Source organism: Acinetobacter sp. FDAARGOS_559 (assembly GCF_003940475.1).
In the GTDB taxonomy this organism is placed as follows: Bacteria; Pseudomonadota; Gammaproteobacteria; order Pseudomonadales; family Moraxellaceae; genus Acinetobacter; species Acinetobacter baumannii.
Map to the genome: position 1 here is coordinate 3,401,134 of NZ_RKJG01000005.1, position 57,671 is coordinate 3,458,804.

Annotated in this window: 52 protein-coding genes; 37 read left to right on the forward strand and 15 right to left on the reverse strand. The window is 40.9% G+C overall.

Translation table 11 applies throughout. From position 1 onward, the window contains the following. Positions 1–137 precede the first annotated feature (137 nt). The 6 genes from EGS71_RS17885 to EGS71_RS17910 all read left to right on the forward strand — a co-directional run bounded on the left by EGS71_RS17885 (position 138) and on the right by EGS71_RS17910 (position 7,895). On the forward strand, positions 138–3,311 hold the full coding sequence (locus tag EGS71_RS17885) for a TonB-dependent receptor domain-containing protein (protein WP_004736030.1): 3,174 nt from the start codon (positions 138–140) through the stop codon (positions 3,309–3,311). 190 nt (positions 3,312–3,501) lie between these two features. Then, on the forward strand, positions 3,502–4,293 hold the full coding sequence (locus tag EGS71_RS17890) for a Slam-dependent surface lipoprotein (protein WP_002004304.1): 792 nt from the start codon (positions 3,502–3,504) through the stop codon (positions 4,291–4,293). Positions 4,294–4,396: 103 nt separating this feature from the next. After that, positions 4,397–5,863: a porin family protein gene (locus tag EGS71_RS17895; RefSeq protein WP_085944037.1), complete on the forward strand. Its 1,467-nt coding sequence runs from the start codon at positions 4,397–4,399 to the stop codon at positions 5,861–5,863. Positions 5,864–5,873: 10 nt separating this feature from the next. Then, complete coding sequence (locus EGS71_RS17900; protein WP_000837760.1) at positions 5,874–6,794, forward strand: energy transducer TonB; 921 nt, start codon at positions 5,874–5,876, stop codon at positions 6,792–6,794. Between the two features lie 32 nt (positions 6,795–6,826). Then, on the forward strand, positions 6,827–7,426 hold the full coding sequence (locus tag EGS71_RS17905) for a biliverdin-producing heme oxygenase (protein ID WP_002011225.1): 600 nt from the start codon (positions 6,827–6,829) through the stop codon (positions 7,424–7,426). A gap of 28 nt (positions 7,427–7,454) precedes the next feature. Next, complete coding sequence (locus tag EGS71_RS17910; RefSeq protein ID WP_000359626.1) at positions 7,455–7,895, forward strand: YbaN family protein; 441 nt, start codon at positions 7,455–7,457, stop codon at positions 7,893–7,895. Positions 7,896–7,897: 2 nt separating this feature from the next. Here EGS71_RS17910 and EGS71_RS17915 read toward each other — a convergent pair whose 3' ends face one another. Then, positions 7,898–8,173, reverse strand: a complete 276-nt coding sequence (locus tag EGS71_RS17915) for a hypothetical protein (protein ID WP_000061137.1) — start codon at positions 8,171–8,173, stop codon at positions 7,898–7,900. Between the two features lie 320 nt (positions 8,174–8,493). Between EGS71_RS17915 and EGS71_RS17920 the strand changes: the two genes are divergently transcribed. After that, on the forward strand, positions 8,494–9,201 hold the full coding sequence (locus tag EGS71_RS17920; RefSeq protein WP_001115353.1) for a YoaK family protein: 708 nt from the start codon (positions 8,494–8,496) through the stop codon (positions 9,199–9,201). Between the two features lie 123 nt (positions 9,202–9,324). Further along, a complete protein-coding gene (locus EGS71_RS17925) occupies positions 9,325–11,238 on the forward strand; it encodes a lipase family alpha/beta hydrolase (protein ID WP_000167359.1) in 1,914 nt (637 codons plus the stop codon). A gap of 54 nt (positions 11,239–11,292) precedes the next feature. Here EGS71_RS17925 and EGS71_RS17930 read toward each other — a convergent pair whose 3' ends face one another. The 7 genes from EGS71_RS17930 to betI all read right to left on the reverse strand — a co-directional run bounded on the left by EGS71_RS17930 (position 11,293) and on the right by betI (position 20,284). Then, complete coding sequence (locus tag EGS71_RS17930; RefSeq protein WP_001271331.1) at positions 11,293–12,627, reverse strand: basic amino acid/polyamine antiporter; 1,335 nt, start codon at positions 12,625–12,627, stop codon at positions 11,293–11,295. A 5-nt stretch (positions 12,628–12,632) separates the two neighbouring features. Continuing rightward, the gene (locus EGS71_RS17935; protein WP_000696107.1) at positions 12,633–13,511 is read right to left on the reverse strand and encodes a homocysteine S-methyltransferase family protein; all 879 of its coding nucleotides are present in this window, start codon (positions 13,509–13,511) and stop codon (positions 12,633–12,635) included. Positions 13,512–13,727: 216 nt separating this feature from the next. Further along, positions 13,728–14,198, reverse strand: coding sequence for a hypothetical protein (locus EGS71_RS17940; protein WP_000188091.1), 471 nt, complete (start codon positions 14,196–14,198; stop codon positions 13,728–13,730). A 91-nt stretch (positions 14,199–14,289) separates the two neighbouring features. Then, positions 14,290–15,930: a malate dehydrogenase (quinone) gene (mqo, locus tag EGS71_RS17945; protein ID WP_000714073.1), complete on the reverse strand. Its 1,641-nt coding sequence runs from the start codon at positions 15,928–15,930 to the stop codon at positions 14,290–14,292. A gap of 511 nt (positions 15,931–16,441) precedes the next feature. Further along, positions 16,442–18,100, reverse strand: coding sequence for a choline dehydrogenase (gene betA / locus EGS71_RS17950; RefSeq protein ID WP_001021934.1), 1,659 nt, complete (start codon positions 18,098–18,100; stop codon positions 16,442–16,444). Between the two features lie 95 nt (positions 18,101–18,195). Beyond that, positions 18,196–19,668, reverse strand: a complete 1,473-nt coding sequence (betB, locus tag EGS71_RS17955) for a betaine-aldehyde dehydrogenase (RefSeq protein WP_001286303.1) — start codon at positions 19,666–19,668, stop codon at positions 18,196–18,198. Then, positions 19,661–20,284, reverse strand: a complete 624-nt coding sequence (gene betI, locus EGS71_RS17960) for a transcriptional regulator BetI (protein ID WP_000166965.1) — start codon at positions 20,282–20,284, stop codon at positions 19,661–19,663. The genes betB and betI overlap by 8 nt, the downstream gene beginning before the upstream one ends. A gap of 264 nt (positions 20,285–20,548) precedes the next feature. On the opposite strand from betI, the gene EGS71_RS17965 reads away from it, so the two are divergent. The 4 genes from EGS71_RS17965 (at position 20,549) to EGS71_RS17980 (ending at position 25,758) form a co-directional block, all read left to right on the forward strand. Then, complete coding sequence (locus tag EGS71_RS17965; protein WP_000243373.1) at positions 20,549–22,171, forward strand: BCCT family transporter; 1,623 nt, start codon at positions 20,549–20,551, stop codon at positions 22,169–22,171. Positions 22,172–22,288: 117 nt separating this feature from the next. Then, positions 22,289–24,355, forward strand: coding sequence for a choline transporter (locus EGS71_RS17970; protein WP_000179783.1), 2,067 nt, complete (start codon positions 22,289–22,291; stop codon positions 24,353–24,355). Between the two features lie 11 nt (positions 24,356–24,366). Next, on the forward strand, positions 24,367–24,981 hold the full coding sequence (locus EGS71_RS17975) for a MarC family protein (RefSeq protein ID WP_000254582.1): 615 nt from the start codon (positions 24,367–24,369) through the stop codon (positions 24,979–24,981). A 261-nt stretch (positions 24,982–25,242) separates the two neighbouring features. Next, positions 25,243–25,758: an acyl-CoA thioesterase gene (locus EGS71_RS17980; protein WP_001142469.1), complete on the forward strand. Its 516-nt coding sequence runs from the start codon at positions 25,243–25,245 to the stop codon at positions 25,756–25,758. Positions 25,759–25,871: 113 nt separating this feature from the next. Here EGS71_RS17980 and EGS71_RS17985 read toward each other — a convergent pair whose 3' ends face one another. Then, positions 25,872–26,072, reverse strand: a complete 201-nt coding sequence (locus EGS71_RS17985; protein ID WP_000761577.1) for a hypothetical protein — start codon at positions 26,070–26,072, stop codon at positions 25,872–25,874. Between the two features lie 498 nt (positions 26,073–26,570). Here EGS71_RS17985 and EGS71_RS17990 point away from each other — a divergent pair, with 498 nt between their 5' ends. Continuing rightward, entirely contained in the window at positions 26,571–27,569 is a 999-nt protein-coding gene (locus EGS71_RS17990; protein WP_002011192.1) for a CobW family GTP-binding protein, read from the forward strand. Positions 27,570–27,606: 37 nt separating this feature from the next. Here EGS71_RS17990 and dctA read toward each other — a convergent pair whose 3' ends face one another. After that, positions 27,607–28,869, reverse strand: a complete 1,263-nt coding sequence (gene dctA, locus EGS71_RS17995) for a C4-dicarboxylate transporter DctA (protein ID WP_000267735.1) — start codon at positions 28,867–28,869, stop codon at positions 27,607–27,609. 188 nt (positions 28,870–29,057) lie between these two features. On the opposite strand from dctA, the gene EGS71_RS18000 reads away from it, so the two are divergent. From EGS71_RS18000 to pgaD, 5 genes are all read left to right on the forward strand, one after another. Continuing rightward, positions 29,058–29,588, forward strand: coding sequence for a YaeQ family protein (locus EGS71_RS18000; protein ID WP_001185269.1), 531 nt, complete (start codon positions 29,058–29,060; stop codon positions 29,586–29,588). An 86-nt stretch (positions 29,589–29,674) separates the two neighbouring features. Next, positions 29,675–30,016 carry an FKBP-type peptidyl-prolyl cis-trans isomerase gene (locus EGS71_RS18005; protein ID WP_000627260.1) on the forward strand — a complete coding sequence of 114 codons (342 nt, stop codon included), beginning with the start codon at positions 29,675–29,677 and terminating at the stop codon, positions 30,014–30,016. A 236-nt stretch (positions 30,017–30,252) separates the two neighbouring features. After that, entirely contained in the window at positions 30,253–32,247 is a 1,995-nt protein-coding gene (pgaB, locus tag EGS71_RS18010; protein ID WP_000632824.1) for a poly-beta-1,6-N-acetyl-D-glucosamine N-deacetylase PgaB, read from the forward strand. Positions 32,248–32,260: 13 nt separating this feature from the next. Beyond that, positions 32,261–33,520 carry a poly-beta-1,6-N-acetyl-D-glucosamine synthase gene (pgaC, locus tag EGS71_RS18015; RefSeq protein WP_000151613.1) on the forward strand — a complete coding sequence of 420 codons (1,260 nt, stop codon included), beginning with the start codon at positions 32,261–32,263 and terminating at the stop codon, positions 33,518–33,520. Between the two features lie 82 nt (positions 33,521–33,602). After that, positions 33,603–34,022: a poly-beta-1,6-N-acetyl-D-glucosamine biosynthesis protein PgaD gene (pgaD, locus tag EGS71_RS18020; protein ID WP_000856365.1), complete on the forward strand. Its 420-nt coding sequence runs from the start codon at positions 33,603–33,605 to the stop codon at positions 34,020–34,022. Between the two features lie 103 nt (positions 34,023–34,125). Here the strand turns inward: pgaD and EGS71_RS18025 are convergent, their stop codons facing one another. Then, positions 34,126–34,914 (reverse strand): crotonase/enoyl-CoA hydratase family protein, encoded by a 789-nt coding sequence (locus tag EGS71_RS18025; protein ID WP_000070457.1) that lies wholly within the window; start codon positions 34,912–34,914, stop codon positions 34,126–34,128. A 246-nt stretch (positions 34,915–35,160) separates the two neighbouring features. Between EGS71_RS18025 and pnuC the strand changes: the two genes are divergently transcribed. Together pnuC and EGS71_RS18035 are read left to right on the forward strand one after the other, a co-directional pair. After that, positions 35,161–35,742, forward strand: a complete 582-nt coding sequence (gene pnuC / locus EGS71_RS18030; RefSeq protein ID WP_000074686.1) for a nicotinamide riboside transporter PnuC — start codon at positions 35,161–35,163, stop codon at positions 35,740–35,742. Between the two features lie 14 nt (positions 35,743–35,756). Then, a complete protein-coding gene (locus EGS71_RS18035) occupies positions 35,757–36,059 on the forward strand; it encodes a hypothetical protein (protein WP_000927119.1) in 303 nt (100 codons plus the stop codon). Positions 36,060–36,100: 41 nt separating this feature from the next. Here EGS71_RS18035 and EGS71_RS18040 read toward each other — a convergent pair whose 3' ends face one another. Then, entirely contained in the window at positions 36,101–36,913 is an 813-nt protein-coding gene (locus EGS71_RS18040) for an IclR family transcriptional regulator (RefSeq protein WP_000051057.1), read from the reverse strand. Positions 36,914–37,186: 273 nt separating this feature from the next. Here EGS71_RS18040 and EGS71_RS18045 point away from each other — a divergent pair, with 273 nt between their 5' ends. The 14 genes from EGS71_RS18045 to EGS71_RS18110 all read left to right on the forward strand — a co-directional run bounded on the left by EGS71_RS18045 (position 37,187) and on the right by EGS71_RS18110 (position 50,641). Further along, positions 37,187–37,492: a non-heme iron oxygenase ferredoxin subunit gene (locus EGS71_RS18045; protein ID WP_002011147.1), complete on the forward strand. Its 306-nt coding sequence runs from the start codon at positions 37,187–37,189 to the stop codon at positions 37,490–37,492. Between the two features lie 27 nt (positions 37,493–37,519). Continuing rightward, positions 37,520–37,819, forward strand: a complete 300-nt coding sequence (locus EGS71_RS18050; protein ID WP_000847097.1) for a recombinase-like helix-turn-helix domain-containing protein — start codon at positions 37,520–37,522, stop codon at positions 37,817–37,819. Positions 37,820–37,835: 16 nt separating this feature from the next. Next, positions 37,836–38,903, forward strand: a complete 1,068-nt coding sequence (locus EGS71_RS18055; RefSeq protein ID WP_000991789.1) for an aromatic ring-hydroxylating oxygenase subunit alpha — start codon at positions 37,836–37,838, stop codon at positions 38,901–38,903. Further along, positions 38,896–39,660 carry an SDR family oxidoreductase gene (locus tag EGS71_RS18060; RefSeq protein ID WP_000024362.1) on the forward strand — a complete coding sequence of 255 codons (765 nt, stop codon included), beginning with the start codon at positions 38,896–38,898 and terminating at the stop codon, positions 39,658–39,660. The genes EGS71_RS18055 and EGS71_RS18060 overlap by 8 nt, the downstream gene beginning before the upstream one ends. An 11-nt stretch (positions 39,661–39,671) precedes the next feature. Then, positions 39,672–40,601: a VOC family protein gene (locus EGS71_RS18065; RefSeq protein WP_000627787.1), complete on the forward strand. Its 930-nt coding sequence runs from the start codon at positions 39,672–39,674 to the stop codon at positions 40,599–40,601. 29 nt (positions 40,602–40,630) lie between these two features. Next, positions 40,631–41,842: an NAD(P)/FAD-dependent oxidoreductase gene (locus tag EGS71_RS18070; RefSeq protein WP_000411874.1), complete on the forward strand. Its 1,212-nt coding sequence runs from the start codon at positions 40,631–40,633 to the stop codon at positions 41,840–41,842. Between the two features lie 42 nt (positions 41,843–41,884). Further along, complete coding sequence (locus EGS71_RS18075) at positions 41,885–43,108, forward strand: MFS transporter (RefSeq protein WP_000064049.1); 1,224 nt, start codon at positions 41,885–41,887, stop codon at positions 43,106–43,108. A gap of 23 nt (positions 43,109–43,131) precedes the next feature. Next, entirely contained in the window at positions 43,132–43,653 is a 522-nt protein-coding gene (locus EGS71_RS18080) for a cupin domain-containing protein (RefSeq protein WP_000211626.1), read from the forward strand. A 36-nt stretch (positions 43,654–43,689) separates the two neighbouring features. After that, positions 43,690–44,514, forward strand: a complete 825-nt coding sequence (locus EGS71_RS18085) for an alpha/beta fold hydrolase (protein ID WP_000988607.1) — start codon at positions 43,690–43,692, stop codon at positions 44,512–44,514. Positions 44,515–44,529: 15 nt separating this feature from the next. Beyond that, positions 44,530–45,324, forward strand: coding sequence for an SDR family oxidoreductase (locus EGS71_RS18090; RefSeq protein WP_000009973.1), 795 nt, complete (start codon positions 44,530–44,532; stop codon positions 45,322–45,324). Between the two features lie 15 nt (positions 45,325–45,339). Further along, on the forward strand, positions 45,340–46,131 hold the full coding sequence (locus EGS71_RS18095; protein WP_000735778.1) for an aspartate dehydrogenase: 792 nt from the start codon (positions 45,340–45,342) through the stop codon (positions 46,129–46,131). Positions 46,132–46,144: 13 nt separating this feature from the next. Beyond that, complete coding sequence (locus EGS71_RS18100) at positions 46,145–47,611, forward strand: aldehyde dehydrogenase (protein ID WP_001040544.1); 1,467 nt, start codon at positions 46,145–46,147, stop codon at positions 47,609–47,611. 37 nt (positions 47,612–47,648) lie between these two features. Beyond that, positions 47,649–49,289 carry a thiamine pyrophosphate-binding protein gene (locus EGS71_RS18105; RefSeq protein ID WP_000140239.1) on the forward strand — a complete coding sequence of 547 codons (1,641 nt, stop codon included), beginning with the start codon at positions 47,649–47,651 and terminating at the stop codon, positions 49,287–49,289. Positions 49,290–49,444: 155 nt separating this feature from the next. Then, positions 49,445–50,641, forward strand: a complete 1,197-nt coding sequence (locus EGS71_RS18110) for a hypothetical protein (RefSeq protein WP_000753775.1) — start codon at positions 49,445–49,447, stop codon at positions 50,639–50,641. Between the two features lie 62 nt (positions 50,642–50,703). Here the strand turns inward: EGS71_RS18110 and EGS71_RS18115 are convergent, their stop codons facing one another. Then, on the reverse strand, positions 50,704–52,002 hold the full coding sequence (locus EGS71_RS18115) for an MFS transporter (RefSeq protein ID WP_000371871.1): 1,299 nt from the start codon (positions 52,000–52,002) through the stop codon (positions 50,704–50,706). A gap of 234 nt (positions 52,003–52,236) precedes the next feature. Between EGS71_RS18115 and def the strand changes: the two genes are divergently transcribed. Then, complete coding sequence (gene def, locus EGS71_RS18120) at positions 52,237–52,719, forward strand: peptide deformylase (protein ID WP_000117824.1); 483 nt, start codon at positions 52,237–52,239, stop codon at positions 52,717–52,719. A 178-nt stretch (positions 52,720–52,897) separates the two neighbouring features. Next, entirely contained in the window at positions 52,898–54,220 is a 1,323-nt protein-coding gene (locus EGS71_RS18125) for a glutaminase (RefSeq protein WP_000856712.1), read from the forward strand. Here EGS71_RS18125 and EGS71_RS18130 read toward each other — a convergent pair. After that, positions 54,187–54,975 carry an AraC family transcriptional regulator gene (locus EGS71_RS18130; protein WP_001285132.1) on the reverse strand — a complete coding sequence of 263 codons (789 nt, stop codon included), beginning with the start codon at positions 54,973–54,975 and terminating at the stop codon, positions 54,187–54,189. The two genes, EGS71_RS18125 and EGS71_RS18130, sit on opposite strands and share 34 nt — an antisense overlap. A 106-nt stretch (positions 54,976–55,081) precedes the next feature. Here EGS71_RS18130 and EGS71_RS18135 point away from each other — a divergent pair, with 106 nt between their 5' ends. Further along, the gene (locus EGS71_RS18135) at positions 55,082–56,302 is read left to right on the forward strand and encodes an MFS transporter (RefSeq protein ID WP_000204256.1); all 1,221 of its coding nucleotides are present in this window, start codon (positions 55,082–55,084) and stop codon (positions 56,300–56,302) included. A 67-nt stretch (positions 56,303–56,369) separates the two neighbouring features. Here EGS71_RS18135 and EGS71_RS18140 read toward each other — a convergent pair whose 3' ends face one another. Continuing rightward, positions 56,370–57,515, reverse strand: coding sequence for an aldose epimerase family protein (locus EGS71_RS18140; RefSeq protein ID WP_000731745.1), 1,146 nt, complete (start codon positions 57,513–57,515; stop codon positions 56,370–56,372). Positions 57,516–57,671 lie beyond the last annotated feature (156 nt).

The window sequence follows — 57,671 nt, forward strand, 5'->3', positions numbered from 1 at the left end:
AAAAATTAAATTTATTTTCAATTTTAGGTTCCACTTTTTTGAAAGTCGTTCGTCATAGTAAGTAGAAGCAATAAATATGGATCATTTTAATTTGTTTTCTTGAATGATTCTTATTACGATTTACTGGGGCGGGGCAAATGAAAAAAGTGGGAACGGGGCAAAAGCGGAATCGATCGATTTTTCGATTCTCAACATTGGCGTTTGCTATACATGCTGTCTCGATGGGTGGGCTTGTTGCGCTGCCTATGCAACAGGCTTATGCAGAAACAGCCGGAGTTAAAAGCTATAATATTCCTGCTGGTCGCCTTGCTAACGTACTCAACCAGTTTGCCGAACAATCGGGTACTTCAATTGCAATGGATGCTCAGCAACTTCAAGGGTTACACAGCCTAGGTTTAAAAGGTAACTTTGCAGTCGAACAAGGTTTTGAGCAGCTTTTAAAAGCAACCGAATTTAATGCTGTAAAAGTTGGGCAGGGTTACACACTCAGCAAAAAACCTACGCCGCGAGTAACTACATCTAATGCTCAGGCTGTTAGCCTGCCGCCAAGTAGCACCATAATTGAAGAAGATGCATCGGTACGACTCACGCCAATTGTGGTGTATGGCAAAGAAGACCGTGACACCGAAGGCTATAACAAAGTTTATGATACAAATCGCTCTTCGGTCTATGCGGGCAAAGACTATGTCGAGCGCTTTAAAGGAACCAACCCAGCCGATGTTTTACAAGGCATGGTGGGAGTCTATAGCGGCGATGCTCGCAATAGTGGCGCACTCGACCCAAGTGTACGTGGTGTGCAGGGTGTTGGTCGTGTGCCTTTAACCATTGATGGCACCGAGCAGTCGATTGCCGTGTGGCGTGGCTACAACGGGGTAAATAACAGAAACTATATCGACCCCAATCTGATTGCAGGCATTGAAGTCATTAAAGGCCCATCTTTAGAGCGCAATACCACAACTTCTGTAGGTGGTGGCGTAGTGGTTAAAACGCTAGAGGCCGATGACATTGTTCGTCCGGGTAAGTCTTTTGGTGCCGAGTTAAAAGTAGAAGGCTCAACTAACTCAATCGATCCATCTTTGCCAGATATGAGTAAAGTGGGCCAAAACTACGATGACACAACGCCTTGGATCGATATGAACGGGTCAAAATATGACCCCGATATTTATAAAAAGAACCGGACCAGAAGTGATAACTCTCATTTTTCGGGCGATGACTTAGCGGGCCGACTGGCAATTGCCATCAAGCAAGACAAATTCGATTTACTGGCAGTTTATGCAGTACGTGAGCGCGGCAACTATTTTTCTGGCACACATGGCGCGGGCTACTATAAACGAGCGACGCCAGACAGTAGCCTCGATTTTATTCCTTACTTTGCCTATGCCTATCAACCGGGAGATGAAGTTCCCAACACTTCAAGTCATATGGAGTCGTGGTTGTTAAAAGGGACCTATCGCCCAACAGATGATCATACCCTTAAACTGACTTACCGAGATACCAAAAATATTTTTGGTGAAATTATGCCGTCTCGAATTGTTTGGGGTATTACGCCTGACTTGGGTGTTCCGCAGTGGCCTTTAAGCAATATCCACTCTAAAGCTTATAGCCTCGAATATAAGTTTAAGCCTGAGAATAATCGTTGGATTGATTTCTATGCCAATATTTGGCAAACCGACACCGAAAGCCAGACATACACACGTGGTGGATGGCCAACCACAATCGATTTTAGAGATAACACCATTATTAATACGGCAATAAGCCATTCTGACAATACGCGTAAAGGCATTACCGTCAGCAATAAAACCCGTTTGTTAGACCAGCTTGATTTGACGCTCGGCGGAAGTTTCTTAAAAGAAAAATTAACGTCTGACGATGTATATGGTGAATTTGGCCCAAGTTATTCGCTCTATCAAGCATTGCCACGGGCAGGACGCCGTGAGGAAAAAACGTTCGACTTTAATTTTAATTATCGACCCGTGTCTTGGTTAAGTTTTGATGCGGGCATGCGTTATCGCTCGTATTGGGCTATTGATGACTTTTTAAATAAGTCTTTGCAGAGCGAGATTGACCCGAGTTTAAATCCGCTGTTTACCAAAAAAAGTAGGCTTAAAGAATATACCTTTGAATATCAGACCATGCCTGAGAGTTACACCTCGACTCAGCAGCGTTTAATCAATGTTTTAAAACAGCGCTATGCCACAAAAAATCCTGAGTGGGATGGGCAGCTCGATACTGTGCCTGCATCAGAGAGCACTTTGTATAACATGATCTGGTCACAGAAAAATACGCTAAGCTGGAAAGCAGATGCGAATGGGCAATTGTCGCTTGCCGATAATCCTTTAAATCAGCTCAATGCCTCTGGACAAAAGTACGTCGTAACTGGCGGGAACTTTCTGTCGGTGGTAGACCAAGTTCCGGTTGAGTCGGCCGACAAAGTTAAAGATAGCGGCTGGGCACCGCAGTTAGGTGCCTCAATTCACCTCACGCCAAACAGCAGAATCTATGCACGCTATGCAGAGGAATATCGCTTACCAAGTTTGTTTGAAAGCACTGTCGGTTTTTCTGCCATGTTGCCATATCAAGCAATCAAACCTGAACACGCTTTTAACTACGAAGTGGGTTATGTCTATGACATGCGTGATTGGTTTAGCACAGCACGCAATGCCGACATTAAGCTCGCCTATTACTACAACAAAACCAAAAATGTGATTGAGCGTGATCAAAACCTTATTTTTACCAATATGGATGAGCAAAAGCTATCAGGTTTAGAGTTACAAAGCCGTTTTGATAATGGTGGTTTCTTCACAGACTTGAGCGTGGCCTATAACTTAAAAAATGAAGTGTGTGATACCAATAGCGCCATTAACAAAATGATTTTAGGCGGTACGGTTCAAACCGAGCAGGGCCTTGAGTTCCGCGAACCGTATCAGCGTTGTGTTGATGACGGTTTCCCAAATGGCTACTTGGTGACTATGGCCACTCCTGAACTGAGTTTCCACGGTTTGCTTGGCACACGCTTTTTTGATGAAAAGTTAGAGCTCGGTGCACGCGCCACATTCTATAAAGCTTATGAAAGCCCGCTACGCAAAAATAATGATGCTAGCGTCAATAAAGGCTATTACCTCAATGTACCTTTGGCTTGGGATGACACGTGGATTTTTGATGCCTATGCGCGTTATCAGGTTGATGACTACAACACAGTTGAGTTTGTCGGCAGTAATCTTTCTAACCAGTTTTATATCGATCCTTTAACTCGTAGTGCCATGGCCGCACCCGGCCGAACGATGAAAATTAGTTGGACCACTAAATTTTAAAAAGAATTTGATTCCCTCTATACATACATAAAAGGGGAGTCAGGTAACGGTAAATAATAAGATTGAATGATTATTATTTACAAAAAGCCGAGTAGGTTTTCAGCTGGGCCTACTCAATAAACTAAAAATAGCGAAATCGTTATTTTAAATTAAACAATAACTTAGTTTTAAAAAGATGGAGTAACAACAAATGAAAATCTCTCAATTGTTCTTGGGTCTCGTTGCTTGTTCAACTGCATTTGCTTATGCAGGAATTGATGGTATTTCGAGTAATGAAAGTAATATCAAAATCGGTGCTGCTGCCAATGCAAGCCATCCGGGTGGTGTAGCAGCGGTGTCGGTTCAAGCTGCGGGTGCGCCATATAACGCTTTTACAGGTTTTAGTTCGTTAAAAGGTTTGGCTCAGGCTTTTGCTGCTCAGGGAACAAGTAACACCAATGTAACGGTTGGCAGCAAAACCTTTAATATTTCGCATATTCCAGTGTCTGCAATGCCACCTTCACACAGTGCATTAGGTAATTTTAACTTTGGTCAGGTGGGCACACAGGAAGTCTATTTTGGTGAATGGTGGAAAGCGGGCGACACGCCGGCAAGCGCGAGCCATACCGTTTACTACGCGGGTGATAATACCAATACCACTGTTCCAACCGCGGGTACTGCAACTTATACCGTTGCAGGGATTAACGGCTCTGGAAGCAATCTGTTAAGTGGTACGTTCACGGCAAATTATGGCGCGGGTACACTTGAAGGAACACTTACTGGAACTGGTACGGCTGTTTCATCATTAAGCCTAGATGGTGTGGCATTTAACCCGGGTACTGCTGCGTTTGCAGGTTTGGCAACGGCTAACGGTACGGCTGGTATCGACAACTCTGGTGTGGTGCAAGGTCAATTCTTTGGTGCAAATGCTTCGGCTTTAGCGGGTATTGCCCAGTTTGATAACGTGTCTTACAACACTGCATTTGGCGGTGCTAAAAATTAATGAATGCAAAAGGAATCTACACACGTAGGTTCCTTTTGTTTTTTGGGCTTTTGCTTGGTTGCTTCAGGTTTATTGTTTTATGAAACGAACGCTTTTGTGCTGTCTGACATTGTTGAGTTGTCCATTTTTATATGCCGACGAAGACACACAGCTTCGTCTTAATCAAAGCTTGGACCAAACGCTTTTACAAGAACAGCGACAGTTTCACGAACAGGGAACAATTCGTAGTACCGAGCAATTACCTAAACTTCAAATTAATGGACAAGAATATAGTGTTGAGCAAAATCCGAATGATCTTGCCAAGGCGTTATATTTGGCAGTCATGCAAAAACAGTGGCTCAAAGCCACGGTTTATTTAGAACATTATAAAAAATATGTTGGCTATGATCGGGCTTTAACCGACTTTGCCGAAGGGGCAGTTGCACGTTCTCAGGGGCAACTGAAATTGGCTGAACAAAAATTTCAAAGCAGCTTAAAACAACAACCTCATAATTTAATTTGTGAACTTGAGTTAGCGCGCGTGCTGTTTGAACAACAGAAAAATAAGGAAGCAGCACGCCTTTTTATTTCCATTCAAGACCAACTGAAACAAAGTGACCCTGCGGTAATCCCATCTGGGGTTTTAACAACAGTAAATACCTTTGTTCAAGCATTAAAAAAACGAGACTCTTGGCAAGGCTCGGTTTCAGCGGGTTATACCTATGTCAGTAATTTAAATAGTTCTTCTGAACAAAGCAAAACATGGACACTTTATGGCAGAGATAGTGAAGGTAATATTATCCCAGTTAGGGAAGTTACTCGTGGAACTCCTAAAGCTGAGTCGGCAACGGGTTTAGATTACGAAGCCAGTCTGATTAAACGCTATGCGATTGAAGGCCATCATGGCGTGGCTTTACGTGCGCTGGCGTTTGGACAATCCTATAACGACCACGCGACATTTAATGAATCTACCATCAACATTAATGCAGGCTACAGCTACTTTGACTTAAAAAATCAAATTGGGGTGAGTCCGCTATTTGAACATAAACGTTATGGCAATGATGGTCTTTACAATGCATGGGGGGCGCGTGCCGAATGGATGCATTTTATTTCGGCAGATAAAGCTTTCAAGCTTGAGGCTGAGAGTAAAGATTTAAATTATCAGAAATACAAAACCCTAGATGGGGTAGAAAGCTCAGCTTTTGCTACTTTCTGGAAGATTTTTCCAGACCAGTGGACTTTTTTTGGTGGTCTAGATGTGCTCGACCATTCGACCCAAGAAAAATACATGGCTGCCTACCAACAGCAAGGTGTGCGATTGGGCTTAAGCAAATCTTGGAGTACAGGATTTAACACCACTTTGCTGAGTTCTTATCGTTGGCGCCTGTTTGATAAATACGCAGAAACTTTCTTAGCTCGTCGTCATGATTTCGAACAGAACTATACCTTTGTTGTGCAAATGCCGCGCTTTGATTTTTATGGCATGACACCCAATTTAACCTATCGCTATAACCATAATAAAAGCAATGTCGATTGGCTGTATTCCTACGATAAACACAACATTAGCTTCAAGCTTGAGCATCGTTTTTAGGGAATAAGCCATGAAATCAAAATCATTATTCCCTACCCATAAGCCGATTGTTATGTTGCCTTTACCACAAGGGCCGAAGCATTTTTATAAGTTTTTAATCGTAGTGGTGGTGATTGGACTGCATGTGTTTGCTGTCTGGATGCTGAGTCATTTAATTGAACCTTATACTTTTAAGGCAACACCCAAAGTAGATGCATTAAAAGTAAGTTTTGTATCATTGGCACCTGCTAAAAAGCCATCGGTTGAAAAGACTGAAAGCCAACCTAAAAATAGTGTAACACCTCAATCTACTTTAAACAGTTCGGTATCTCATGCGCCCGATCAGCCAAAATACTCGCCTACAAATGTTCAAACATTAGCGTCAAAAACTGCTTCTAAAGAAGTTGTGCAAAATAATTTAAATGACAAACAGCAAGCACAACCAAAAACGACTTTAAATAATTCAACTTCACTCCAACCAGCGCAGCGTACAGAAATGCTGGTGACTCATACCGATAAAAAACTGAGTTCGACAGACTTTGAACAAACGCAAACTGAGCAGTTGACACAAAACGCCAATAGTGAAATTAAAAGTGGTGGGGTCAAAACACCCGCAATGCAGCAAGAATATTCCAAAGCCCCTAGCACTCAAGTTGAACACGATGACGTTGTTCAGGTGAGTAGCGTGGATGTGCTGAGTTTTGGCGGGCTTGACTATGATGACCGTGAGTTAAAACAACAAAATCGTTTGGTTGAGCTTCGGATTCGCATTAATGAAAAAGGGCAGCCCATCAACATTCAATTACGTCAAAGTTCGGGTATTCAAAGCCTTGATGAACGGGTCATACAAGCTGCACGTAAATCCAGATTTAAACCCCACAAAATTAACGGTCGAGCCGTGACCATTGTTGTGGATTTTCCAGTCCAACTCAAACTCAATCGGGGCCGTTAACCGATGAGTAATATCCATTTTGTAGGAGAAAGATGATGAATTCATCTACAGAACAAATCATTAGCAACAGTTTGTCTTTACGTTTGAAACAAGAAACTGCTGCTGAACACGAACGTATGCATCAATTAATGTCAGAGGCAAAGGTGTTTTCAAGTAAAGAAAAATACGCGCAATTAACTTTGTCTCAATATTATTTTCAGCGTGAAATTGAACATCTTTTTGAGAAAGAGGGTGTAGCTGGACTGATTCCGGACTTAGACATTCGTGGCCGCTCAAAACAAGCACTTGCCGATTTAAATGATTTAGGTATTCAACCCAACGGGCAGCAATTACAGAGTGAAAACGTACAACTACCCGAAGCTTTAGGCTGGATTTATGTGTCTGAAGGTTCAACCTTAGGAGCTGCATTTTTATTTAAAGAAGCTCAAAAGCATTTGGGCTTTTCGGAAACGTTTGCTGCACGTAATTTGGCTGCCTATCCCGAAGGGCGCGCGAAAGTCTGGAAACGTTTTGTAAAAGCACTGGATGAAGCAGGCTTTGACCAAACCCAGCAAGACCGAGTCGTTCAAGGGGCGTTAGATGCCTTTGGATATTTTGGTCAGGCGCTTGATCAGCTTGATGAACTGAAATAATAAAAAGTGGATAAAGGGAATACCCGATATGGATAAACTTAATCAAGTCAATGTCATGGTAAAACATGAGCAGTCGCTAGCACCCGTTCAACCAGTCAGCAAACTTGCGCGTTCTATGTGGGCACGCTGGGTGTTTATTAGCTTGGCTTGGTTGTGTATTGCGCTTGGCATATTGGGTATTTTTATTCCGGGTTTACCTACCGTCGACTTTATGATTTTGGCGGTTTTCTTTGCGGCTCGAGGCTCTGAAAAACTTCATCAATGGTTTCGAAATCATCGCTATATCGGTCCACTCATTCGTGAGTGGCAAGAACATCGGCGTATTCCCAAAAAGGCGAAATACATCTCGACCTTAAGTATGAGTCTGGCTGCGGGACTGATGATTTGGACCATTCCGCATCCGTGGTTTGTCTATCCGGCAATTTTATGTATGGCTGGGGTATTGGCGTGGATGTGGCTTAAAAAATAAAATTATGACTGGCATTTTTGCATGGTACGCATCATGGATTTTACAAAATCACGCGGTATTTCAGGACTTTGCAAACTTAAACTTCCAAGTTTATGCATGAGTTTTGGGGAATATTGGCGCTCTAAACGGTGATAAATACACAGACAGGTCGCGCGACTATGTCCAGCAGCTACGCATTTTAAATAAAAGTCTCGGTGTGCATTACTTTTATAGCCAGCAGAGGCAATTGATACAAATAATAATCCACCCAAAAAAACTGAAAAATTATAAAGAGACATATTCCTTCTCGTCGTTGTTGTTTTCTTTATCAATCACTCAGCACAACAGCCGTTTGTGCAAAATATTGGCGAAACTTGCGGCTTCATCATAGATAGAACGGTTTTAGAGGTCAAATTGATTTGCGGATGAGAAGCGTTTAATGTTTTAAAAATAAACAAATTTTATTGTTGCTGTTTTGAAGACAGTGTTGCGACATTAAACACTCTATGTTTTTACATACTTTTTTGTTTTGATAAATGCTTTAGCTTTGATTTGTTTTTAAATACTTAAAACATCTTCGTACTGAATTTAATGACTTTAAAATAATAGGATGCTGCTTATGCCAGAGACTTCAATTCAACAAGAAACACAAAGTACGTGGGCAATATGTCGAGATCCTGTTTTATTGACTATGGTGGGCGGGGCAATTGATACCATTGGCTTTATTGCGTTATTTGGTTTTTTTACTGCTCATGTGACGGGCAACTTGGTATTGGCCGGGGCTGCGTTGGTGAAGGGTGGTGCCGGTTTATGGATTAAACTTGCGGCTATTCCATTGTTTATTGTGACGGTGGTGATTACCAAACTTTTAATTGACCGTAGTCAGACCAAACACAAAACGCTGTCTTATTTATTTTTATTTGAAGCTATTTTTCTCTTTGCTTTTATGGCTGCTGGGCTTTACTTTGAGCCATTTAAAAATGCCGATTCGATTACGGTTGCAATCACAGGTGGCCTCGGTTTAATTGCTTTAGCGATTCGTAATACATCAAGCAAAACCCTTATTAAAAATATTAGCCCCAGTACCATGATGACAGGCAACACTACCCAGCTTGGGATTGATATTGCTAACTTGCTTAAAAATAATAATGCTGCCAATCGGGCAAGTTTGCTTAAAAGTGCCAGTATTGTAATTGGCTTTGTTATAGGTGCTTTGATGGGGGCGGTACTCTATGTCTATTTTGACTTTTGGAGCGTAGCGCCGTTTATTTTACCCATACTCTATTTTTCTTATTTGGCTTCCCAGCAGAAGTTTAAACAAGCTTAATAAAATATACGGTCAATTTTATTTTCCAAATAAATTCCAATCAAAGCTGAGCCGAAATTGTTCAGGCACAGCTTTACAGGCATAATGTTGAGTGGGGAAATACATTCGATAAAGGAATGCACAATGACAAAATCCGGCCATTATTTAGTGCTTACAATAATGGGACTACTGAGCGGTTGTCAGGTCATTCATTTAAAAGAAAGTAACTTAAGCAGTGCTTTAAAAAGTAAAAATGAAAGCATTTTGACCGACAATACTTTAAGTCATCAAACCCAAAACTTGCTGTATTTGGTCAAAGAAAGTGAAACGTCTTGTCTGCAAAATTTTAATGTCTGTTTAAATAAAATTCAGGGATTGTCAGAAAATAGCAGCCGAGAGGAACGCTATGCGGCGCTAAGTGAAATTTATTTGGCAAAAGCTTTAGATGTTGGGCGTAGTAGCCAGTGCCATGCCACTCTTAAAAGTAACAGTTGTGTTGAGCAAGAGCTTGCGTTGTTTGATAAAAGCTTGCGCTATAGCTATGTCTATTTGTTTGATTCTGAAGAGTCACCTTTTGATCGGGTATTTGACCATCGCCAAAATCAGGTACGTATTTTTTATAACGTCGCCTTGTCGAAGCTCATGACCACGTATTTTAATCATTTAAATACGCTTCATTTCCCACCTTTACTAAAAGCAGATGGGCATGAGTACCACGTTAACTTTAATCATGCGGTAGATGTACAACACATTGAAGTCGATACCTTTCGCTCTAGCTATAACATGAACTTTTCAGGGTTTAATACCGTCAACCGTAAGGATGGTTTAGGTGCGGAATTTATTGTGGGACGTAAGGAGCATGATGTAAATCATGGTTTTATTTTAGATCCCGACGCTTTTTATGCTCACCAGAGTAATCCCAATATTCATTTACCACGCTTCTTTCCAGTCACGGCTATTGCCTACCCAAAACAAAAGGCCACAGCCGATCAGGTCATTGATGGGGCAGAGTTAGAAATTGCGATGTTCGATCCCTACAGGCAAGACCGTGTAAAAGTTGAAGGCGTGGACTATCCGCTCACTGCCAACTATTCGGCGCCTTATGGGCTATGGTTATCGAAATATAATTTAGGTGCAGCAGGCTATTGGTCTTTAATTAATAAAGAAGCCAATTTGATTATGCCGCATTTATATATGCTGGAACCTTTTAACCCCGATAAAAAAATTATTGTGTTTATTCATGGCTTGGCAAGCAGCCCAGAGGCATGGGTGAGCCTAACCAACGACATTATGGGTGATGCCGAATTAAGACAAAACTACCAAGTTTGGCAGGTGTTTTATTCAACCAATATGCCGATTTTTGAAAGTCGTTTTCAGATTTATTCTTTGCTGAATCAGGCTTTTCAAAACGTTGCCAAAGACAGCTACGCTGCACATGATGCCGTATTGGTTGGACATAGTATGGGCGGAGTGATTAGCCGCTTGCTAGTAAGCGATGCAGACGTTTCTGATTTAGCCATGCAAAAAATGAATGAAGCACAGTTAAAGCGTTTAAAAGAAAATCCGGTTATTCGAGAGCGTTTTCAGTTCAAAGATTTGCCCTATTTTAAGCGGGTTGTTTTTGTTTCGGCGCCGCATCATGGTACTGACTATGCTGACCGATGGTTTACCCAAATTGCTCGCCGTATTATTCGCTTACCTGCCGACTTTTTTATTGCCGTTGAAATGAGAGATGAGAAAAATACCAAACTCAGAAAAGGCTTAATTGAAAATGGAGCGAGTAATTTAAGTCGTTCTTCTAACTTTATGCAGTTGACCCAAGCCATTCAGCCATCGTCCAACGTGGTCTATCACTCGATTATGGGCAATATAAATGGCACCACAGATAAGACAAAAATGAGTGATGGGATTGTGCCTTATCAAAGTTCACATTTGGGTGGGGAGCAATCGGAGCTGATTATTAAAGGTGGGCATTCGATTCAAACTAGCCCTGAGGCAATTTTAGAATTACGGCGCATTTTACGATTGCATTTAAAACAGTCGCCGCCTTCAAAATAGATTTTTTGTTTTTAGAAAACCACTGCTGAAATAGCTCAACAGTGGTTGAAGTGATTAATTAAGCTGGTTTTGTTTGAGCGATTTTTTATGCTCAAAGTAGCTGATTGAAAAAATAACCAAGCCAACCAAATACAACACACCAGACAACAGCAGTAAGTCTAAACCTGCGGCATAGAGCAACCAAAGTGCATAGATTGAAGCGACACTTGCAATCGCAATATGCGACGTGCGTTTATGGCGAATTGATTCTTTAAGATAAAAAGCCGACACCAGAAAATAAGGCAGCAAAATCATGACCGATGAAATCAGTAAAAGCTGGGTGTAGTTTTTATTGAAAAAATACACGGCAATCAGAGAACCTTGCACCACAATAGTAGTTAGCCATAGTGATGAAATCGGCACATTATTTTGGTTATTCTTTAAAAATAGTTTCGGGAAAGCACCATTTTTTGCAGCTAAATATGGAATTTCAGTGGCAAATAACGTCCAGCTTAAATAAGACGATGAAACTGAAATAATCAAGCCGATAGTAATAATGATGGTACCCGGTAGACCGATCAGTTGCTGCAAAATAGTCGCCATAGATGGGTTATGCATGCCTGCAAGCGCTTCACGACTTGCCACACCATAAGCCAGTACTGTCACCATGACGTAAAAACTTAGTGCCAGTAACACACCTAAAATGGTCGCTTTACCAATGTCATTACGGTTCTTTGCACGTGATGATAAAACCACAGCACCTTCAATACCCGTAAATACCCAAAGGGTAATGAGCATCAGGTCTTTGACTTGCTGCCAAAGTGGAACTTTTAAAGAGAAGTCATTTAAGTTGAGTTTGAATAAATCAAACTTAAAGGCAATAAAAGTAAAGAAAATGAAAACCACCATTGGAATAATTTTGGCAATAGTCGCCAGTAAATTCACAATCGCAGCTTCCTTAATACCTCGGCTTACTAACCAGTGCACCAGCCATACAAAAATGCTTGAACCAATCAGTGAGTAGAGCGTATTACCTTCACCAAAAATAATATGGTCTTTGCTGTCGGTAAACATGCCGACGCCTGAAAAGGCAATCACCACATAACCTACAATACCAATGGTAGTACATAACCAATAGCCCCATGCCGAGCAAAACCCGATCAGGTCTCCAAAGCCTTCGCGTGCATAGTTATAAATACCGCCATCTAGATCTGGTCGTTGACGGGTTAAATGCAACAATGAGAGAGCCAAGAAAATAATGCCGACTCCGGTAATGAGCCATGCAACAAGAAGGGCAGAGCCGTTGGCAACTTGAGCCATATTTTGGGGGAGACTAAATACGCCTGACCCCACCATAGAACTAAATACCAGCGCTGTAAGAGACAATAATCCGATTTTGGCAGCAGACATGGTATTTATTCTTTAAAAAATTGAGAAAGTTCAGCAATGTGTTCTGGTCCAATACCACAGCAACCGCCCACTAAACTTGCACCTGCTTGCTGCCATTGTTTGGCAAAAGCAAGATAAGCTGGAGCGTCTAAGTCTTTACGAATTTCATCGAGACCATCGTTAGCAGTAGCGCTTTCATCTTGCGGTGGGAATGCGTTGGCATAAGCACCAATTTGCACAGACTCAGGAATAAGTCCTTTAATTTCGTTAATCGCTTGCAAGATCACTTCAGGTTGGCAGCAGTTAAACAATACTGCTTTGGCATTTGACTGCTTTATAAAGTCAGCCACTTGTTGCATATTTTCGCCAGAACGAAGTAAAGCTTGTTCTTGTTTAATCTCATCTTGTAGCGTAAATGACACCCAATAGTCCTTACCATCTTGTGGCAATAATGCATGGACTGTTTCAACTTCTTTTAAGCATGATTGAGTTTCAGCGAGCCAGAAATCTACCTCTGGTGCCAATGTGTTAATAATTGGCTCAGCAAGGTTTTTAGCCTGTTCTGGCTGGAACAAGTCGGCACGGTAAGAACCAAATAAAGGCGGTAAGCAGCCTGCGATTTTGACATTTTTGCCGCTTTCTTTAACTGCATTTTTTGCTTGTTCAATCGCAACTTTAATTAAACGCACGCCGTCAGTTTCAAAACGTTCTTGACCAATATGAAATGGCACAACCGCATAGTTATTGGTGGTAATGACTTCTGCACCAGCGTTGATAAAGTCGAGGTGGACTTCTTTTACTGTTTCAGGTGCTTCAATGAGTGCAAGCGCAGACCACTCAGGTTGACGAAACGGAGCGCCACGGCGAGCCAATTCACGGCCTAAACCGCCATCTAAAATTTTCATAAATTACAACGTAAAGGGAGAAAAATAATTCAGCTAATCTAGCGTGTAGATGAATGCTATTCAATCGCTAATATGCTCGATATATTTCTAAATAAATTAGATTGTTATGAATATTTTTTCTTAAAAGGAATTCTGTAAACGATGTTCAGTTTTACTGATGAACTTCATGTGAAAATGAAAATACATTTTCATGAAGTATACAGACTAAAAATAGTCTTATAGCGCGCCGTATTGCTGCCAGCTTTCACCAGTATGCTGCGTTTTATAATAGGCATTAAGTTGCTTGAGCTGCGTAAAATGTACGCCTGACCAAATCAATAAACTAATTAATATGAGTACCTTAGATAAACTACGAACTTTACTTACTTGAGTAAAAGCCAACACAACAAAAAATAGCGCAGGTAAAAATATAAAGAACTGGATAGGGGAGAAAAATAGATGAGCCGTGCTGAAATATAAAGAGACTGCGCTCATGAGTACATTTAAAACAGCACATAGTTTTTGATATTTACCGAGTTTAAATGCATAAGCTGTTATGACAAATAACACGGCTGAGCTGACATAAATAGCTGTACCGCCAATCATCCACATATAAAACCCGCTTAACAAAAGATAAGCCAGTAGCAAAACAAGCACGAGCTTAAAACAAAACGGTAAGAGGCGAGGTGATGATTTTAAAGGCGTCATAGCGAATCTAAATATCTCAACAGAAGTCTTAAAAAACAAAAGGACGAATCGAAATTCATCCTTTTGATATTTTACTTATACATCATCAAACTTAGTTTGCTTTTGCAACAGGGGCAGCAGCAGTTTCATCGTTTGCAGCTTTGAACGGAGATGTATAGTTCAAGCCAAGTGTAGAGCTTGTGTACTGACGAACTTTGTCGAGTAACACAGGGTCTTTGCTTAAGTCTTGTTTATAAGAAACCACAATTTCATGAAGCTTCTGATTCCACTTACCTTCAGTTTGCTGAGGGAAAGCTTTTTCAAGCAAGTTAAGCATGATGTATGGAGAAGTCGAAGCACCTGGAGACGCACCTAACAATGCAGTTACTGCACCATCTTTAGATGCAAAGATTTCTGTACCAAATTGAAGTGTTGCAGGTTTACCCGGTTCTTTTTTGATGATTTGAACACGTTGACCACCTTGGCTTAAACGCCAGTCTTCAGCTTTCGCATCTGGGTAGTATTTACGAAGTTCATTGAGACGGTCTTCATCTGACATCATCACTTGGCTCACCAAGTATTTAACAAGATCAAGGTTTTCCAAGCCAACAGTGGTCATTGGTAAAACATTGCTTTTGTTTGTTGAAGCAAGTAAGTCAAGTTGAGAACCATTTTTTAGGAACTTGTTTGAATACGTTGCAAATGGTCCAAACAATACATATTTTTTACCGTCGATATAACGTGTATCAATATGTGGTACAGACATTGGAGGCGCACCAAGTTCCGCACGACCATATACTTTCGCTGTGTGCTGAGCAGTAATTGCTGGGTTGTCAGTAATTAAGAACTCACCACCTACAGGGAAGCCAGCATATTGTTTCGCTTCTGGTAAACCAGTAAGTTGCAATAATTTAACCGCGGCACCGCCTGCACCGATAAATACAAAACGTGTTTTAACGTGATCTGTTTTACCAGTTTTCAAATTTTTGAAAGACACCGTCCAAGTTTTGTCATCATTTTGGCTGATGCCAGTCACTTCAGTTGAAGTCTGTAATTTGAAGTTAGGGTTTTGGTTTAAGTGATTCACTAATTGTTTAGTGATTGAACCATAGTTCACGTCAGAACCAACTTCCATACGAGTCGCTGCAACTTTTTGAGTTGGATCACGATCGGTCATGACTAAAGGCGCCCATTGTTTAATCACAGCTGGGTCTTCAGTAAATTTCATGCCTTTGAAAAGCGGGCTTTGAATCATGGCAGCATAACGTTTTTCTAAGAATTTAACGTTATCGCCCCAAACGAAAGCAATGTGTGGAACTGGGTTAATGAATGTTTTTGGTTCAGCTAAAACGCCTTGTTTTACCTGATATGACCAGAACTGTTTAGCAACTTCGAACTGAGAAGCAACTTTTTCAGCTTTGGCAATTTCCATCTTACCGTTTTTCTCTTCGGTATAGTTCATTTCCATAAAGCCAGAGTGGCCTGTTCCGGCATTGTTAAAGCCGTTTGAACTTTCTTGAGCAACTTGATCAAGACGCTCAAACATACGAATTTGCCAATTCGGTTCAAGCTCAGTGAAATAAGTACCGAGAGTGGCACTCATGATACCGCCGCCAACAAGAACAGCATCAACAACTGGCTCATCTTTTGCAGTTTGTACTTGTTTTGACGCAATCGGTCTAAACAAGAAAACAATACCCGCAATTAAAATAAGAATGATTAATACCAGAAGGTATTTCAAAAACTTTTTCATGTAAGGGGGACCTTAAAATAAGTTATTTGAGTCACTTAAGGTGTGAGGAAACCTAGACAGCGTATCCAGACAAAACGGATATAAATGCGAAAGTAAAATTCTCCAAAACAGAGAACTTTGAAAAAAGAAAAATTACTTGGGATTATCGCAAACACTCTATATTTTAGACTAATTTTGCATTGACAATACAATTTTTATAATAAATGGGTTCTATTAAAATCATAAATATGATTTATATTTAATCAAATTAAACTTTTATAAGATTATTTTTAGTTTTAATTTTGTTGTAAGTGATTGAAAATAAATTAATAAAATAAATTTGGTTAAACTTAAGCCATTTGAAGGATATGCTTCGATAAAAATAGGTGAATTTTTAATTTATGACCTATTGATGTTAATTAATAACCTTGCATGACCTTATTTTCTGTCATACATAGTTCTTATTAATATGAGTGCTATAAATAATAAATTAAGGGCATATTCCTGCATAAGAAATATGCCCTTTAAGATTTTATGATGCTACATAGAATGGTGCAGTCGAACGTGGTAACGCTTCGCGTCCACGAATTTGGTCTGCAATTTTCTCGGCAATCATAATGGTGGTTGCATTTAAGTTACCGGTAATAATCAGCGGCATAATTGAGGCATCAACTACACGCAAACCATTCATACCGTGTACACGGCCTTGACCATCTACAACAGCCATTTCGTCTTCGCCCATCTTACAGCTACAAGACGGGTGGTAAGCTGTTTCTGCATGGTTACGAACAAAGTCATCAAGCTCTGCATCTGTCTGCAAATGTTTGCCCGGGCTAATTTCATCACCACGATATGGGTCAAGCGCAGGTTGATGCATGATTTCACGCGTGATGCGGATTGCATCACGGAACTCACGCCAGTCTTGTTCAGTCGACATGTAGTTAAACAAGATACTTGGATGCGCAAACGGGTCTTTCGATTTAAGTTTGATACGACCACGTGAAGGCGAACGCATTGAACCCACGTGTGCTTGGAAGCCATGTTCTTTTACTGCATTACTACCGTTGTAGTTAATAGCTACTGGCAAGAAGTGGTATTGAATGTTTGGCCACTTAAATTCATCCGAACTACGGATAAATCCACCCGCTTCAAACTGGTTACTTGCGCCAATACCTGTACCATTGAATAGCCACTCGGCACCAATGGCAGGTTGGTTATACCATTTTAAAGCAGGGTATAAAGAAACGGGTTGCTTACATTTATACTGTAAGTACATTTCCAAGTGATCTTGCAAGTTTTCACCCACGCCCGGCAAATCATGAACCACATCAATATCCATTGATTTTAAGAAGGTACTTTGACCTACACCTGAACGCTGTAAAATTTGCGGTGACGCAATTGCGCCTGCACAAAGTAATACTTCACGTTTAACCAAGGCACGTTGCAAGTTGTTTTGATCAGCACCAATAATATATTCAACACCAATTGCTTGCTTTTGATTAAACAAGATTTTGTTGGTCGTCGCGTGAGTTAAAATAGTGAGGTTTGGACGACCTTTTGCCATATCCAAATAACCACGTGCGGTACTTGAACGACGGCCTTTAGGCGTAACGGTACGGTCCATTGGACCAAAACCTTCTTGCTGATAACCGTTTAAATCGTCAGTACGTGGGTAACCTGCCTGTACACCTGCTTCAACCATGGCATGGAACAGCACGTTGTTGCCATTTTTTGGTGTAGCCACTGATACAGGACCGCTATCACCATGATAGTCGTTGCCACCAATGTCACGAGTCTCGGCTTTTTTGTAGTAAGGCAAACAGTCGGCATAAGTCCAGTTTTCAAGGCCTTTATGGGTTGCCCATTGTTCTAAATCCATTGCGTTACCGCGGATATAGCACATACCATTAATTAAAGATGAGCCACCTAAGCCTTTACCACGACCACATTCCATACGACGGTTGTTCATGTGTGGCTCTGGGTCAGTTAAATAAGCCCAGTTATAGCGACGACCTTGAAGAGGGTAGGCCAAAGCTGCCGGCATTTGTGTACGGAAATCCAAGCGATAATCTGGTCCACCTGCTTCTAGCAGTAAAACGGTGGTATCTTTGTCTTCAGTAAGACGCGCAGCGAGTACATTTCCGGCAGATCCTGCGCCAATAATAATGTAATCATATTCTTTAATATTCATAACTATCCTTTTTTTACTAACAGTTTGCCTGAGCAATCTATAAAGACTGCTCGGCATATGTGATTTAGGTTGAAGTGTTTAGAGCGATAGGGGCATTAAAAAATGCTTTGATAATCGCCAAGTTCAACTTGAATAGATTTGATACGGGTATAGTGCCCAAGCGTGGTTAAGCCATTTTCGCGGCCCACACCAGATTGCTTGTAGCCACCGACTGGCATTTCGGCAGGTGATTCACCCCAAGTGTTAATCCAGCAAATACCAGCTTCAATTTGGTGAATAATGCGATGAGCGCGGCTAATATCTTGAGTGACCACACCGGCAGCTAGACCAAAGGTCGTGTCGTTGGCACGTTGAATCACTTCTTCTTCGGTTTCATAGCTTAAGATGCTCATGACAGGTCCAAAAATTTCTTCTTGAACAATCGCCATTTGGTCAGTGCAGTCGCTAAATACAGTCGGTAGTACATAAGCGCCTTTGGCAAGCTCGCCTTCTGTAGCACGACCACCACCGATTAATACTTTAGCGCCTTGTTGTTTGCCTGACTCAATGAAAGACAACACTTTTTCCATATGAGGGAAGCTAGTGAGCGGACCGAAGTTTGTGTCTTCAGCCATTGGATCACCAATACGAATACGTTTTACACGCTCTACAACTGCTTTTTCAAAGTCGGCTAAACGTGATTTTGGAACAAATACGCGCGTACCGTTGGTACATACTTGACCTGAACTAAAGAAGTTCGCCATAACCGCAATGTCTGCGGCACGGTTAAGGTCAGCATCTTCACAAATAATGAGTGGTGACTTCCCACCAAGCTCCATAGTCACTTCTTTTAGTGTAGAGCCAGCAGCGCTTGCCATCACTTTTTTGCCTGTCTCTACGCCACCCGTGAATGAGATTTTTTCAATCACAGGATGTTCTGTGAGCCATTGACCGATTTCACGACCAGCACCTTGTACCACGTTAAATACGCCGTCTGGTAAGCCAGCTTCTGTATAGATTTCTGCAAGTTTTAATGCAGTAAGTGGCGTTGTTTCGCTTGGCTTGAAAATCATGGCATTGCCGGCAGCAAGGGCAGGGGCAGATTTCCATAAAGCGATTTGGATTGGATAGTTCCAGGCACCAATACCTGCAACTACGCCTAAAGGTTCACGGCGTGTATAAAAGAAACTTGATTCGCGAAGTGGAACTTGTTCGCCCTGAATAGCTGTTGCAAGTCCTGCGTAGTATTCGAGTACATCTGCACCAGTCACAATATCGACGGTAGATGTTTCGCTGTAGGCTTTACCGGTGTCGAGTGTTTCAAGACGGGCAAGCTCATCATTACGTTCACGGAGAATATCGACAGCACGGCGTAAAATACGTGAACGCTCCATAGCGGTCATGGCTGCCCAGATTTTTTGTCCTTGTTGGGCACTTTTTACAGCAGCTTCAATATCTTGTTCAGATGCCTGTTGAAGAGTCGCGATAATTTCGCCGTTGGCAGGGTTAATACTATTAAATGTTTTACCACTGGTTGCTTCAACGTAGCGTCCATGGATATACAATTGATGAACTTGTACATCACTCATTTTGTCTCTCCTGCAAAGGCTTGTTCGCAAATTGCAATTGCGTTTTTACATAATCGTAAGCAATGGAACGGGCCAGTTCGCTGTCAAATTCATTGTGACGGCTTAAACTGCCACGTAGCCATAATCCATCAATCAATGCTGCCAGACCTCTTGCGGCAACACTGGCCTGTTGTTCATCCATTAACTTGAGAAAATAAAACTTCAAGTTGGAGTACAGGCGTTGATCATTAATCTTTTGCAAACGGCTCAGGTCCGGTACATGCATGCTTGCAGACCAAAAGTCTAACCAGACCCGCATTGCTTTTTCATTTACCTGACTAATGTCAAAGTTAGAGTCAATAATTGCCTTAATCTGGCTTTCCGGATGCGAATCTGCTTCTGCTCTGTACTGTTCGGTTTTCCGACGCAAAACATTGAGCATTTCTTGCATACAGGTATTTATTAACCCTTGTTTGTCGCCAAAATAATGGCTGACAATACCGGTCGACAACTCGGCTTTTTTTGCAATTTGTGCAATGGTGGTATTGGATAACCCCACTTCATAAATTACGTCGAGTGCAGCGTTCATAATCTCTTCACGGCGCACATGCTCTGGTTTTACTCTGCGTTTTGTCATGATTGTCCACATCAGCACTTTTACGGGTGCTTTAAATTCAGCATGTTAACTTGTAGAGCATCATAGCACTTTTTTATCATACTTGTTATTGATTGAACGTTCAATCAATAACAAGTATGATGTGTAAAAATCAATGAATTTTTGAATCTTACTTCGGGCTAGAAGAGATAGAATCAGAAGTTCTTACGGATAGGATGATGCGCATAAGTCCGGTACTTATCACGTTATTTTGGAAAAAATACACCGATTGCAAGGAGCAATAAGATGGTGTTGAAAAGTGATGGATATTCTTCAGACCATATTCGGTTAAATCGTTTTGTATTTTGGAGTTCGGCAGTCAGTATCGGCATTTTTGGCCTATTATTTGTGCTGTTTCCAGAAAAAAGTCAGTTTTGGCTGACCTATGTGCAAGAGCAGGTAAACCACTTTTTCGGGTGGTATTACATGTTGGTGATTGTGCTGTGTTTAGGCTTTGTGGCTTGGCTTGCCTTCTCAAAAGTGGGGCAGATTCCTTTAGGAAAAGACCACGACAAACCTGAGTTTGGCTATTTGGCTTGGACCTCAATGCTGTTTTCGGCAGGTATTGGTATCGCGCTACTTTATTATGGTGTTGCTGAACCTGTTGACCATTTTCTAAGACCGCCAGAAGGTGAGGCAGGCACTATTCAGGCTGCCCGCAATGCCATGACCTATAGCTTTTTGCACTGGGGTATTCATGGCTGGGTGCTTTATGCCTTGCTGGGTGTGACATTAGGTTATTTTGCCTTTAGACAAGATTTACCACTCGCACTACGCTCGGCACTCTATCCAATTTTTGGAGAGCGAGTTCATGGTCTGGTAGGCGATTTTGTCGATGGCTTTGGTATTTTAGCAACCGTAATTTCTTTGGTGACCAACTTAGGTATTGGTGCTTTGGTATTGGTTTCAGGCATTTGTTATTTAATTCCTGAAATTCCCGATAACTCTGCAACTTTAATTACTGCAGTTTTAATCATGATGTTTGTGGCGACAGTCACTACAGTGGTCGGGATTGAAAAAGGCTTGGCATGGTTATCACGGATTAATTTACGTTTGCTCTATGCTTTACTTTTATTTGTATTTTTAACAGGACCGACCAACCATTTGTTAAATGGTCTTGTGCAAAATACGGGCGATTACCTTAATAATTTTATGGGTAAAAGTTTTGATATGTATTTATACAATCAAAAAGCCAGTGGCTGGTTGGGTTCATGGACTGTGTTTTATTGGGCATGGTGGATTGCTTGGGCACCTTTTGTAGGAATGTTTATTGCCCGCATTTCCAAAGGCCGAACTATTCGAGAAGTGGTTTTGGGTGTATGCCTTATTCCATTAGGTTTTACCTTGGCTTGGATCTCGATTTTTGGAAATACTGCAATTCATTTAATTCTCAATCAAAAACAGAAAGTTTTAGGTGATATGGTTTTAAGTGACCCTGCATTGTCATTATTCAAATTACTCGAATATCTCCCGTTTAATCCGTATATTGCCGGGATTGTTGTTGTAATTTGTTTCGTTTTATTTTTGACACCGGTTGGGTCTGGTACACTAATGATCGCCAATTTGTCCTCGAAAGGGGGCACCAGTGATAGTGATTCACCGATCTGGTTACGCATCTTTTGGTCTGTGGTCATTACCATTGTAAGTATCGGCTTATTATTAGCAGGTAGTTTTAACTCCATGCAAAGTGCAGTGGTGTTATGTGGTTTACCATTTTCAGTCATTATTTTGCTTTATATGTTTGGTCTAGCCAAAGCCTTAAAGCAAGATGATTTTGACCCGAATGTTGCGAAAAAGCAGTTAGCTATTTCAAAAGACATTTCTATTCCATCGAATTGTGACCAGAACAAAGTGACCGAGGTTTTATAACCTTGGTTCATCACATTTATTTATATTTTTTGCGTTCAAAGCAGTCTTTTCATTATTGTTAAATAGTGAAAAGACTAAATTGAATATTTTATTTTTCTTCTATTCCTTGAGGATTGTATGGCAACAGATAATCCAAGAGCAGTTGATGATTTAACATTATCTAAATCTAAAAAAGACCCGCTTAACCGTGTGGTTTTTTATATTTCAGCTCTAATCATTTTAATCTTTTCTCTCGTTACTTTTTTATTTAACGATTTCGCAAATCGAACCATTAACACCGTCCTTGCGTGGGTAACGTCAACCTTTGGCTGGTACTATTTACTGGCTGCAACGCTGTATATGGTGTTTGTAATTTTCATTGCCTGCTCACGGTATGGTGAGATTAAACTTGGCCCTAAACACTCAAAGCCTGAGTTTAGTTTACTGAGTTGGTCTGCCATGCTGTTTTCGGCAGGTATTGGTATCGATTTAATGTTCTTCTCGGTGGCTGAGCCATTATCTCATTATATGCAGCCGCCTGTCGGCGTAGGCCAGACCTATGAAGCGGCACGCCAAAGTATGGTGTGGACGCTGTTTCACTATGGTTTGACCGGATGGTGTATGTATGCCTTGATTGGTATGGCACTTGGTTATTTCAGTTATCGCTATAACTTGCCGCTGACCATTCGTTCTGCACTTTACCCAATTTTTGGGAATAGGATTAATGGGGCCATCGGCCATAGTGTAGATACTGCTGCCGTCATCGGGACAATTTTTGGTATTGCGACCACCTGCGGGATCGGCGTGGTACAGCTGAACTATGGTTTACATGTTTTATTAGGACTGCCAGAGAATATCTGGATGCAGTTTGCGCTCATTGCCATTGCAGTCGGTATTAGTATTATTTCAGTGACATCTGGGGTGAATAAAGGCCTTCGGATTTTGTCTGAAATCAATATTTATGTATCGATTGGTCTTTTACTGTTTATTTTGTTCTTGGGCAATACCGAGTTTTTACTCAATGCGCTGGTACAAAATATTGGTGATTATTTAACTCGCTTCCCAACCTTAGCCTTACAAAGTTTTGCTTTTGAGCAACCTAAAGATTGGATGAGCAGTTGGACTTTGTTCTTCTGGGCATGGTGGATTGCTTGGTCGCCATTTGTAGGTTTGTTTTTGGCCCGTATTTCTAGAGGCCGTACTATTCGTGAGTTTGTGTGCGGGACTTTAATTATTCCTCTGTTATTTACCTTAACCTGGTTATCCATTTTTGGTAATAGTGCATTGCACAGTGTTATTTTTGAAGGCAACCAGACTTTAGCTGCAACGGTATTATCTAATCCGGCACATGGTTTTTATGACCTGTTAGCGCAGTACCCGGGTTTTACCTTTATTGCTTCAGTCGCAACAGTGACGGGCCTTTTATTCTATGTGACTTCTGCTGATTCGGGTGCATTGGTTTTAGGTAACTTCACGACCAAGCTTACCCATATTGATAATGATGCACCGCGTTGGTTAAGCGTGTTCTGGGCAATTGCCATTGGGTTATTAACGCTCGCTATGCTGATGACCAACGGGATTACCGCTTTGCAGAATGCAACCATTATTATGGGACTGCCGTTTAGTTTCGTGATGTTCCTTGTCATGGCGGGGCTTTATAAGTCGCTCAGACTTGAAGACTACAGGCATGCCAGTCGAAGTATGAACGCGGCACCTGTGGTGGGTAACGTCGATATTCTCAATTGGAAACAGCGTTTGACTCGGGTTATGCATCATCCGGGAACGACTGAAACCAGACGGATGCTCGATACCGTTTGCAAACCTGCCGTTCAAGCTGTTGCCGATGAACTCATTAAGCAAGGTATGAACGTAGATGTGCAGCAAACAGCACTTGAAGATGAAGAAGCGCTATATCACCTGGATATCACTATTCATTTGGAAGAAGAGCAAAACTTCGTTTATCAGATTTGGCCTGTTCGTTATAGCGCACCTAACTTTAGTCAGCGTGTAAAACGAGGCAAACAGTTCTATTACCGTCTCGAAACCTATCTTTATGAAGGTTCTCAAGACAACGACCTTGTGGGTTACAGTAAAGAACAGGTTATTAATGACATTTTAGATAAATATGAAAGACATATGACGTTCTTGCATATTAATCGTATTAGCCCTGGGAACCGTCCATTATTCCCAGATCCACAAGCTTAAGGGGAATATGCATGGTTTCACCATATCTGCATTCTTTTGCTTTATTTTTCTCTTTGCTCAATCCTTTTTTAATGAGCATTTATATGATTGGCCTCATCCGCCATTCAGAAACCAAGGTATTTAACAAAGCCTTAATTCAGGGGAGCTTGATTGCTTATATCGTCTTTATGCTGTTTGCATGGGGCGGTGAAGCAATCTTTAGTAAATACCTGAATGTACGCTTTGAAGCTTTCCAGATTTTTGGTGGTCTTATCTTTTTGGTGATTGGTTACCGCTATGTGTTTCAGGGTGCAGATACCATTGGTGAAATGCGCGGCGCACCTGAACATTTAGCCGGCACTATCGCCATGCCTTTTATGATTGGGCCGGGTACTATTAGTGCAGCTGTGGTGACAGGTATTGAAATGTCGATTGGTGCTGCGGCACTTGTGATCGGGTTTACCATGTTTTTAACATGCAGTATTTTGATCTTGATGAAATTTTCACATGATCATTTGCGGTACAAACATGCAAAATACATCGATCGTTATTTCGATATTGTCGGGCGTTTATCTGCTTTATTAATCGGTACGATTGCTGTTGATATGATTATTAATGGCGTTACCGGACTGATCCATAAAGTATAAGGAACCTCATATAAAACGATGCTGTGTCATTTAAAATGGAACAAAATGGCATAGCATCTTTTGATTATTTTTGACCGCTCACTAACTGTTTATTTAAGAAAAACTAAAAAATTATTAAAAATAATAGCTTAAAAAATATTCGTTCAAAAAAAGAATTAACAATATTAAAAAATACGATGCTATGTTGTGGATTTAAGCATGTTTTTTTTGTGAATTATCAACCATAATGTTTTCTGAGCTTGTTTGAGACAGAGTTGAGTCATGCCTACATTAGATGAAATGACAACCGTAACTGACGATCAGTCAGAATTAACCATGTCAGTTTTAATGACACCGGACATGGCAAATTTTTCAGGTAATGTTCATGGTGGAACAATTCTAAAGTTACTAGACCAAGTGGCCTATGCTTGTGCAAGTCGTTATTCAGGCAGCTATGTCGTAACGTTGTCTGTAGACAAAGTAAATTTTAAAGAACCTATTTATGTAGGCGAACTCGTTACATTTTTAGCGAGTGTGAACCATGTGGGACGTACTTCAATGGAAGTGGGTATCCGTGTGGAAGCTCAAAATATTCAAAAGCGTACCGTTCGTCATACCAATAGCTGTTATTTCACGATGGTTGCGGTTGATGAGCATGGTAAACCACGCGAAGTGCCTAAATTAAATTTAGATACCGAGTGGAAACGTTGCCGATTTGAAGCGGCTGAACATCGTAAGGTGTTGCGCCTACAAGAGAATCATAACCCTTCTTGCAGCATGTATAAGAAAACTTCTTAAAAAAAAGATCGAACCGCAGCATGGTTCGATCTTTTTTCTTCACCGAAATTTAACGTCCTGTTTCGTTTCAGTAAAATTATCTCTGAGCTTGGAGGAGAGTGCAGCAGAGATAATTAACGAGTTGCAGGAGCAGCTTCAGAAGCAGAACCTACAGCGTCAGAAGCAGCATTTGCAGTGTTTGCTTGCTCTTGAGTTGAAACAACAACTTTTTCTTCACCAGCAGTGTTATGTGCTTGGTCGTGCTTAGAAGCAGCGAAAGTTGAAGCAGCAGTTAAAGCTAGTGTAGTAGCGAGTAAAGTTTTAGCTAATTTCATTTTATGGCATCCTTAAATTCATTAAAAAATAAATCAAACCTAATCGTTCTGACCTACATCGAACATATAGGGCTGAATGATTAAGCTAGGACACATGCTAAGCCGAGCTTGGGATTACATCAATTAACTTAACAATCTATTACGCCTATCTTAACAATATGAAATATAACGTCCGTTTATGTGCGTCTACTGTAAAATTAAAGCGCTACTTGAGCGCTAAAAATGTGAAAGAATATTTCGTATTGAGTAAAAAAAAAGCAAGTTAGTTACGTAAACAAAACACTCTGGCATGAATTGTGAATGTCCTTAAATAGGATATTTCGTTTAATTATTATTTTTCTAAAGTTAATTTAGATAATTAATGAGATGTATGTCACATATTTGGTGCTTTAGCCTGATAATTGAAAAGTATATCTTCAAAGTGAAAAATTATTTTCATGCTACTTAAACAGTGATATACCTTTCTTAGTTTTTAAACCTTGTTGATTTGAGCCGCTTGTGAAACTGATTGCCCAAAAAACTGTTCCTACCCATATTATTTCAGGGTTTTTAGGAGCAGGGAAAACGACATTATTGCAACATTTATTAAGTCAGAAACCGAAAGATGAAGTGTGGGCTGTCTTAATGAATGAATTTGGGCAAATCGGAGTCGATCAACAACTCCTACCTCAAGATCAAGGTTATGCAGTCAAAGAACTATTGGGCGGCTGTTTATGTTGTAGTAGCCAACTTCCTATGCATATTGCTTTGGCTCGCTTGTTAAGTGAACAAAAGCCAGACCGACTCTTTATTGAACCTACAGGACTTGGACATCCTTCGCAATTATTTGATCAGTTAACGGAACCACATTGGCAAAACAGCTTAGCTATGCGTGCACTAGTGACTGTGGTTGATGGTAGTCGTTTGCATGACACCAATTGGGTCAAGCAAAACCTATATGAAGACCAATTAAAAGCTGCACAGATTGTGGTGGTCTCTCATGCCGATACCATGACTTTTGAAGATGAACAGGCACTTGTTGAGCTTAAAGAAGAGTACCAACCTTATCAACAACAATGGCTAAAGACTGAACATGGTCAACTTGAACTGGCGCAAATTGATGTGCCTGCGCGTTTAACTGCACGCTCTATACAGCCTTTACTCAAGCTGCAAAAGCAAATGGCTGAAGCCGAAGTTGCAAAAGAAATTCACCAACTGCCTTATCATTATGTCGAGTCGGCGCAGGGTTATATGGTCGCGGGTTGGAAATTTCCTAAGCGTTGGAAATTTGAGTTTTATGCTTTGCTCGATGTGTTGTGTGCACAGCAAGACTGGCTACGTATTAAGGGAATTTTTAATACAGATCAGGGATGGAAGACCTTTAACTTTAATCCTGAGCAGTTTAACTATAAGTCTGGTGAAGAGGGCATTGATGACCGCATTGAAATGATTAGCCAACATGAACATGACTGGCTGGCATTTGAAACTGAACTATTAGCTTGCAGAATTGAACAATAGAGAACATTGAAATACTTCAATATTCTCTATGAGAGATTTAATTTTTTATATTAAGTACTTGTTTCGCTTGTGCATGATCGATGTCTTTTTCCCAATGGGCAATGACTACGGTTGCGACACAGTTACCAATTAAGTTGGTGCAGGCACGGATAATTCCGATAAACCAGTCTACAGATAGTAAAAGTACCAAACCAATTGCAGGTAAACTTGGAATTACGGAAAGTGTTGCAGCAAGAATCACTAAGGCTGACCCCGGAATGCCGTGTGCGCCTTTCGATGTAATAAGCGAAACCAATAAAATAGCCAGTAAGTCGTGCATGGAGAGATTGATATTGCAGGCCTGTGCAATAAAGATCACGCCTAATGTTAAATAAATTGAAAAGCCGTCTAAATTAAAAGAATAACCAGTAGGAATAACCAGACCGACTGTTGAATCTTTAATTCCCAAGTTTTTAAGCTTTTTCATGATTTGGGGTAAAACAGAATCAGAAGAGGCTGTCCCTAAAACAATAGCGAGTTCATCTTTAAAATAGCCGACAAATTTAAAGATATTCAGTCCGGTGAGTTTTAAAATTGAACCCAAAATAATGACAACAAATAAAATGCAAGTCGCATAAAAGAGTAAAACTAAATAACCGAGTTGCAGGAGTGAATCTAAACCAAATTTTGCAGTGGTATAAGCAACTGAACCAAATACACCAATTGGTGCCAAGCGAATAATGAGTCCCATAATTTTAAAGAAGACTTCCGAAAAAGCTTCAAGCGCTTGACGGACCAACTCTGCTAAATGTTTAGGAATTAACAGTAGTGAAACGCCAAATAAAATAGCGATGAGTAAAACTTGTAAAATATCGCCGTTGGCAAAAGCGGCAGTAAATGTTTTCGGAATAATATTGAGTAAAAACTCCGAACCTGTATGCATGTCATGAGCACGTTCGGTATAGGTACTTAAATCTTTAGCATCTAAATGAGTAATATCGATATTCATACCGACGCCCGGTTTAAAGACATAAGCAACAATAATTCCCAAAATTAAAGCAATACTCGTGACCACTTCAAAATAAAGAATCGTTTTTGCACCGACTTTGCCCATTTTTTTAATATCGTTTGCACCATAGATTCCCAGTACCACTACACAGAATACAATCGGGGCAATCAACATTTTAATGAGAGAAATAAAACCATCACCAAGAGGTTTTAAAGCTAGGGAGAAATCATGAAAAGCAAGACCTACTGCAATACCGAGGAAGAGAGCGCAGAGGACTTGTAGGAATAAACTACGTTTAAGTTTTTGCCACATAAGTCATCAAATCAAGAGAGGAATACAACCCCTTTCAAGCAAAAAGCCCGCCAACTTTGAAAGTGGTTAGATGTTTTGAAATAAGATGCAAATGGAGAGGATAAGAAGTTTTACATTACTGAGTTTTTTCTATAATTTTTTAATTAAAATCGAGTATTCTTAGCGCCAAATTTTTGGACATATTAACTATGGCGCTTAAAGCAACAATTTATAAAGCAGATCTGAATATTGCCAATATGGATGACCATATTTATGGCGATTATCAACTGACGCTTGCCTTACATCCTTCTGAAACTTTAGAACGATTAATGGTTCGTGTCATGGCTTTTGCACGTTTCGCAAGTGATAGCCTTGAGTTTACCAAAGACCTTTTTGAAACCGATGAGCCTGCACTTTGGCAAAAAGACTTAACAGGACAGTTAGAAACCTGGATTGAAGTTGGTTTACCGTCTGAAGATAAAGTGAAAAAAGCCAGTGCCCGTTGTAAAACTGTGGCAATTGTCGCTTATGGTTCACAAGTTGAAGATTGGTGGAAGAGAAACAGTAAAATTAAAACATTGAGTAATGTTCAAGTTTGGCAGCTAGCACCTGAAAGTACAGCAGAGTTAGAGCAGCTTTGTGAACGTACCATGCAGCTTCAGTTAAATGTTATGGACAATGAATGGACTTTGTTAAGTGACAAGGGCCAAGCGAATGTTGTGTGGACCCAATTACAGTAAAACTGAAAAGCGCAACAAATTTTACAAATTCACTTGTTAGACTAAAGATCAAGTCTGAGCTGTGAAATTAAACGAACGGGAATATTATGATCACTGAATTAGAAATTATCGATTTAAAAGTAGGCGAAGGTAAAGAAGCGGTTAAAGGTGCCTTAATTACGACTCACTATACAGGTTGGTTAGAAGACGGCACTAAATTCGACTCTTCCCTTGACCGCGGAAATTATTTCGAGTGTGTTATTGGTACAGGCCGTGTGATTAAAGGTTGGGACCAAGGCATTATGGGAATGAGAGTTGGCGGAAAACGTAAACTTATGGTTCCTGCTCATTTGGCTTATGGCGAACGCAAAATGGGTAAAATTATTCCGGCAAACTCAAATTTGATTTTTGAAATTGAATTATTTGATGTAAAAACTCGCGATGATTGAAATCAAACCGTTTAGAGCTCGACTTTATCTATAAGCTTTAAATATAAATATATTCGATATTTATATTTTAGCTTTTTAAATATTTAAGATTATTTTCAGTTTATTTAATTATAAAGGTGAACTGAAAAACTGTTCTGTTAGGGCAGTTTGAACTTAAGGACTAAATAAATAAGAATTTTAGTTCTTAAGTTTAAATTTCACATAAATAATCTATATTGCTATTGAGACGCTATTTCATGATTACCCGCTTTGCATCTCCTTTGTTGAACCTCACGCTTGGCTTGGCTCTAGCAGGCTTGTCAGGTATGGCATTAGCTAACCCACCTAAAATAGATGCTTCAACACTTACGGTCATTGGGTATCATGAAATTACCGATACTAAAAATGCCTTAATTCCTCAATATGCGGTCACCACTCAACAATTTACTGAGCATGTCGATTGGCTGCAAAAAAATGGCTTCCATTTTATTACCGTAGACCAGTTAATCCGTGCTCATCAGGGCAAGGCAGCACTTCCAACCAAGCCAGTTTTATTAACTGTAGATGATGGTTATCAGTCTTTCTACCAAAATGCATATCCTGTTATTAAGGCTAAAAAAATCCCAGTGGTACTTGCGGTAGTGGGTTCATGGTTAGAGCCAAAAGCAGGGCAGAAAGTCGATTTTTCGGGTGAAGAAATTCCACGTGATAAAATCTTAAGCTGGGGTGAGCTCAAAGAAATGCAAGATAGCGGGTTTGTTGAAATCGCAAGCCATAGCTATCATTTACACCGAGGTATTACAGGCAACCCGCAAGGGAACTCTGAGCCAGCGGCAACGACACGTTTTTATGATGTAAAAACTAAAACTTATGAAAATGACAGCCAATATCAGGCTCGTATTTATAATGATTTAAAAAAGAATAATCAGCTACTTAAAGAGCATGGTATACGTTCACCACGTATTATGGTGTGGCCATATGGTCGCTATAATATGCAAACGGTCCAAATTGCTAAAAAGCTTGGTATGCCAATTACCATCACGCTTGATGATGGCGCAGACCATGCGAAACAATCTCTACAAAATATGAGCCGTATTTTGGTAGAGGGCGGAATGAGTACTAATGATTTGGCTCAAGAGATCAAGAACCGTGAATTAAACTTAACGGATAACAACCGTCCGCAAAAAATTATGCATATTGATCTCGACTATATTTATGATCCGGATCCGCAACAACAAGAACGAAATTTAGGTCACTTGTTAGATCGAATTAATGCGATGGGTGTAAATACAGTTTATTTGCAGGCATTTTCAGATCCGGATGCGAATGGTTCTGCCGATATGGTATATTTCCCGAACCGTCATATCCCAATGCGTGCGGACTTGTTTAACCGTGTAGCATGGCAAATTCAAACCCGTACGCCTGTAAGCCGTATTTATGCTTGGATGCCTTTATTGGCTTGGGAATTACCAAAAACTGATCCGGTATCAAAAGATTTAGTCGTGACAGAGCAGGCAAAAGCTGGTGAACACTTAAATATGGGGTATATCCGTTTAAGTCCGTTCTCACCAGAGGCACGCCAAACTATTCGTGAGATTTATCAAGATTTGGCTAAGTCAGCATCTTTCAATGGAATTTTATTCCATGACGATGTCACATTATCGGATTATGAAGATGCAAGTCCAGATGCATTAAAAGCTTATGCGAAACAAGGCTTACCAACAAATTTAGCAAAAATCCGTGAAAACGATCAAGATTTGCAAAAATGGACTGCATATAAGACAAAATATCTAGATGATTTTGCAATGCAACTTGTTGAAGACGTGCGACAATATGAACCGTTCTTGCTTACAGCTCGTAACTTATACGCGCAAGTTGCCTTAAAACCATATGCGGAAAACTGGTATTCACAATCGCTTGAAGAGTCATTAAGACGTTATGATTTTACGGCTATTATGGCAATGCCTTATATGGAGCAGGTCGATAACGCCGATCAATTTTATAAAGACATGATTGATCGCGTGAAAAAATATCCAAATGGCATTAAGAAAACAGTTTTTGAGCTACAAGCAACAAACTGGCGCAACAACGAAAAGGTACCATCAACTGAAATGGCAGCAACAATTCACTCACTCTATCAGCAAGGTGCAATGCACGTTGCATACTATCCAGATGACCCAATCAAAGATCATCCAGATGTGAACGTGATGCATAAAGCATTTGCTGAAAAATCATCTCGTCTTGTGCCATAGGCGAGGCTGAAACATGACAATCTTTGCTGCTATATGGTCGCATGCCTTAAAATTCGTTTTCTATTATCCATTATTTATGTCGTATTTATGGATGATTGGCGCGATCATTTTCTATTGGAAGGAACGTAAAGCTCCGCCTTATGATCAGCCAGCTCCATTAGAAAGCTATCCTAAAGTTGCTGTGCTTATTCCTTGTTTTAATGAAGGGGATAATGCAGAGGAAACGATTACTCATGCTTTAAAATTGGATTATCCTCATTTTGAAGTCATTGCGATTAATGATGGCAGTTCGGATAATACAGGTGAAGTGCTGGATCGGTTAGCTGAACAACATGAAAAACTCCGTGTTGTTCATCTTGCACAAAACCAAGGTAAAGCGATGGGGTTACAAGCTGGAAGCTTAATGACCGATGCCGAGTTTTTAATTGGTATTGATGGTGATGCTTTACTTGACCCGCATGCAGCAAAGTGGATGGTTCGTCATTTTCTTCAAAATCCGACTGTTGCAGCCGTGACGGGTAACCCGCGTATCCGTACCCGTTCAACTTTATTAGGTCGTATTCAGGTTGGTGAGTTTTCTTCAATTGTCGGCATGATTAAACGTGCTCAGCGTACCTTTGGCCGTTTATTTACCGTATCGGGTGTAATTACCGCTTTTCGTAAGAGCGCTGTTCACCAAGTGGACTATTGGTCACCCAATATGTTGACTGAAGACATCGATATTACTTGGAAATTGCAACGTGCCGGCTGGGACATTCGTTTTGAACCGAATGCCTTGGTTTGGATTTTAATGCCTGAAACTTTAAACGGATTGTGGAAACAACGTTTACGTTGGGCAATGGGTGGAGCACAGGTATTAATTAAAAATATTGATGTGTTCACCAAACCAAAATTGAATTTTTTATGGCCTTTAATGTTTGAGCTTTGCTTAACTTTAGTCTGGTCATATTTAATGCTGGCGATGGCTTTATTGTGGTTGGTACATTTTATTTTACCAGTCCCTGCATTAGCCGTTGTGAGCTCTCCATTTTTACCGTATGGTAGCGGTATTTTATTGGGGGCAACCTGTCTCATTCAGTTTGCTTTAAGCAAATGGATGGATAGTCGTTATGAACCGCATCTAGGAAAAAACTATTTCTGGATGATCTGGTATCCATTGGTCTTTTGGCTAATCACCATCTCGGCAACTATTGTGGCATTTCCAAAAGTCTTACGACGTGGAGATGAGAAACGTGCGCGTTGGGTGAGCCCGGATCGGGGCATTCGTGGATGAAATGCAAGAGTCATGAGATTTTAAAGATCGTGCTGTATTGATGTCTGGGGAAAAACCACAGCACTTCGTTAGGTAAAGAGAAATGAAGACAAATTCGTTGATTATTGATTTACGCCGTCAATTGCCATGGCATAAACGCTATGCTTCTACAACAAGCACAGCCATGATGTGGGCGGCTTGGTTGTTGTTGTGGCGTCCATTCGTGTTTATCTGGGTATTGGCAGAGCTGCAAAAAACTCATTTAGTACATCGTTTATTCAGTGCATTCGGTGTAGGTATTGAACATGGTATTACAGCGCTGATTGCTTGTGCAGTCGGGTTGCTACTCTGGAGTCATGTATTGCCTGAACGCCGTGTAGAAGGTAGTGAGCTTAACATGAAACAGACAGATGACTATGCGCGCTATTTTGATTTGCCTGTGCAAGAAATTGAGCAGGGCCGTAGCCAAAAAATTACGGTCGTTCACCATAATGAATTTGGTAAAATCATTAGAGTTGAATAAAGTACATTTATAAAAGAAAGCCCACATCATGTGGGCTTTCTTTTACGCTAATTTCGGTATATCCATAAGTTTTAAACTGTAGAGCGCAGTGCTTGAGTAGGACTTATTTACCTTTAAAAACAGGAGGTCTTTTTTGCAGCATGGCGAAAACACCTTCTTGAACATCTTCTGTTGTGAGTAAAGGTTGAAGATGGTTTTGCAGTTGGTTAAAAGCCACTTTGTAACCTTCATTGACTGCCTCACGAGCAGAGGCGAGGGTCGCTTTTACAGCAAGTGGTGCAGCTTGCGCGATATGTTCAGCAACTTCTATGGCACGTTTAAGCTCTGTACCTTCTGGGGATATTTCTGTAATGAGGTTCATATCAAAAGCTGCTTTGGCATCAAAAGAGTCACCAGTGAGCAAATAGCGCATGGCTTTGGCCCAACCTGCGGCTTGAATAAAACGTGCAGTTGCTCCGCCAAAAGGTAAGATGCCACGTTGAACTTCCATTTGAGCAAATTGGGTATTTTCACTCGCAATCGCAATATCTGCGTTGAGAAATAATTCTATACCAGCGGTATAACAATAACCTTGTACTGCCACAATCAAGGGTTTACTAAGCTTGCGGCCTACAGTGCCCCAAGGGTTAATTTCGTTTTCACTAAAATCAAACACACCCGTAGCGAGTTTAGGCTGTAACTCCACTAGGTCTAAACCTGCTGTAAAATGGTCACCGTGAGCAAAAACAATCGCACAGCGCAGGGCGTCATTATTTTCATATTCAGTGAGCGCTAGTGATAAGTCTTTAATCATGTGGCTATCAAAGGCATTACGTTTTGCTGCCCGATCTAAGCCAATTAAAAAAATATGCCCGCGAGTTTCACGGCTGACTTTTCCTTCTTGATTTGACATATTTTCACGCTCTTTATTTGTCTTTCATTATCTTTTAAACAATCATTTAAAAACTAGCAAATAGAAATTGTTAGCAACTCGATCAGTATTTCTTTTATTTATCTATTGAAATAAATCAATTTCATGCGAAAAGGATAAATCCTTAGAAATGTTATTTTCCATGATTTATTTAAATTAGCAGTTTGCTTCGCTTTATATTTTTCTCATAATACGCTGTCAAATTGATCTCAATAAGCAGCTTCTCTTATGTCTCCTCTAGAAATTTTCGCGGTCTTAATTAGCCTCATTGGAGTTGGATTAACGGTAATCCGTAATATGTGGTGCTGGCTGTTTAATTTCTTTGCTTTTGTCCTATATGCCTATTTGTTTTACGAATTTAAGCTTTATGGCGAAACGATTTTGCAGTTCTTTTTTATAGTCGTAAATTTTTATGGCTTTTACTATTGGCTCAAAGGAAAGCAGCAAGATCATGACATTCGAATTGAGCCTATTGCAGTTCAAACAGCTATCATTCAAATGATTATTGCCGCGGTAGGTGGCTTAGTCTTTGGTTTGGTGCTTAAAAACTTTACCGATGCAGCGGTGCCAATGCTTGACTCACAGCTTGCAGCATTTAGTTTGCTTGCAACTTACTGGACCAGCCGAAAACATATTGCGACATGGATTCTTTGGGTATTTGTCGATATTGTTTATGTCGGCATGTTTATCTATAAAGATCTGTTTTTAACTTCAGCCTTATACGCAGCCTTTGTATTAATGGCAGCTTATGGTTGGTATCAATGGGAAAAGGTTAAAAGAAAGCAGAACTTAGGTGCTGAGCAGCTTTAATTGGGAGAATAAGCATGTTGTTGAGTTTAGATGCTTATAAACAACAACAGTTTGATCAAATTGCTGCAAAAATTATGGCTGAGCCTGCAAAATATATAGATTTTAATTCAGTATCGGATTTTTATAATGCTGCTTGGCTCAAGGACTTTCCACAAGGGACCCAAGTCTCTGCGACAGGTTTAGATGATGGGGCTGAAGAGTTTTATGCCGTAGTACAGTTTAAACAGCAGTACTTAAAGTTTGATATTAAAGAAAATCATTCAACACTGAGTTTTCAGGATATGAATGGTGAAATTTTTAAGTGTAATTTTAATTGATGAAATCAAAGCACAAAAAAAGCGACTTAACGTCGCTTTTTTTAATAGATAAATTTTGAAATTTTATCTGCCGTTGCGATGACCAGAGCTGCGATATCTTCTTTAAAGGTCTTCTCATCATAAGTAGTAATTGGGCAACTCACTGAAAGGACAGCCACCATTTTTCCATTTGATTGTTTGAAAATAGGAGCAGCACAAGCAGCCATGTCATGGTTGTAATGTCCCCAGCTCACCATCGACTTTTGAGTTTTTACATAATTTAATTTTTGCAATAACGCTTTTAAACTGGTTGGGGTAAGTTCTGAGTAACTATCCCAGTCATTAAAATTGCGATAGCGTTGTCGTACTTCTGCCTCTGGTAAATCTGACAATAACATTTGACCAATAACTGTAGCATGGGCAGGCCAGCGAGTACCTAAACTAATATTGCTGGTAAACGTACCCATAGATTGAACGTTATTTACAAAAACAATGTGTGTACCTTCTAAAACGGTCAGATGTACTGCAAGTTTGGTCTGGTCACGTAGTTCTTTCATTAAAGGCGTTGATAAATCAAGTAATGAAAGCTTTGATAAACTGTTAAAACCAAGCTCCATAACTTTTGAATCAAGCGCATATGTTTTTTGTGAAGCCTTTCTTAAGTAACCGCAAGCTTCAAGTGTATAGATAAGCCGAAATGCACTAGAACGGTTCACTTCCAAAATTTCGGCAATTTCTGTAATCGTCATTTCTTGTGCTTGTTGATTAAATGCTTGCAAGATGGCTAAACCACGCACAAGCCCTGGTACTAAATACCGATCATCATTTTTTGTTGTTTCTGATTCTTGCGAATCTTCTTCAATCTCTAGGCTCATTCGTGTCGTTTTCCTATAAATAAAACAGGGTTCGAATTGGGGCATTATGCTTTATTTTAGAACTATTGTAATTATAAAGATTACATAAAACAATTTTTATATTTAAAACATTGTTTCCAACTTGAAACGTAACAAATTATTTAAAAATTATTAATCAATTGATTTTAATATTTATTTTTACTTTGACAAAAATTAATCAAGAGGATTATGCTTAGCTTGTGTTTTGAAAATCAAATTATGTTTTGTATATAAAACAAAATGAGGACGCAAGGTATGAGTTGGATCTCAGTTTGTCAGCAGGGTGACGTTAGCGAAGATGAGCCGAAAGCCGTCGAAGTTGAAGGGAAAAAAATTGGTGTTTTTTTTGTCGATGAAAATTACTTCGCTATCGAAAATGTTTGCCCTCATGCGTATGCCTTATTAACGGAAGGATTTATCGAAGATCAGACTGTTGAATGTCCATTGCACGAAGCAATTTATGACATTCAGACAGGTGAGCTAAAAAGTGGACCCGGGTGTAGAAACCTATGTACGTATCCAGTTCGTGTTGAAGGACAGGATATTCAAATTCAACTCTAGTCCTCACATGTACAAGGAAGCAGAACAATGAAGACATTTAATGAAAAGTTGGCAAGCTGGATTCATGCAACGCCGGCAACCGAAGCAGGTATCAACAATATTCAAGTTCCAGGTCAATCTGAATTGTTGGTTTGGCAAACACGTTATAAAGAACCGACTCTCTACGAACAAGACTTTGTAAAGAACTTGATTCAGGCATTTTCTGCGGGCGCAACAGAATTAGATGAGGTTGTTTCTGCACTTAATCAACAGGGTTTCCGCTCTGAATCTGGTGATGAATGGACTTCTGAGAGCTTTACAGAAGAAATGCAACGTTTAGGTTATTGATTCAGGGAAGAATAAAATGAACGCAATCGTATCAACTTCACAAAGCGCTGAAGAATATTTAGAACTTGGTTTACGTGACCAATGGCATCCGGTTTTAGCAAGTTGGGAAGTCGCTGCTAATCCGGTTGGGATTACCCGTTTAGGTGAAAACATTGTGGTTTGGCGTGATGCCGAAGGTCAGGTTCATGCGCTTGAAGATCGCTGTCCACACCGCGGTGCTCGTCTTTCACTAGGCTGGAACTTGGGTGATCGAGTTGCTTGCTGGTATCACGGTGTTGAAGTTCGTGCTAATGGTGTGGTTGCTGATGTGCCAGCCGTTCATGAATGCCCAATGACTGGAACCAAGTGTTTAAAGAGCTATCCGGTCATTGAACAGCATGGTGCAATCTTCATCTGGTTTGGTATCGATGCAAATGAACAACCCGCACCGCTTGAGTTCCCAGAACAACTGGCAAGCGAAGAGTGGAGTTCATTCCTTTGCCAAGCAGACTGGAAAGTAAACCATCAATATGCCATTGATAACGTGATGGACCCAATGCACGGTACATATTTGCACTGTACTTCACACTCTATGGCAGAAGGTGAACGTACCGCAGAGATGAAACACCGCACAACTGAAAATGGTTTTGTTTTTGAAAAAGAAGGCCAAACAGGTGTGAACTTTGACTGGGTTGAATATGGTTCGACCGGTGCAAGTTGGTTACGTCTTTCAATTCCTTACCGTAAACAGTTTGGTCCGGGTGGTGAATTCTGGATTGTGGGTTACGCAACGCCAATTGATGCCAACAATACCCGTGTATTTTTCTGGCGCTGCCGTAAGGTGAGTGGTTGGCAACGTAATGTATGGCGCTTCTTATATCGCAATCATTTAGAACAATTGCATTGGGATGTATTGGAACAAGACCGCATTATTTTAGAAAACCTTGCGCCAAATGCACGTGCAAGAGAATTCTTATATCAGCACGATGTTGGACTTGCACGATTACGCCGTTTAATGAAGAAAGAAGCTGAGAAGCAATTAAAGAAAATTGCTGCACTAAATGCATCAAACCGTATCGAGATGCAGGAAGAAGCTCATGGCTAATGTAGCGTTGTTGCAAGGCAAAAAAGTTTTAGTGACTGGTGCTGCACGTGGTTTAGGTCGAGATTTTGCTCAAGCCATTGCTGAGGCAGGCGCTGAAGTTGTAATGGCAGATATTTTATCTGACCTCGTGCAACAAGAAGCACAAGCGTTACAAAAACAAGGACTCAAGGTCCATGCAGTCACTGTTGACCTTGCCAATGCAGACTCTATTGAAAACGCGGTTGCAAAAAGCATGGAAATATTACAAGGACTAGACGGACTTGTGAACTGTGCAGCGCTTGCAACCAATGTGGGTGGAAAAAATATGATTGATTACGATCCTGAACTTTGGGATCGGGTCATGAATATTAATGTGAAAGGTACATGGTTAATTACAAAAGCGTGTATTCCACATTTAAAACAATCGGCTGCTGGCAAAATTATTAATGTTGCATCAGATACAGCACTTTGGGGTGCGCCAAACCTGATGGCTTATGTGGCGAGTAAAGGTGCAATTGTTGCCATGACGCGTTCAATGGCAAGAGAGTTGGGGCAGTTCAATATCTGTGTCAACACATTGTCACCAGGCCTTACTCTGGTTGAAGCAACCGAGTATGTGCCACAGGAACGTCATGATTTATATGTCAACGGAAGAGCGATTCAACGCCAGCAACTTCCACAAGATTTAAATGGAACAGCATTGTATCTACTGTCGGATTTGTCCTCTTTTGTGACAGGTCAAAATATTCCGGTCAATGGCGGTTTTGTCTTTAACTAAGGAGTAGTCAAATGATTACAGGGATCGAGATTTTAAAGTTTGGAGTTGAAGATAGAGCCGCTTCAAACAAGTTTTTGGCAGATTTTGGTTTAAGCCAAAGTACTTCGGATATTGAAGGCGCAGATTTATACCAGACTCAAAATGGCAGCAAGATTTATCTATTTAATTGTGATGATAACCGTTTGCCGCCTGCTATTGAGCAAGGTTCAACTTTACGTGAAGTCACTTGGGGTGTTGATAGTCTTCAAGACCTTGAAGACTTGACAGCTCGTTTGGCCGATGTAGACGGTTTTAAACGTACTGAAAATACAGTTCAGTGTCTTGACCCAAATGGCATGACCATTCGTTTTGAACAAAGTTTTGTTAAGGAAGTACCTGAACTTAAAACGGAAGGCATTAACCAATACGGCAATATTCAGCGTGTTAATGCAGCAAGTCCTGTTTATGAAAAAAGTCAACCTGTTGCGATTGGACATGTGGTGTTTTTCACACCGGATTTGGCAACTACTGAAAACTTCTATATTGAAAAAGTAGGCTTCCATTTATCTGATGCTTATAAAAATCGCGGTGCATTCTTACGTTGCCGCGGTGAAGGTTATCACCACGATTTATTCTTACTTAGCGTTCCAAATAAACCTGCGGGCCTAAATCACGTTGCATTTGTTGTTCGTGATATTCATGAGGTGATTGGAGGCGGTTTACATATGAACCGTTCAGAGTGGTCTACCTTTATTGGACCGGGACGTCATCCAATTTCTTCTGCTTATTTCTGGTACGTCAACTCACCATTGGGTGGTGCATTTGAATATTACACCAACGATGATTATTTGACCGAAGAATGGCAGCCACGTGTAGAAGAACATCGTCTAGAGCTTTTCACCGAGTGGGCGATTGAAGGTGGTCTTGATGACAAAACCCGCCGTCAGGTAAAGCCTGTGTAACAGGCATTGCTTTACAAGGAAGAAAGGCTATGGAAAAGATTGTAATTGTAGGGGCGGGGCAGGCTGCAGGTTGGGCAGTTAGTACCTTACGTCAAAATGGATATGTGGGTGAAATTCATGTGGTCTCAAATGAAGATCAGGTGTTTTATGAGCGTCCGCCACTGTCTAAGCAAGTACTTTCAAAAGAAGCAAGTTATGAAAGTTTGAATCTGTTCTCTCCAGAACAGGTTCAAGAGTTCAACATTCAATGGCACAAACCGGAAATTGCAACAAAAGTCGATCGCGAGCAAAAGCAGGTTCATTTAGAAAGTGGTCAGATTTTGCCGTATGACAAATTGCTGATTGCAACTGGAAGTCGTGCACGTGTACCCGTCAATACATGGCAGTTCATTCCTAATGTTGTGACTTTACGAAATGTGCGTGACTGTGAACGTCTGGCTGAAATTTTAAAGAATGCAAAAAATGTTGCTGTGATTGGCGGTGGCTGGATTGGTTTGGAAATCGCTGCAACTGCACGTAAGCAAGGCAAAGATGTTCATATTTTTGAATATGGCGACCGCTTATGTGCAAGAAGTGTGAGTCCGGAAGTTTCTGCATTTTTAAAAAATATGCATGAGGCTCAAGGCACAAAAATTCATTTAGACAGCAAGAGCCTTCACTTAGTGGAAGCACCAGATCAAAAAGTTGAAGTGGTGAACCATCCTCAACATAGCCAGTTATTTGATTGTGTTGTAGTGGGTGCAGGTGCCGAAATTGCGAAAGAGTTAGGCGTGCATGCTGGGCTCGATGTGAAAGATGGCATTGTAGTGAATTGTTTTGGGCAAACCTCAGATCAAGACATTTATGCCGCAGGTGATGTCGCGATTCATCCGGGTTTGGGCTATTGCATTCAGTCTTGGGCAAATGCACAAAATCAGGCGATTGCAGCTGCGAAATCAATGCTCGGAATTGAAACTGAATATACCGATATTCCTTGGCTTTGGTCTGATCAATATCACTTTAATATCCAGATTTTAGGAACATATCAACCTGAAAAAACCAAAGAAGTGGTGATTCGCCAAGGTGGTGAAGATCAGGTGAGCTATTTATATCTGGACCATGAAAATCGCTTGCTGAATATGATTGCCATTAATGACTCGAAGTTAATCAAGCTGGCAAAGCGTTGGATGCAAGCCAACACCGTTTTAGATCCAAAATTATTAGCAGATGCTGAATTTAATGTCATGAAGTTAAAACCGTAAACATTAAATCTGGTTCTCATTACCAAATCGAAGGAATGACACATGAGTAATGAAGAAAAAAGTGGATTAAAGCATTGGGTACCTGCTTTTGTCCTTATGGTGTGTGTAGTACTGGCATTTTTCGACAAGATCAGTATTGCGGTTTTATTTTCAGACCCACATTTTCAAAGCTCGATGGGAATTGCTGAAGATAAAGCCAAGCTCGGATGGCTCATGACAAGTTTTTTACTTGCTTATGGTTTTTCATCAGTCTTCCTAAGCTTTTTAGGCGACATTTTTAACCCAAAGAAAATGCTGTTCTGGAGTGTGACCTCTTGGGGCTTACTCATGCTTTGCATGGGCTTCACCACCAGTTATTCAGGTATGTTGATTTTACGGGTTCTACTCGGTTTGGCAGAAGGTCCGCTATTTGCTTTGGCATACACCATTGTTAAGCAGACTTATACAGACCGTCAGCAGGCACGTGCCTCAACCATGTTCTTACTGGGTACACCGATTGGTGCATTCCTTGGGTTCCCAATTACGGCAGCCGTTCTGGCACACCACGACTGGCACACCACTTTTTTTGTGATGGCTGCACTAACACTCATTGCAATTTTAAGCATTGTTTTTGGTCTGCGTAACTTGCAACTCAAGAAAACTGTTGAGCTTGAAGGTGAAAGTAAACGTACTAACTTCAAAGGCCATATCGCCAATACCAAAGTACTTGTGAGCAATAGCGCGTTCTGGTTGGTGTGCTTATTCAATATTGCCTTAATGACTTATTTGTGGGGCCTAAACAGTTGGGTTCCTTCTTATCTCATGCAAGACAAAGGATTCAACCTCAAAGAGTTTGGGGTGTATTCAAGCTTTCCATTCATTGCCATGTTAATTGGCGAAGTGGTTGGTGCGTTTTTATCTGACAAATTAGGCCGCCGCGCAATTCAAGTATTCAGCGGTTTATTACTCGCGGGCATCTTCATGTATGTGATGGTCATTATGACTGAGCCATTATTGATTATTGCTGCCATGTCTTTAAGTGCTATGGCGTGGGGCTTTGGAGTGGCTGCGGTATTTGCTTTGCTTGCCCGAGTAACCACCTCAAATGTAGGTGCAACTGCGGGTGGAATATTTAATGGTTTAGGCAATTTTGCAAGTGCAATTGCACCTGTACTGATCGGTTACATCGTGATGCAAACACATAGTTTTAATTTGGGAATTACCTTCTTGGCTGCAGTCGCTGTCATTGGGTCGCTGTTCTTAGTTCCTCTTTTAAAACGTTATTAATTCACTGTATAGGAGTTTAAAAAATGACTACACAACAATTCGAATCGTGGAAACAGCCGGAAGGCGCTTCTTTAGAAGATTGGTTAAACACACGTATTGCTCGCTTTGAGACTCGTAAATATGACTTTGAGGCTTTGAAGTTCCAAGCCGATTACGACCCGAAATATCGTCGTGCTCAAATGCGCTATATGGGAACGGGTGCAACTGGTGTTGCAAATGACAGCAACACTGTACCTGCAGAGAACTTTACGTTTTCGACTATGGTGCTACCACCACAGTGTGAAGGTCCTTTGCATATTCACCACGACGTTGAAGAAGTTTTCTTTATGCTCCGCGGCGAAATTGATTTGTTTATTGAGCACAACGGAGAGAAATTCCAGACCCGTTTAAAAGAGCGTGACCTGATTTCAATTCCACCGGGAATCTACCGTGGTTTGTTTAACCCAGGTCAAGAAGACGCCTTGATGTGCGTGATGTTGGGAACAGGTAAACCAACAATTCCTAACTATCCACCAGAGCATCCATTGTCTCAAATCAAACGTTAATTGTTTGATGAAGTGAATGAAAGGAAAGAATTAAAAATGATGACACTCATTGAAAAGTTAGCAGAATTTCCGGTGAAAATGGTCAATGTTCAAGGCCAGCAACAAGCCTATCGGGAAGCTGGTCAGGGCGAATACCTTGTGCTGTTGCATGGCATTAGTTCCGGTTCTGCTTCATGGGTAAACCAACTTGAAGTGCTGTCTCATCATTTTCATGTCATTGCCTGGGACGCACCGGGCTATGGCAAATCAGCTGAACTTTTAACGGATCAACCGAATGCGACCGACTATGCAAAGCGTTTGGCAGGGTTGTTCGATGCTTTAAAAATTGAAAAAGCAATTGTAGTGGGACACTCCTTAGGTGCCTTACAGGGCAGTGCATTTGCTGCACTTTTCCCAGAGCGAGTGAAACACTTGGTGGTCGCTAACTTGGCGCAAGGCTACCAACGCCACGATGAACAGACACAAATTCAGGTTTTTGAAAAAAGACCAAAAATGTTGAAAGAACTCGGTGCTAAAGGAATGGCCCAAAGCCGTGGACCTCATTTGATTTATAAACAAGAGCCACAAGCCTTAGCTTTAGTTTTAGAGGTGATGCAGCAGTTGACCCTACAAGGTTTCACACATGCATCGTACTTACTGGCATATGACGAAATACGTAATTATTTAACCGATTTAAAAGTCCCATGCACAGTGATTGCAGGGCAGCAAGATCAAATCACTCCTGCGTTAGGTATACAAGAGCTTGCTCAGGAATTGCAGTTGGAACAGCGCTTCGTCATAGAAGATGCAGGACATTTAAGTTATGTCGACCAACCGCAAGCATTTAACCAAATTATGTTGACGATTCAGGAACAATCGTAAGAGAGATTAAGGATTATGAGCTTCCAAGTTGAAGGAAAAGTTGCAGTTGTTACCGGTGGCTCATCTGGGATTGGGCTGGCTGCTGTTGAAATACTGGTTGCAGAGGGTGCAAAAGTTGCTTGGTGTGGTCGCGATGAAGAACGTTTAAATGCTTCTAAGCACTATATTTTAGAAAAATTTCCACATGCCAATATTTTTACCAAAGCATGTAATGTTTTGAAAAAAGAAGAAGTTCAGCAATTTGCCAAAGAGGTCAAACTCAATTTGGGCAATGTGGACATGCTTATTAACAATGCTGGACAAGGCCGTGTTTCAAATTTTGAAAATACGCAAGATGAAGACTGGATGAAAGAGATTGAGCTGAAATATTTCAGTGTTTTACATCCGGTACGGGCTTTTCTTGATGACTTAAAACAGTCGGCAAATGCCTCAATTACCAATGTGAACTCGTTACTGGCATTGCAACCGGAACCGCACATGATTGCGACTTCATCTGCACGTGCTGCACTGTTGAATTTAACCCATTCGTTGGCACATGAATTTACTCAATATGGCGTTCGTGTGAATTCGATTTTACTCGGAATGGTCGAATCTGCGCAGTGGAAACGCCGTTATGAAACCCGTTCAGATTTAAATCTGTCATGGGAAGAGTGGACCGGCAATATCGCAAAAAATCGTGGCATTCCTATGCAGCGTTTAGGCCGTCCAGAAGAGCCTGCACGTGCTTTAGTTTTCTTGGCATCACCATTGGCATCTTACACCACAGGTTCGGCAATAGATGTCTCGGGTGGTTTTAACAAACATTTATAAATATCAGGTGCTGTCATGAAAAAGTTGATGATGATTGGTTTTGGTGCAATGGCAGCAGAAGTGTATGCCCACTTGCCTCAAGATCTGCAACTCAAGTGGATTGTAGTGCCATCTCGCAGCATTGAAAAAGTGCAATCACAAGTCTCTTCTGACATTCAAGTGATTTCAGATATTGAGCAATGTGATGGTACACCAGACTATGTCATTGAGGTGGCAGGTCAAGCAGCAGTAAAAGAGCATGCTCAAAAAGTTTTAGCGAAAGGCTGGACCATTGGTCTGATTTCGGTGGGTACTTTGGCTGATAGTGAATTTTTGGTTCAGCTTAAGCAAACTGCCGAAAAAAATGATGCCCATCTGCATTTACTGGCAGGGGCTATCGCAGGTATTGACGGTATTTCTGCTGCTAAAGAAGGTGGCTTGCAAAAGGTCACTTATAAAGGCTGTAAAAGTCCAAAGAGCTGGAAGGGCAGTTATGCAGAGCAATTGGTCGATTTAGACCATGTTTCAGAACCTACGGTCTTTTTTACTGGAACTGCTCGTGAAGCTGCTATGAAATTTCCGGCCAATGCCAACGTTGCAGCAACGATTGCACTTGCAGGGCTTGGAATGGATGAAACCATGGTTGAGTTAACTGTTGATCCAACTATCAACAAGAACAAACACACCATTGTGGCGGAAGGTGGCTTTGGACAAATGACCATTGAACTGGTGGGTGTGCCGCTGCCAAGTAACCCGAAAACATCAACTTTGGCTGCGCTTAGCGTGATTCGTGCTTGTCGCAACAGTGTAGAAGCAATACAGATTTAAGAAGGATTTGATCATGGCAAAGGAAATTTATATTGCGGGTGAATGGCGATTAGGCCGTGGTGCAGTCATTCAAAGCCTGTTTCCGGCAGATCAGTCGGTAAACGCTGAGCTTTCAACAGCAACGCTTGAAGATGTAAATGAAGCAATTGAAAAAGCAGATCAAGCTTGGCGTGAACCGAGCTGGAGAAACAGCTTGCCGCATGAGCGCGCACGTATTCTCTATAAAGTTGCAGACATTATTGAAGCGCGTGTAGATGAATTATCTAAACTGCAAACCCGAGATAATGGTAAGCCTTTAACCGAAACTCGTGGTTTAGTGATGAGCGCTGCGGCGACTGCCCGTTATGTTGCGGCGGCTTGTGAAACGCTAAACGATGAGCTCACCACTCAGCGTGCTCCAGATTTTATGACCATGAGTGTGCATGAACCTGTAGGCGTTGTGGCAGCTATTACTCCTTGGAACTCTCCAATTGCGAGTGAAGTTCAAAAGCTTGCTCCAGCTTTGGCAGCAGGAAACGCCGTGGTGTTAAAACCAGCAGAAGCAACTTCACTGATTGCTTTAGAGCTTGCCAAAATTTTTGAAGAAGCAGGCTTACCAAAAGGTTTACTTAGTGTGTTGGTTGGTCGTGGTTCTGTGATTGGTGATGCCATTGCTCAACATCCATTGGTTCGTAAAATTTCTTTTACAGGTGGCACAACCACGGGTCGTCATTTGGCACATATTGCCGCAGATAAACTGATTACTACTTCGCTTGAGTTAGGTGGAAAATCACCAACCATCGTTTTACCAGATGCAGATGTCGAACTGGCTGCGAAAGGTGTCGCTTACGGTATTTTTAGCTCGGCAGGCCAAGCGTGTATTGCAGGTTCTCGCTTGTTTATTCATAGCAGTCTTTACGATCAGTTTTTAACGCGTTTGGTTGAAATTACCAAAGGTTTACGTGTGGGCCATCCGGAACAGGCAGGTGTGCATTTAGGGCCACTGGTCAATGACAAGCATTTGCAGTCAGTTGATCGCTATGTACAGCTTGCTAAAAGCGAAGGTGGTCAGGTTCTGATTGGTGGTGAGGCACTTACGACTGGTGACTATGCCAAAGGAAGCTATTACTTACCTACCATTATCACGGGCTTAAATAACAGTGCTCAAACCTGTCAGGAAGAAATTTTTGGCCCTGTTTTAGTCGTTATGAAATATGACAACGAGCAAGATTTAATTGCTCAAGCCAATGACAGTTGTTTTGGTCTTGCCGCGGGTATTTGGACTGAAAGTTATCGTAAAGCTTGGCGTATTGCACGTGCATTAGAAGTGGGAACGGTATGGATTAATACCTATAAAAAATTCTCGATTAGTGCGCCGTTTGGTGGCTTTAAAGACAGTGGGATTGGGCGCGAAAAAGGCCGTTTGGGCATTTTATCGTACATGCAACAAAAGAGTATTTATATGGGGCTGAATGAACAGCCTAACCCTTGGTGCGATTAATAAATTCAAGGACTGAAACAAATTTTGAGGAACAGACATGACTGAACGTGTAAATGTAGGCGAAGCAATCGCAAGAGTATTAGAAGCGCACCAAGTTGATAGTATTTATGGTGTTATTTCCATCCACAATTTACCTATTGCCGATGCGGTAGGGCGCCGTGAAAAAATGCGCTTTGTTGCAGCACGTGGTGAGGCGGGTGCGGTTACTATGGCAGATGCACACTCACGCTTTAAAGGCTTAGGTGTAGCGTTGACCAGTACAGGTGCTGGCGCTGGTAATGCAGTAGGTTCACTGATTGAAGCAATGAATGCGGGTAGCCCTGTATTACATTTAACGGGTCAAGTTGAACGTGAATATCTCGACCGTGATGCAAGCTTCATTCATGAAACCAAAGACCAACTTACATTCTTACGTGCATCAAGCAAAGCGGCGTTCCGTATTACCAGTCCAGACAATGCCGTTGGTGTGATTCGTGAGGCTATTCGTGTCGCAACTACAGTTCCAATGGGGCCAGTCAGTGTTGAGTTACCAATTGATGTACAAGCAGCAGAGATTGATTTGCCACTTAATCTTGGGCCAGTGAAAGCACTTGAGTTGCCACAGGCAGAGCAAGTTGAAATTGATCTTCTTGTCAGTGAAATCAAAAAAGCAAAACGTCCGATTTTCTGGATTGGTGGTGGAACTTTAAACAGTGTTGCTGAAGTGAAAGCAATTGCAGATTTAGGTATTCCGGTTGTTTCATCGACTCATGCTCGTGGGGTGTTGCCAGATGACCATCCACGTAGCTTAGGTGCTTTCCATAACTCGGCAGGTGTTGAGCAATTATTAAAAGATGCTGACCTGATGGTGGTAGTGGGTTCTCGTTTACGTAGTAATGAAACAAAAACTTATTCGGTTGAATTTCCTGAAAACATTATTCAGGTAGATGCAAACCCTGTGGCTCAGCAACGTAATTACAAAATCCGCAACTTCATTTGTGGCGATGCTAAAGATGTCTTAACACGTGTGTTAGAACAGCTTCAAGGCACTTCAAAAATCGATGCCGATTACGATGCTGCTGTTGTGGCTGCTAAACAAGCTGCAATTGATGCACTTCGTAAGCAAATCGACCAATACGCTTTAATTTGTGACCACTTACGTGCAGCTTTACCTCAAGACGGTATTTTTGTACGTGACATCACCATGTCGGGTAGTACATGGGGCAGTCGTTTATTCCCGGTACAAGCGCCAAACCAAAACATCCACTCACTTGCGGGTGCAATTGGTTTAGGTCTTGCAACAGCAATTGGTGCTTCAGTTGCTAACCCTGACAAGAAAGTAATTGGTTTAGTCGGCGATGGCGGCTTAATGCTTGGCATTGGTGAGATTGCAACCATGGTGCAAGAAAACACTAATATGGTCTTAATGATTATGAATGATGGTGGTTATGGTGTAATGCGTGGCATTCAAAATAACTACTTCGGTGGTCGTCAGTATTTCAATGAATTGCATACACCAGACTACAAACTCCTTGGCGAATCAATGGGTGTGAAAAGCTGGAAAGTCGGTAGTGCAGATGAGTTTAAAACGGTTATTCAAGAGGCTGTCGCTTTTGAAGGGCCAACTGTGATCGAGCTCGATATGAACTCGATTGGACCATTAAACTTCGCGGGTCCACCGCAAAAGAAACTGTATTAACCAGTTTGGATGGTTTAGTACATATGCGATGGGAGCTGCTAAGCCATCCTTTTTTTAGATAAATTTTTTTGTCTAAAAAACAATAAAAACGAAGTTTTACAGGTAAAACAAATAAAGTTCCAGCAGGACGCTGGAACTCAATCAAGGATGTAGAGATGAAAAAGACTTCATTGATCATGGCATTCATTGCACCGCTTACGCTGGGGGTAAGCGTCAATGCATTTGCAAAAGACTCATTGCTTGAATGGAAAAGTGATGATGGTACGGATTCATTAAAGTTAGGTGGGGTGGTTCGGTTAAATCAACGTTATGAAGATTGGGAAGGGCCAAACCGCGGTTTCGGTAAGCTCTATTTTGATATTTTCAGGGTAGATCTCAAAGGTAAGTTTGATGATGCCTATATCAACGCCAGCTATCTATTTCAAGACCAACAGAAAACGTCCATTGAAAAAGCGTACGTGGGCTATAACCTAGATGCCAATAACAGCATTGAAGCGGGCCTGGTTTATAAACCATTTACGATTTATCCCTATCCGCAAAATGGCTGGACCTATCATATTCCATTCTTTTTAGGATATGGCAATAACATTGCACCGGGGCTTAACTGGAATTATCACGACAAAGATTGGGATGTAAAACTCGGTTATTACCCGCAAATGTTAGAAACCAACTTGCGTTATTCACCTGAAAGTGCAACTTATGATGACTTGCAAGAAAATGCATTTCCATCTCAAAAAGCTTATCAGAATGAAAAACGTCATCAGTTTAATACCCGCATTGTGCGCAAGTTAGAAACTGATTTCGGTAAGCAAGAGTTTGGTGTCTCGGGTGCAATCGCTCAGCTACATAACAAAGTGACTGATAAAGACGGTAAATATTATGCAGTCGGTTTGCATACCGAAAACAACTACAAACGCTTTAACTTACAAAGTTCGGTCATTCACTATCAGTACGATGCTAAAAATCCGGATGGTGTAAATAGTGACATGACCTTAATGGGCAATAATGGTTTTACACCTGCTTATTTCATTGCTTCGGAAGGAACCATTGCCAGTTTAAACCTTGCCTATACGTTGCCTGTGACCAATATGGGTAAGCTAAAAGCCATTAAGTTTTATAATGACTATAGTTATCTCGATAAAAAACGTGATGATTGGTCTGATTCGCAAATGAACACTACAGGGATGATGTTTATTGCTTCACCATTTATGGTTTGGGCAGATTATACCTGGGGGAAAAACTCTAACATTATTGGTGGGGCAACCAACTCAACAGGGTATACCTCTGCAACTTCACCAAATAGTGATAAATGGCTATACCGTATTAACTTTAATATCGGGTTTACTTTCTAAAATAAGCAGCATTAAAAAAACCACGCAATCGGCGTGGTTTTTTATTTAATAAATGAAAATTTTTAATACTTGTTTTTTTCAAACTTATTCCAAAACACAAAGGCAGTTACAAAGGCCAAAATGGTTAGCGCGAAAATATAATACATCGCACCAATATCACTATATTGACTGAGCCAATGCACTAAAGGCAGCGTCATACCACCAACAATTGCATACGATAAATTATAAGAAAATGAAATGCCCGAGAAACGCACAGGCGCGGGGAACATTTTAACCATACTGCTCGACACCATGCCGACAGTACCAGAGCATAGACCCAACAACATATATAAACCAAAAATGGTTGAATGTGCCGCGTGCCCCAAACTGTTATAAAAAACTACCGCTGTAAGTGCCACAGCAAGCGCACCGACCATCATGACTTTGCCACAGCCAAAACGGTCAGCAAAATAGCCTGCTAAAATACAGCCGGCCATTTGCATGACAATGGCTGCACTTTGCATTTCAAAAGTCTGTGCGCGCTCAAAGCCAAATGAACCAATCAACAAATTTGGCATGGCTAAAATCACCACCACCACACATCCCGTTAAAAACCATGTAAATAACATGCCAATTGCAACGGCTGTTTTATGCGTTTTTAAGACTTGTTTTACAGGCATTTCTTTAGAAATTTCTTTACGGGCCTGCATGGCTTTAAACACAGGGGTTTCTTTCAAATACGTTCTTAAATAAAGTGCAACGAGTCCAAAAATACCACCCACAATGAAAGGAATACGCCATGCCCAGTCATGGATTTGTCCTTCACTAAAATTCAGTGAAATCCATAGAGACATCAGTGCGCCTAGTAAAATTCCTAAAGACAGCCCAGCGGTGAGTAAACCATTTGCCAGTCCGATTTTTCTTTCAGGTACATGTTCAGACACAAATGTCCACGCGGCTGGAATTTCACCCCCAATTGCAATACCTTGCACCACACGCATGAGTAATAAAAGTAGCGGTGCCAAATATCCGATATTTTCAAAGGTAGGCAATATCCCGATAAATAGGGTAGGTAGTGCCATCAGTAAAATAGAAAGCGAAAATAGTTTTTTACGCCCCACCAAATCACCAAAATGGGCCATAACAACCCCACCCAAAGGCCTAAAAAAATAACCTGCTGCAAAAATACCGTAAGTATTGAGCATGGCCCAAAACGGACTAAGTGTGCTGGGGAAAAAGAGGTCGGAAATGATTTTGGCGTAAAACACATAAATCACAAAATCATAAAACTCTAAAGCTCCACCCAATGAAGAAAGGGCGAGGGTTCGTTTATCTTCTTTATTAAGATAGTTCGCATCCTGCAAAGTTAATTCCTGATCCATTTTTTACTTAATTGTTGTAATTGAAGTTTGGATATTAATGGAAAAGTGAAGTAAAAGTAAATGGAGGAAATTTGTTCTATAGGGCAACGCAGATTGGACTTACTCTGATCAAAAAACTTTAAAACAAAAAACGCTTTAGATAAAACAAAAACAGATGTAGGAATGACTTTTCTTTTGTTTCGTTCAGCGACACAATAAAACTTGTCATAGCCAGTTTAATGAGAGAGTCAAAGGATGAGTGTGGTTTTACCTGTCGCGAAGCGTGGTGAAGATATTTTGAAACTGACTGCGGCCCCTGTCTCAGTAAATGAGTTAAACAGTAATTGGCTTTATCAGCTTGCTGACGCTATGCATGCAACAATGCTTGAGCGTAATGGAGTAGGGATTGCTGCACCGCAAGTTTACATCTCTAAACGCGTCATTATTGTGGCTTCTCGACCAAATCCACGCTATCCGGATGCGCCTGAAATGAATGCTGTGGTCATGGTAAATCCAGAAATTTTAGAATTTTCGAGTGAAACGTGTTTGGGCGAAGAAGGCTGCTTAAGTGTACCGGATGAGCGTGGACAAGTTGAACGTGCAGAAATGGTTAAGGTGAAATACTTAACACTTCAGGGTGAAGCAGTTGAAACAATTTTTCACGGTTTTCCTGCTCGTATTGTTCAACACGAGGTCGATCATTTAAATGGAATCTTGTTTGTAGAAAGAATAAGCTAATCTTCAGTTTAAAGTTTTGAAAAACCTATAATGAGCTTGAAATAAATAAGAGAACAGAATTAAAATATTTATATCGTGATTTTTAACTCATTACAAAAGATATAATTTTAATATTATCAGCAGGTTGTGCTGAAATTTTGCGCGATGTTGTAAATCTCCTCATTTAAGGTTACTGACCATGAAAACCCCTCTCCCAGATTATTTGGCAAATGTTATAGAAGCCTGTGACATCGATAACAGCGGTCATCTCGCCGATTATATTCCTGAGTTGGCCAATGCAAACCCAAATCGATTAGCTCTAGCAATGTCTACGGTAGATGGTGAAATTTATTCGGTCGGCGATGATGATGTTGAATTCACCATACAATCGATTTCTAAACCTTTTGTGTATGCTTATGTTTTACAACAACTTGGCATTGATGCGGTACTTGCGAAAGTAGGGGTAGAGCCTTCGGGAGAAGCCTTCAATGAAATTTCATTAGGTAAAGACGGACGTCCGAAAAACCCGATGATTAACTCTGGCGCAATTACTGTACATTCCTTGATTCAGGTCAAGCATGGTTTACATAGCGCAGAAATTCTACGCCGTTTTATGAGCGAGCTTGCTGGTCGTGAATTAAGTTTTGATGAGTCTGTTTATGATTCGGAAGTCAAAACAGCCTACCGTAATCTTTCGATCGGTTATATGTTGCGCACGGTGGGGATTTTGGAAACTGACCCTGTCGATATTGTGAATGGTTACATTCGTCAATGTGCGATCATGGTTACAGTTAAAGACTTGGTACGTATGGGCAGTGTACTTGCCAATGGTGGGGTTGACCCTAAAACTGGAAAGCGTTTGTTAAACCGATCTGTAGTGAGACAAGTGCTCAGTGTCATGATGAGCTGTGGTATGTATGATGCCGCGGGTGACTGGCTTTCAACTGTCGGTATTCCTGCTAAAAGTGGTGTAGCAGGCGGTATTTTGGGTGTGCTGCCGGGTCAAGTTAGTATTGCTGCTTTTTCACCTCGACTAGATGAGCACGGTCATAGTGTTCGAGGAATTGATATTTTAGAGCGATTATCTCGTGATATGGGATTACATCTCATGGAAGGTACGCCTTCTGCACAGACCATTGTACAAAGTCATTACCGTACTGGGAAAGACGCATCATTGAGTGTGTATGTGCTTCGAGGGGTATTGAAATTTACCGAAGCTGAAATGTTGTTGCGTATTTTACAAGACGAGACAACTGACCAAAGCACAATCGTGATTGATTTAACCCAGATTTCACTTATCCACGATGTGGGTAAACGTATGTTCTTAGAAGGTGTAGATCGTCTGATTGATGATGGCCATACTCTTGTTTTAGTCGATCCTGAGCAACGATTAGATCATGCAAGAACAGCTAAAGATCGAGAACTTCATGTTTATCATGATTTCGATGATTTGCTTGAAAAGCATGAGATCCCTGCAAAAAAAAAGACTTATAGCGACATCGCAGCACTTCTAAACTGCTGAGGTGTTTTACCTAGATGTCGCTTAAACATCGCACTGAACGCGCTGGGGTTGGTATACCCCAGTGACTCTGAAATTTGAGCAATAGATTCGCCATTCGCAATTTTACTCAAGGCAAGTGCAATATGCATTTGCTGTACCCATGCCCGATAAGATAGCCCCGTTTCTTTCTGGAACATACGCATTAAAGTTCTAGAACTCGCGCCAATATCATCAGCCCAATCTGTTAAATCTCTTGAATGGTTAGGCGTATGTAATAACTCTTGGCAAATTTTTAAGAGTCTTTTGTCTTTCGGCCACGGTATCTGGATAGGCAATAAATTGGCTCGCTGTATTTCTTCAAAGATCAAAATTTGTAAAGAACGGGAAAGCTCTTGAGAGGTTGCTGTATTTGGCGTTTCCTCTCGTTCAATTTCATTTAAACGTATTAAAAGTTCATGCAGCAGGTTACTCACCCGAATAATAAAGCAATGTTGTCCCATTCGAGCGGCTGCATTTACTTCAACCAGTGCCGTATTTAACTTAACGTGACTCAGTGAAATCACACTGTGCTCTACATTTGCCGGAATCCATAACGCGCACATGGGCGGCACAATCCATACATGATTAGGTGTAAAAACTTGAATGTTTCCGGTAGATGCATATAAAAACTGAGCACGCGTATGTGTATGAGTAGGCGTGATTTCTCGGTAAGAATGCTCGGAAGAGAGTCCAATTACCAATTCAGACAAATCGGACTGAATAAGAGAATCGGACATAAACTATCCTAAAAATTGTCACTTATACAATGATTATTGGAAGATAACTTTATAAGCGACAATTTACAATAAGCATCTCATTTAAAAATATTGGAGTTTTTCAGGTATGACGTCTTCAATACAATTGAAAGATGGTATTGCCAATACCGTTGCAAATGATCAGTCTCAAGGAATGATTATTAAAATTGTAGGCGCCGTGGCGGTTGCACATTTACTGAACGATTTAATTCAGGCAGTGCTACCAGCCATCTATCCAATGCTAAAAGCAAACTTTTCGCTGAGTTTTGCGGAGGTTGGCCTGATTTCGTTTGTATATCAAATTACAGGTTCGCTGCTACAGCCTTGGATTGGACTTTATACCGATAAACATCCAAAACCGTATCTTCTCCCACTGGGAATGGTCGTCACATTCTGCGGCATTATCTTGTTGGCATTTTCACCAAGTTTTGCTGTGTTGTTATGTGCATCTGCGTTGATTGGGGTGGGGTCTGCAACCTTTCATCCAGAAGCTTCACGTGTGGCACGAATGGCATCGGGCGGGCGCTTCGGTACAGCTCAGTCGACTTTTCAGGTGGGCGGAAACACAGGTACTGCCATTGGTCCATTGTTGGCAGCTTTACTGATTGTTCCGTTTGGACAGCATGCAGTTGCGGGTTTAGTGATATTTGCACTTTTAGCGATTTGGGTTTTATTTGGTGTAAGCCGCTGGACAGTAAACCATGCTAAAAATCAGGTAGCTGCACGTGCAACTCAAGCACATACTAAATTGCATGGGCGTAAGCTCATTATCGCCTTGGGCACAATTAGTGTATTAATGTTTGCCAAATTTACCTACATTGCCAGCATTAGTAACTATTTTACTTTTTATTTAATTCAAAAGTTCCATATTAGTATTCAAACAGCTCAATTACACTTATTTGCTTTTTTGGCAGCTGTGGCTGTAGGTACATTTGCGGGTGGCCCAATTGGCGATAAGATTGGCCGTAAAGCTGTGATCTGGGTTTCATTTGTTGGCATGGCGCCGTTTGCATTAATGATGCCGTATGCAAACTTATTTTGGACAACGTTTTTCTCAATTATTGTAGGTTTGGTGTTGTCATCTGCTTTTGCAGCGATGGTGGTTTATGCACAAGAAGCTGTTCCGGGCCGTGTAGGCATGATTGCAGGTTTAATGTTTGGCCTTATGTTTGGGGTAAGTGGTATTGCCGCAGCGGGGCTAGGGCATTTAGCGGATATTAACGGCATTGAATGGGTATTTGGTTTATGTTCATTGTTGCCATTACTTGGTTTTGCAACAGCACTTTTACCAAACACAAAAGTTAAATAAATGAAAAGACTCTCAGCCATATTCAGCTGAGAGTCTTTTTAATATGAACATAGCCTCATTAGAAAGACTATTTTTGAACACCAAACTTAAATACGGTAACACTGTTATAAGTTTGATTTGGGTTTAAACGTGTAGACGGGAAAGCCGGTTGATTCGGGCTATCTGGAAAATGCTGTGTTTCTAATGCTAGCGCGTCTGCTTGTCGATAGAGCACACCATTTGCGCCAACAATATTTCCTAATAAATGATTGGCTGTATACATTTGGACACTTGGTTCAGTGGTTAAAACCTGCATTGTTCGTTTAGATTTTGGATCAACTACAACAGCCGCAAGATTGAGTTTCCCTTGAGACTTTTGATTAATTACCCAAGTTTGGTCATAGCCATATCCATAGGCCAATTGCTGATTATTCGCTCGAATATCTTTCACAATCGCCTTAGGCGTCCGAAAATCAAAAGGTGTACCTGCAACTGAAGCAATTTCACCTGTTGGTAAAGAGTTTTGATCGGTCACCAATACACGGTCTGCATTGAGTTGTACCACATGATCCAGCACACCATAAGGATTATTACCAGCTCCTGACAAGTTGAAATAACTGTGGTTGGTGAGGTTGACGACTGTAGGCTGATCAGTTTTGGCTTTATATTCAATCTTAAATTCATTTTGATCTGAAAGACTGTAGATTACTTCCACATCTAACTTTCCGGGAAAACCTTGATCACCATTTGGACTGGTTAACTTAAGAGAAGCTTTAACGGTTTCACCTTGAGAAACGAGGGGCTTAACTTGCCAAACACGTTTATCAAAACCAGGATTGCCGCTATGTAATGAGTTCGGGCCATTATTTTTTTCGAGGTTATACGTTTTTCCATCTAAGTTAAATTTAGCATTGCCAATGCGGTTCGCATAACGACCAATTAACCCACCAAAATGAATGCCTTCCTTGGTATCAGTGACTTCATAGCCTTTTAGATCATCAAAGCCCAAAACAATGTTATTTTGTTTGCCTTGCGCATCGGGAGTCAAAATCTGTGTAATTACACCACCAAAACTAATAAACGATACAGAGACTCCTTTGTTATTGCTCATGGTGTATAGATCAACTTTTTGACCGTCTTGAGTCGTACCATATGGTTTTACATTTAACGTTGCTGCATTTGCAATTTGCGCAAAGCTATAAACCGTAATACCTAAAATTGCTAATTTTTTCATGCTTATACTCTATTTTGTAATAGTAAGACTGGATGAATATAAGATTGATTTTTCATCTTTTTAAAGAGGTTTTTATTATATATAGTGTTAATAATAATCGATCAGTTAATGCTGAGTACTGAACAGCCGATACCATTTAGGGTTATAAACAAATTA

Excerpts from the sequence above, each read along its gene's own strand:
- EGS71_RS17885 (WP_004736030.1), top strand. The coding sequence starts at position 138 with ATGAAAAAAGTGGGAACGGGGCAAAAGCGGAATCGATCGATTTTTCGA.
- EGS71_RS17890 (WP_002004304.1), top strand. The coding sequence starts at position 3,502 with ATGAAAATCTCTCAATTGTTCTTGGGTCTCGTTGCTTGTTCAACTGCA.
- EGS71_RS17900 (WP_000837760.1), top strand. The coding sequence starts at position 5,874 with ATGAAATCAAAATCATTATTCCCTACCCATAAGCCGATTGTTATGTTG.
- EGS71_RS17905 (WP_002011225.1), top strand. The coding sequence starts at position 6,827 with ATGATGAATTCATCTACAGAACAAATCATTAGCAACAGTTTGTCTTTA.
- EGS71_RS17910 (WP_000359626.1), top strand. The coding sequence starts at position 7,455 with ATGGATAAACTTAATCAAGTCAATGTCATGGTAAAACATGAGCAGTCG.
- EGS71_RS17915 (WP_000061137.1), bottom strand. The coding sequence starts at position 8,173 with ATGTCTCTTTATAATTTTTCAGTTTTTTTGGGTGGATTATTATTTGTA.
- EGS71_RS17920 (WP_001115353.1), top strand. The coding sequence starts at position 8,494 with ATGCCAGAGACTTCAATTCAACAAGAAACACAAAGTACGTGGGCAATA.
- EGS71_RS17925 (WP_000167359.1), top strand. The coding sequence starts at position 9,325 with ATGACAAAATCCGGCCATTATTTAGTGCTTACAATAATGGGACTACTG.
- EGS71_RS17930 (WP_001271331.1), bottom strand. The coding sequence starts at position 12,627 with ATGTCTGCTGCCAAAATCGGATTATTGTCTCTTACAGCGCTGGTATTT.
- EGS71_RS17935 (WP_000696107.1), bottom strand. The coding sequence starts at position 13,511 with ATGAAAATTTTAGATGGCGGTTTAGGCCGTGAATTGGCTCGCCGTGGC.
- EGS71_RS17940 (WP_000188091.1), bottom strand. The coding sequence starts at position 14,198 with ATGACGCCTTTAAAATCATCACCTCGCCTCTTACCGTTTTGTTTTAAG.
- mqo (WP_000714073.1), bottom strand. The coding sequence starts at position 15,930 with ATGAAAAAGTTTTTGAAATACCTTCTGGTATTAATCATTCTTATTTTA.
- betA (WP_001021934.1), bottom strand. The coding sequence starts at position 18,100 with ATGAATATTAAAGAATATGATTACATTATTATTGGCGCAGGATCTGCC.
- betB (WP_001286303.1), bottom strand. The coding sequence starts at position 19,668 with ATGAGTGATGTACAAGTTCATCAATTGTATATCCATGGACGCTACGTT.
- betI (WP_000166965.1), bottom strand. The coding sequence starts at position 20,284 with ATGACAAAACGCAGAGTAAAACCAGAGCATGTGCGCCGTGAAGAGATT.
- EGS71_RS17965 (WP_000243373.1), top strand. The coding sequence starts at position 20,549 with ATGGTGTTGAAAAGTGATGGATATTCTTCAGACCATATTCGGTTAAAT.
- EGS71_RS17970 (WP_000179783.1), top strand. The coding sequence starts at position 22,289 with ATGGCAACAGATAATCCAAGAGCAGTTGATGATTTAACATTATCTAAA.
- EGS71_RS17975 (WP_000254582.1), top strand. The coding sequence starts at position 24,367 with ATGGTTTCACCATATCTGCATTCTTTTGCTTTATTTTTCTCTTTGCTC.
- EGS71_RS17980 (WP_001142469.1), top strand. The coding sequence starts at position 25,243 with ATGCCTACATTAGATGAAATGACAACCGTAACTGACGATCAGTCAGAA.
- EGS71_RS17985 (WP_000761577.1), bottom strand. The coding sequence starts at position 26,072 with ATGAAATTAGCTAAAACTTTACTCGCTACTACACTAGCTTTAACTGCT.
- dctA (WP_000267735.1), bottom strand. The coding sequence starts at position 28,869 with ATGTGGCAAAAACTTAAACGTAGTTTATTCCTACAAGTCCTCTGCGCT.
- EGS71_RS18000 (WP_001185269.1), top strand. The coding sequence starts at position 29,058 with ATGGCGCTTAAAGCAACAATTTATAAAGCAGATCTGAATATTGCCAAT.
- EGS71_RS18005 (WP_000627260.1), top strand. The coding sequence starts at position 29,675 with ATGATCACTGAATTAGAAATTATCGATTTAAAAGTAGGCGAAGGTAAA.
- pgaB (WP_000632824.1), top strand. The coding sequence starts at position 30,253 with ATGATTACCCGCTTTGCATCTCCTTTGTTGAACCTCACGCTTGGCTTG.
- pgaC (WP_000151613.1), top strand. The coding sequence starts at position 32,261 with ATGACAATCTTTGCTGCTATATGGTCGCATGCCTTAAAATTCGTTTTC.
- pgaD (WP_000856365.1), top strand. The coding sequence starts at position 33,603 with ATGAAGACAAATTCGTTGATTATTGATTTACGCCGTCAATTGCCATGG.
- EGS71_RS18025 (WP_000070457.1), bottom strand. The coding sequence starts at position 34,914 with ATGTCAAATCAAGAAGGAAAAGTCAGCCGTGAAACTCGCGGGCATATT.
- pnuC (WP_000074686.1), top strand. The coding sequence starts at position 35,161 with ATGTCTCCTCTAGAAATTTTCGCGGTCTTAATTAGCCTCATTGGAGTT.
- EGS71_RS18035 (WP_000927119.1), top strand. The coding sequence starts at position 35,757 with ATGTTGTTGAGTTTAGATGCTTATAAACAACAACAGTTTGATCAAATT.
- EGS71_RS18040 (WP_000051057.1), bottom strand. The coding sequence starts at position 36,913 with ATGAGCCTAGAGATTGAAGAAGATTCGCAAGAATCAGAAACAACAAAA.
- EGS71_RS18045 (WP_002011147.1), top strand. The coding sequence starts at position 37,187 with ATGAGTTGGATCTCAGTTTGTCAGCAGGGTGACGTTAGCGAAGATGAG.
- EGS71_RS18050 (WP_000847097.1), top strand. The coding sequence starts at position 37,520 with ATGAAGACATTTAATGAAAAGTTGGCAAGCTGGATTCATGCAACGCCG.
- EGS71_RS18055 (WP_000991789.1), top strand. The coding sequence starts at position 37,836 with ATGAACGCAATCGTATCAACTTCACAAAGCGCTGAAGAATATTTAGAA.
- EGS71_RS18060 (WP_000024362.1), top strand. The coding sequence starts at position 38,896 with ATGGCTAATGTAGCGTTGTTGCAAGGCAAAAAAGTTTTAGTGACTGGT.
- EGS71_RS18065 (WP_000627787.1), top strand. The coding sequence starts at position 39,672 with ATGATTACAGGGATCGAGATTTTAAAGTTTGGAGTTGAAGATAGAGCC.
- EGS71_RS18070 (WP_000411874.1), top strand. The coding sequence starts at position 40,631 with ATGGAAAAGATTGTAATTGTAGGGGCGGGGCAGGCTGCAGGTTGGGCA.
- EGS71_RS18075 (WP_000064049.1), top strand. The coding sequence starts at position 41,885 with ATGAGTAATGAAGAAAAAAGTGGATTAAAGCATTGGGTACCTGCTTTT.
- EGS71_RS18080 (WP_000211626.1), top strand. The coding sequence starts at position 43,132 with ATGACTACACAACAATTCGAATCGTGGAAACAGCCGGAAGGCGCTTCT.
- EGS71_RS18085 (WP_000988607.1), top strand. The coding sequence starts at position 43,690 with ATGATGACACTCATTGAAAAGTTAGCAGAATTTCCGGTGAAAATGGTC.
- EGS71_RS18090 (WP_000009973.1), top strand. The coding sequence starts at position 44,530 with ATGAGCTTCCAAGTTGAAGGAAAAGTTGCAGTTGTTACCGGTGGCTCA.
- EGS71_RS18095 (WP_000735778.1), top strand. The coding sequence starts at position 45,340 with ATGAAAAAGTTGATGATGATTGGTTTTGGTGCAATGGCAGCAGAAGTG.
- EGS71_RS18100 (WP_001040544.1), top strand. The coding sequence starts at position 46,145 with ATGGCAAAGGAAATTTATATTGCGGGTGAATGGCGATTAGGCCGTGGT.
- EGS71_RS18105 (WP_000140239.1), top strand. The coding sequence starts at position 47,649 with ATGACTGAACGTGTAAATGTAGGCGAAGCAATCGCAAGAGTATTAGAA.
- EGS71_RS18110 (WP_000753775.1), top strand. The coding sequence starts at position 49,445 with ATGAAAAAGACTTCATTGATCATGGCATTCATTGCACCGCTTACGCTG.
- EGS71_RS18115 (WP_000371871.1), bottom strand. The coding sequence starts at position 52,002 with ATGGATCAGGAATTAACTTTGCAGGATGCGAACTATCTTAATAAAGAA.
- def (WP_000117824.1), top strand. The coding sequence starts at position 52,237 with ATGAGTGTGGTTTTACCTGTCGCGAAGCGTGGTGAAGATATTTTGAAA.
- EGS71_RS18125 (WP_000856712.1), top strand. The coding sequence starts at position 52,898 with ATGAAAACCCCTCTCCCAGATTATTTGGCAAATGTTATAGAAGCCTGT.
- EGS71_RS18130 (WP_001285132.1), bottom strand. The coding sequence starts at position 54,975 with ATGTCCGATTCTCTTATTCAGTCCGATTTGTCTGAATTGGTAATTGGA.
- EGS71_RS18135 (WP_000204256.1), top strand. The coding sequence starts at position 55,082 with ATGACGTCTTCAATACAATTGAAAGATGGTATTGCCAATACCGTTGCA.
- EGS71_RS18140 (WP_000731745.1), bottom strand. The coding sequence starts at position 57,515 with ATGAAAAAATTAGCAATTTTAGGTATTACGGTTTATAGCTTTGCGCAA.